Origin of the sequence: Streptomyces sp. NPDC007856 (assembly GCF_042868225.1) — a bacterium.
Lineage (GTDB): Bacteria > Actinomycetota > Actinomycetes > Streptomycetales > Streptomycetaceae > Streptomyces.
On sequence record NZ_JBIAEC010000005.1, the window covers coordinates 478,679 to 523,965 of the forward strand.

General features: G+C 68.4%; 47 protein-coding genes and 5 pseudogenes (1 of these 52 cut by a window edge). 26 read left to right on the plus strand and 26 right to left on the minus strand.

Translation table 11 applies throughout. The annotated features are described in order from the left end of the window. A protein-coding gene (locus tag ACFYOH_RS15565; protein ID WP_388625855.1) for an aspartyl/asparaginyl beta-hydroxylase domain-containing protein crosses the window boundary here: on the minus strand, window positions 1-142 show its beginning. It extends 812 nt beyond the left edge of the window; only the first 142 of its 954 coding nucleotides appear in the window; the start codon lies at window positions 140-142; its stop codon lies beyond the left edge, outside the window. A gap of 170 nt (window positions 143-312) precedes the next feature. On the opposite strand from ACFYOH_RS15565, the pseudogene ACFYOH_RS15570 reads away from it, so the two are divergent. From ACFYOH_RS15570 to ACFYOH_RS15585, 4 genes and pseudogenes are all read left to right on the plus strand, one after another. Further along, window positions 313-576 (plus strand): annotated as a pseudogene (locus ACFYOH_RS15570) (hypothetical protein); the annotation flags it as partial. 102 nt (window positions 577-678) lie between these two features. Continuing rightward, entirely contained in the window at window positions 679-1,545 is an 867-nt protein-coding gene (locus tag ACFYOH_RS15575; protein WP_388625857.1) for an ABC transporter ATP-binding protein, read from the plus strand. Further along, window positions 1,542-2,225: a hypothetical protein gene (locus ACFYOH_RS15580; RefSeq protein ID WP_388625859.1), complete on the plus strand. Its 684-nt coding sequence runs from the start codon at window positions 1,542-1,544 to the stop codon at window positions 2,223-2,225. The genes ACFYOH_RS15575 and ACFYOH_RS15580 overlap by 4 nt, the downstream gene beginning before the upstream one ends. Before the next feature lie 41 nt (window positions 2,226-2,266). After that, complete coding sequence (locus tag ACFYOH_RS15585) at window positions 2,267-3,301, plus strand: hypothetical protein (RefSeq protein ID WP_388625861.1); 1,035 nt, start codon at window positions 2,267-2,269, stop codon at window positions 3,299-3,301. Window positions 3,302-3,346: 45 nt separating this feature from the next. Here the strand turns inward: ACFYOH_RS15585 and ACFYOH_RS15590 are convergent, their stop codons facing one another. Further along, window positions 3,347-4,576 carry a cytochrome P450 gene (locus tag ACFYOH_RS15590; protein WP_388625870.1) on the minus strand — a complete coding sequence of 410 codons (1,230 nt, stop codon included), beginning with the start codon at window positions 4,574-4,576 and terminating at the stop codon, window positions 3,347-3,349. A 211-nt stretch (window positions 4,577-4,787) separates the two neighbouring features. On the opposite strand from ACFYOH_RS15590, the gene ACFYOH_RS15595 reads away from it, so the two are divergent. Then, on the plus strand, window positions 4,788-5,099 hold the full coding sequence (locus tag ACFYOH_RS15595; RefSeq protein WP_388625872.1) for a PadR family transcriptional regulator: 312 nt from the start codon (window positions 4,788-4,790) through the stop codon (window positions 5,097-5,099). Beyond that, on the plus strand, window positions 5,096-5,869 hold the full coding sequence (locus ACFYOH_RS15600; protein ID WP_388625874.1) for a hypothetical protein: 774 nt from the start codon (window positions 5,096-5,098) through the stop codon (window positions 5,867-5,869). The genes ACFYOH_RS15595 and ACFYOH_RS15600 overlap by 4 nt, the downstream gene beginning before the upstream one ends. Before the next feature lie 24 nt (window positions 5,870-5,893). On the opposite strand, the gene ACFYOH_RS15605 is transcribed toward ACFYOH_RS15600, so the two are convergent. After that, the gene (locus ACFYOH_RS15605; RefSeq protein WP_388625875.1) at window positions 5,894-6,922 is read right to left on the minus strand and encodes a 2,3-diaminopropionate biosynthesis protein SbnB; all 1,029 of its coding nucleotides are present in this window, start codon (window positions 6,920-6,922) and stop codon (window positions 5,894-5,896) included. 67 nt (window positions 6,923-6,989) lie between these two features. Here ACFYOH_RS15605 and ACFYOH_RS15610 point away from each other — a divergent pair. The 4 genes and pseudogenes from ACFYOH_RS15610 to ACFYOH_RS15625 form a co-directional block, all read left to right on the plus strand. Next, window positions 6,990-7,168: pseudogene (locus ACFYOH_RS15610) on the plus strand (IS21 family transposase); the annotation flags it as partial. A 1,087-nt stretch (window positions 7,169-8,255) separates the two neighbouring features. Then, the gene (locus ACFYOH_RS15615) at window positions 8,256-9,437 is read left to right on the plus strand and encodes a ParB/RepB/Spo0J family partition protein (RefSeq protein WP_388625876.1); all 1,182 of its coding nucleotides are present in this window, start codon (window positions 8,256-8,258) and stop codon (window positions 9,435-9,437) included. Window positions 9,438-9,566: 129 nt separating this feature from the next. After that, window positions 9,567-9,776 carry an MbtH family protein gene (locus tag ACFYOH_RS15620; RefSeq protein WP_388625878.1) on the plus strand — a complete coding sequence of 70 codons (210 nt, stop codon included), beginning with the start codon at window positions 9,567-9,569 and terminating at the stop codon, window positions 9,774-9,776. Window positions 9,777-10,022: 246 nt separating this feature from the next. Continuing rightward, window positions 10,023-10,172, plus strand: a complete 150-nt coding sequence (locus ACFYOH_RS15625) for a hypothetical protein (protein WP_388625880.1) — start codon at window positions 10,023-10,025, stop codon at window positions 10,170-10,172. A 275-nt stretch (window positions 10,173-10,447) separates the two neighbouring features. On the opposite strand, the gene ACFYOH_RS15630 is transcribed toward ACFYOH_RS15625, so the two are convergent. Beyond that, window positions 10,448-10,747, minus strand: coding sequence for a PadR family transcriptional regulator (locus ACFYOH_RS15630; RefSeq protein WP_388625881.1), 300 nt, complete (start codon window positions 10,745-10,747; stop codon window positions 10,448-10,450). A 252-nt stretch (window positions 10,748-10,999) separates the two neighbouring features. Further along, entirely contained in the window at window positions 11,000-11,920 is a 921-nt protein-coding gene (locus ACFYOH_RS15635) for a condensation domain-containing protein (protein ID WP_388625983.1), read from the minus strand. 489 nt (window positions 11,921-12,409) lie between these two features. Here ACFYOH_RS15635 and ACFYOH_RS15640 point away from each other — a divergent pair, with 489 nt between their 5' ends. Continuing rightward, window positions 12,410-13,147 carry a polyprenol monophosphomannose synthase gene (locus ACFYOH_RS15640; RefSeq protein ID WP_388625883.1) on the plus strand — a complete coding sequence of 246 codons (738 nt, stop codon included), beginning with the start codon at window positions 12,410-12,412 and terminating at the stop codon, window positions 13,145-13,147. A gap of 81 nt (window positions 13,148-13,228) precedes the next feature. On the opposite strand, the gene ACFYOH_RS15645 is transcribed toward ACFYOH_RS15640, so the two are convergent. From ACFYOH_RS15645 to idi, 15 genes are all read right to left on the minus strand, one after another. Next, on the minus strand, window positions 13,229-14,011 hold the full coding sequence (locus ACFYOH_RS15645; protein ID WP_388625885.1) for an isoprenyl transferase: 783 nt from the start codon (window positions 14,009-14,011) through the stop codon (window positions 13,229-13,231). A gap of 239 nt (window positions 14,012-14,250) precedes the next feature. Further along, the gene (locus ACFYOH_RS15650) at window positions 14,251-15,105 is read right to left on the minus strand and encodes an SAM-dependent methyltransferase (protein WP_388625886.1); all 855 of its coding nucleotides are present in this window, start codon (window positions 15,103-15,105) and stop codon (window positions 14,251-14,253) included. A gap of 49 nt (window positions 15,106-15,154) precedes the next feature. After that, window positions 15,155-16,249, minus strand: a complete 1,095-nt coding sequence (locus ACFYOH_RS15655; RefSeq protein WP_388625888.1) for a terpene synthase family protein — start codon at window positions 16,247-16,249, stop codon at window positions 15,155-15,157. A 76-nt stretch (window positions 16,250-16,325) separates the two neighbouring features. Beyond that, window positions 16,326-17,771, minus strand: a complete 1,446-nt coding sequence (locus tag ACFYOH_RS15660; RefSeq protein ID WP_388625896.1) for a cytochrome P450 — start codon at window positions 17,769-17,771, stop codon at window positions 16,326-16,328. 58 nt (window positions 17,772-17,829) lie between these two features. Then, window positions 17,830-18,900, minus strand: coding sequence for a polyprenyl synthetase family protein (locus tag ACFYOH_RS15665; RefSeq protein ID WP_388625898.1), 1,071 nt, complete (start codon window positions 18,898-18,900; stop codon window positions 17,830-17,832). A 119-nt stretch (window positions 18,901-19,019) separates the two neighbouring features. Beyond that, window positions 19,020-20,264: an NAD(P)/FAD-dependent oxidoreductase gene (locus ACFYOH_RS15670; RefSeq protein ID WP_388625899.1), complete on the minus strand. Its 1,245-nt coding sequence runs from the start codon at window positions 20,262-20,264 to the stop codon at window positions 19,020-19,022. A 312-nt stretch (window positions 20,265-20,576) separates the two neighbouring features. After that, window positions 20,577-21,182, minus strand: coding sequence for a hypothetical protein (locus ACFYOH_RS15675; protein ID WP_388625900.1), 606 nt, complete (start codon window positions 21,180-21,182; stop codon window positions 20,577-20,579). Next, complete coding sequence (locus ACFYOH_RS15680; protein WP_388625902.1) at window positions 21,169-21,873, minus strand: hypothetical protein; 705 nt, start codon at window positions 21,871-21,873, stop codon at window positions 21,169-21,171. The genes ACFYOH_RS15675 and ACFYOH_RS15680 overlap by 14 nt, the downstream gene beginning before the upstream one ends. 11 nt (window positions 21,874-21,884) lie before the next feature. Beyond that, window positions 21,885-22,583: a polyprenyl diphosphate synthase gene (gene uppS / locus ACFYOH_RS15685; protein WP_388625904.1), complete on the minus strand. Its 699-nt coding sequence runs from the start codon at window positions 22,581-22,583 to the stop codon at window positions 21,885-21,887. Next, a complete protein-coding gene (locus ACFYOH_RS15690; protein ID WP_388625906.1) occupies window positions 22,580-23,290 on the minus strand; it encodes a hypothetical protein in 711 nt (236 codons plus the stop codon). Before ACFYOH_RS15690 ends, uppS (ACFYOH_RS15685) begins: the two co-directional genes overlap by 4 nt. Further along, window positions 23,287-24,180: a hypothetical protein gene (locus ACFYOH_RS15695; protein ID WP_388625908.1), complete on the minus strand. Its 894-nt coding sequence runs from the start codon at window positions 24,178-24,180 to the stop codon at window positions 23,287-23,289. The genes ACFYOH_RS15690 and ACFYOH_RS15695 overlap by 4 nt, the downstream gene beginning before the upstream one ends. A gap of 6 nt (window positions 24,181-24,186) precedes the next feature. After that, window positions 24,187-24,999 (minus strand): polyprenyl diphosphate synthase, encoded by an 813-nt coding sequence (uppS, locus tag ACFYOH_RS15700; RefSeq protein ID WP_388625910.1) that lies wholly within the window; start codon window positions 24,997-24,999, stop codon window positions 24,187-24,189. Then, a complete protein-coding gene (locus tag ACFYOH_RS15705) occupies window positions 24,996-26,054 on the minus strand; it encodes a polyprenyl synthetase family protein (protein WP_388625985.1) in 1,059 nt (352 codons plus the stop codon). The genes uppS (ACFYOH_RS15700) and ACFYOH_RS15705 overlap by 4 nt, the downstream gene beginning before the upstream one ends. A 26-nt stretch (window positions 26,055-26,080) precedes the next feature. Continuing rightward, window positions 26,081-26,812: a hypothetical protein gene (locus ACFYOH_RS15710; RefSeq protein ID WP_388625911.1), complete on the minus strand. Its 732-nt coding sequence runs from the start codon at window positions 26,810-26,812 to the stop codon at window positions 26,081-26,083. A 48-nt stretch (window positions 26,813-26,860) separates the two neighbouring features. Further along, window positions 26,861-27,391, minus strand: coding sequence for an isopentenyl-diphosphate Delta-isomerase (gene idi, locus ACFYOH_RS15715; RefSeq protein ID WP_388625913.1), 531 nt, complete (start codon window positions 27,389-27,391; stop codon window positions 26,861-26,863). A gap of 464 nt (window positions 27,392-27,855) precedes the next feature. Here idi and ACFYOH_RS15720 point away from each other — a divergent pair, with 464 nt between their 5' ends. The 9 genes from ACFYOH_RS15720 to ACFYOH_RS15760 are packed head-to-tail and all read left to right on the plus strand — an operon-like array spanning window position 27,856 to window position 35,517. Further along, window positions 27,856-28,878: a hypothetical protein gene (locus ACFYOH_RS15720; RefSeq protein WP_388625915.1), complete on the plus strand. Its 1,023-nt coding sequence runs from the start codon at window positions 27,856-27,858 to the stop codon at window positions 28,876-28,878. Next, window positions 28,875-29,405 (plus strand): hypothetical protein, encoded by a 531-nt coding sequence (locus ACFYOH_RS15725; protein WP_388625917.1) that lies wholly within the window; start codon window positions 28,875-28,877, stop codon window positions 29,403-29,405. The genes ACFYOH_RS15720 and ACFYOH_RS15725 overlap by 4 nt, the downstream gene beginning before the upstream one ends. A gap of 14 nt (window positions 29,406-29,419) precedes the next feature. Beyond that, a complete protein-coding gene (locus tag ACFYOH_RS15730; RefSeq protein WP_388625918.1) occupies window positions 29,420-30,418 on the plus strand; it encodes an SDR family oxidoreductase in 999 nt (332 codons plus the stop codon). Next, a complete protein-coding gene (locus ACFYOH_RS15735) occupies window positions 30,415-31,647 on the plus strand; it encodes an acyl-CoA dehydrogenase family protein (RefSeq protein ID WP_388625920.1) in 1,233 nt (410 codons plus the stop codon). Before ACFYOH_RS15730 ends, ACFYOH_RS15735 begins: the two co-directional genes overlap by 4 nt. Then, window positions 31,647-32,873 carry an aspartate aminotransferase family protein gene (locus ACFYOH_RS15740; protein WP_388625921.1) on the plus strand — a complete coding sequence of 409 codons (1,227 nt, stop codon included), beginning with the start codon at window positions 31,647-31,649 and terminating at the stop codon, window positions 32,871-32,873. The genes ACFYOH_RS15735 and ACFYOH_RS15740 overlap by 1 nt, the downstream gene beginning before the upstream one ends. A 20-nt stretch (window positions 32,874-32,893) precedes the next feature. Beyond that, a complete protein-coding gene (locus ACFYOH_RS15745) occupies window positions 32,894-33,343 on the plus strand; it encodes a type II toxin-antitoxin system RatA family toxin (protein WP_388625923.1) in 450 nt (149 codons plus the stop codon). Continuing rightward, complete coding sequence (locus ACFYOH_RS15750) at window positions 33,343-34,281, plus strand: ABC transporter ATP-binding protein (RefSeq protein WP_388625924.1); 939 nt, start codon at window positions 33,343-33,345, stop codon at window positions 34,279-34,281. The genes ACFYOH_RS15745 and ACFYOH_RS15750 overlap by 1 nt, the downstream gene beginning before the upstream one ends. After that, the gene (locus ACFYOH_RS15755) at window positions 34,250-35,017 is read left to right on the plus strand and encodes an ABC transporter permease (RefSeq protein ID WP_388625926.1); all 768 of its coding nucleotides are present in this window, start codon (window positions 34,250-34,252) and stop codon (window positions 35,015-35,017) included. The genes ACFYOH_RS15750 and ACFYOH_RS15755 overlap by 32 nt, the downstream gene beginning before the upstream one ends. A gap of 47 nt (window positions 35,018-35,064) precedes the next feature. Further along, complete coding sequence (locus ACFYOH_RS15760) at window positions 35,065-35,517, plus strand: NUDIX hydrolase (protein ID WP_388625928.1); 453 nt, start codon at window positions 35,065-35,067, stop codon at window positions 35,515-35,517. Window positions 35,518-35,567: 50 nt separating this feature from the next. Here ACFYOH_RS15760 and ACFYOH_RS15765 read toward each other — a convergent pair whose 3' ends face one another. Then, entirely contained in the window at window positions 35,568-36,764 is a 1,197-nt protein-coding gene (locus tag ACFYOH_RS15765; protein ID WP_388625930.1) for an IS110 family transposase, read from the minus strand. Between the two features lie 393 nt (window positions 36,765-37,157). Between ACFYOH_RS15765 and bla the strand changes: the two genes are divergently transcribed. Continuing rightward, window positions 37,158-38,087, plus strand: a complete 930-nt coding sequence (gene bla / locus ACFYOH_RS15770) for a class A beta-lactamase (protein WP_388625932.1) — start codon at window positions 37,158-37,160, stop codon at window positions 38,085-38,087. A gap of 131 nt (window positions 38,088-38,218) precedes the next feature. After that, window positions 38,219-39,372: pseudogene (locus ACFYOH_RS15775) on the plus strand (silent information regulator protein Sir2); the annotation flags it as partial. Between the two features lie 67 nt (window positions 39,373-39,439). Here ACFYOH_RS15775 and sigJ read toward each other — a convergent pair. After that, the gene (gene sigJ, locus ACFYOH_RS15780; RefSeq protein WP_388625934.1) at window positions 39,440-40,399 is read right to left on the minus strand and encodes an RNA polymerase sigma factor SigJ; all 960 of its coding nucleotides are present in this window, start codon (window positions 40,397-40,399) and stop codon (window positions 39,440-39,442) included. Between the two features lie 169 nt (window positions 40,400-40,568). Here sigJ and ACFYOH_RS15785 point away from each other — a divergent pair, with 169 nt between their 5' ends. Beyond that, the gene (locus ACFYOH_RS15785; RefSeq protein WP_388625936.1) at window positions 40,569-41,261 is read left to right on the plus strand and encodes an NAD(P)-dependent oxidoreductase; all 693 of its coding nucleotides are present in this window, start codon (window positions 40,569-40,571) and stop codon (window positions 41,259-41,261) included. 10 nt (window positions 41,262-41,271) lie between these two features. Here the strand turns inward: ACFYOH_RS15785 and ACFYOH_RS15790 are convergent, their stop codons facing one another. From ACFYOH_RS15790 to ACFYOH_RS15805, 4 genes and pseudogenes are all read right to left on the minus strand, one after another. After that, window positions 41,272-41,661 carry a VOC family protein gene (locus tag ACFYOH_RS15790; RefSeq protein ID WP_388625987.1) on the minus strand — a complete coding sequence of 130 codons (390 nt, stop codon included), beginning with the start codon at window positions 41,659-41,661 and terminating at the stop codon, window positions 41,272-41,274. Between the two features lie 110 nt (window positions 41,662-41,771). Next, a pseudogene (locus tag ACFYOH_RS15795) lies at window positions 41,772-41,867 on the minus strand. 106 nt (window positions 41,868-41,973) lie between these two features. Continuing rightward, complete coding sequence (locus ACFYOH_RS15800) at window positions 41,974-43,545, minus strand: amidohydrolase (protein WP_388625937.1); 1,572 nt, start codon at window positions 43,543-43,545, stop codon at window positions 41,974-41,976. A 35-nt stretch (window positions 43,546-43,580) separates the two neighbouring features. Continuing rightward, window positions 43,581-44,075 (minus strand): annotated as a pseudogene (locus ACFYOH_RS15805) (amino acid transporter); the annotation flags it as partial. Here ACFYOH_RS15805 and ACFYOH_RS15810 point away from each other — a divergent pair. The 3 genes from ACFYOH_RS15810 to ACFYOH_RS15820 form a co-directional block, all read left to right on the plus strand. Beyond that, window positions 44,007-44,603, plus strand: a complete 597-nt coding sequence (locus ACFYOH_RS15810; RefSeq protein ID WP_388625939.1) for a TetR/AcrR family transcriptional regulator C-terminal domain-containing protein — start codon at window positions 44,007-44,009, stop codon at window positions 44,601-44,603. The pseudogene ACFYOH_RS15805 and the gene ACFYOH_RS15810 overlap by 69 nt on opposite strands. A gap of 149 nt (window positions 44,604-44,752) precedes the next feature. Then, a complete protein-coding gene (locus tag ACFYOH_RS15815) occupies window positions 44,753-44,935 on the plus strand; it encodes a hypothetical protein (protein ID WP_388625940.1) in 183 nt (60 codons plus the stop codon). Window positions 44,936-45,076: 141 nt separating this feature from the next. After that, the coding region (locus tag ACFYOH_RS15820) for a helix-turn-helix domain-containing protein (RefSeq protein WP_388625942.1) at window positions 45,077-45,287 on the plus strand (211 nt) is incomplete at its 3' end.

Consider the following 45,287-nt stretch of genomic DNA (forward strand, 5'->3'; position numbering starts at 1 on the left):
CCCATCCGCCGGCGTCCTCTTCGTCCGAGTCCTCTGGGGTCGGATTGGTGTGGGTACTGAAATGCTTTTCAACTGCGTACAGGTCCGCGCGCAGCCGATCGGCATCAATTTCGGGCCGCAACTTAACCGCGTCTGGCAGCATCGACACGTTCTCCCCATGCGTGGGCTGGATTTGACGAGGTTTGCCGATTTGCGGGTGGCGTACATCCGAACCCCGCTCGGCGCAGGGGAGTACGAAAACTCCCAGGCGAAATTCGCCCATATGCTAACGCGCTCGGAGTAGTGCAACAAGGGCAACGGGCTGACACCGTGGGCGTGCACAAGGTCGGCGAGCAACCAGGGATCTTTCCGCTGTCCACCTTCACCGAGTTGGACGCAGCTGGTGGCTGAGGCGGCCCCGGAGACGGCGAGCAACTCCTCGAACGCGCCGTTCGCTACCGCACGGTGGGGGACATGTCCTGCACCGGAGCGGTGGAGTCGACCGCGAGCCGACGCACCAGCGCCGACGACAAGCCGTCGGCGGCTGCCATCCGCAGGTCGGCGCTGCTGACGGCGCCGCTCACACGGTCGCCGTGACGCGACGCTGATAGTTCGCGCCGATTAGTACGCGACGAGCGCTACGCGGCGTGTAGTATCCCTGGCATGGCAGACAGCGAGTCACCCGTTGTCCTCGCGGGTATGACAAAGAAGTTCGGAACGACCGTCGCCGTCGACGCACTGGACTGGGCCCCCAAGCGGGGCCAGGTCACCGCGTTGGTCGGCCTCAACGGCGCCGGAAAATCGACCACTATGCGGGTCATGACCGGGCTGATCCGTCCCACCGAGGGCTCGGTGACGATGCGGGTCGGCGACGGTGAACGGCCTCTCTCGGCAATGATCGAGGGCCCGGCCCTCTATCCGGGACTGTCGGTTCGCCGCAATCTTGAGATCCAGCGCGTCCTGACCGGCGCGCCCGCCTCCGAACTGAAGGAGGTGGCCATGCTGATGGAGATCGACGACGTGCTGGGCAAGCGCGTCAAGGCGCTCTCCCAGGGCTACCGGCAGCGGGTGGCGATCGGCGCCGCACTGCTGGCTTCGCCGGCGGTCATGCTGCTGGACGAGCCGACCAACGCGCTGGACCCGGAGGCGATTCAGCACCTGCGCCGCCTGATCCGCCGCACCGCGGACCGCAACGTCGCCATGGTGGTCTCCACCCACCAGCTGCGCGAACTGGAGGGAACCGCCGACGCGCTGACCCTCATTCATGAGGGCAAGGTCCACTATGACGGACCGTTCGACGCCTTCGTCGGCAAGCCCAGCCTGCGCGTTCGCGCCCTCGACGGGGCTGCGACCGGAAGCCTGGCGGTGCTGCTCGAGGAGCAAGGCCTCGCGATAGAGCGGACCGGGGACGAGCTGAAAGTGACACCCGACGGGCACGCCGACCTGCTCTCCAGCCAGATTTTCGAGATCGCGGCCGGAGCCGGCATCAAGCTCGTCGAGCTCGCCCATGTCACCCCCACTCTCGAAGAGGCCTTCCAGGCCGCGATCTCAGGAGCGCGCCCATGAGGACGTACCGCGCGGAGCTGCTGCGCACCTGCAACCGAGCCCACCTTCTGCTGATGCTCTTCGCCCTCTCGCTGTTGGGCTTCCTGATGTTCAACTACAAACCGCAGCACCAGACCCCGCTGGGCGGATTCCAGCAGGCGGGCATGGTCGTGGCCTCGATCTTCATGTGCCGCGCGGCCGTAGTCGCCGGCGGGGATTTCAGCAGCGGTACGATCCGGCCCTGGCTCATAGCGCGGCCGCGGCGCAGCGAGGTCTTCCTCGGGAAGCTCGCCGCCTCACTCACCCTCGGAGTGGTGTTCTGCATCGTCGCGGGGGTGATGGGATACCTGGCGAGCGCGGTGCAGAGCAAGACGCCGACGGTCTCGCACGACGCCGCCGTGGCGGGCCAGCTCCTGATCGGGATCGGAGCGCTCACCCTCTTCGGCCACGCGATCGGCGTGTTCACCCGCAGCATTCCGGTGGGGCTGACGCTGACGCTCGGCTGGGTCCTGCCGGTGGAGAAGTTCCTGTCCAACCCCAGCCGTGACCATTGGCTTCCCGGTATCACTGTTCAGAACATCACCATGGGGAAGTTCACGGGCGGCGCCTGGAGCGGGGCGATCAGCCACGCGTACATCCCCTTCCTGATCCTGGAAGTCGCCGCACTGGTCTTCTTCCTGCGCCAGGACGTCAACAGTTAGCGCGTACGGGGAGCCCGCGTGGCTCCGGTTCCGCACATGGAGTGATCCACATGACGATTGCCGATAGTGAGAGCCTGCCGGTCGGGCACCGAGCACGGCCGGCGGTACGGACAGCGCTCGTGGGGGCTGTGTTGAACGCGATCCTCTTCGTCGTGTTCGGCTACGTGACCACCCAGGCGAAGTCCGTTCGTGACGGGAGCCCCTGGCAGGACGACCCTTACGACGCGGTCGTGACGTTCACGTTCTTCTGCGTGCCGATCCTCGTCCTCCTCGTCGTGCTGCGCTTGCCCCTGTGCCGGCGCGCCGAGCCGCTGCCGCTGTACCGGGTCACCCAGCTGCTGCGCGCCAGCGGCATCGCCACGGCGCTCGTATCGCTGACCTACGCCGCCGACTGGGTCGCGACAGCCACCGGCGCGCAGCGCAGCCTGTGGGACTCGGGCACGCCCTGGCTCATCGGCGCCCTTGGCGTGGTCACCGTGCCGACCGCTCTCACCTGGCTGGTCCACGCACGGGCGCGGAGGCTGCTGCCCGTACGGATCGGCCGGCAGGAGGGCGGCGACTGGTTGCAGGACACGCAGCTACTCGCCGATCTGCTGGGGCGTAGGTTCCCGCGGGCGTTCGGGTGGCTTTCCGGCTGGTTGGTGCGTACCGACGCCGCCGCCTGGATCCGCCGGCGCTTCACCCTCCTCGTCGTGGTGGCCAGCCTGCTCGGTGGCGTCGGGCTGGCCGGCTCGCAGATGCAGGAGGACGGCTTCAGCTCGCTGTTCTTCATCGAGGGCGCATGGTTCGCAGGCGGCATGTTCGCCTTCGCGGTCATTTGCGACGCATTGCTGCGACTTACCGTCCGGCCCGCACCGACGGGTCCGCTGAGGCACGCGGCTTACGTCGCGGTGACCGCGGGCGCGCTGGCCCTGCCAGTCTCGATGGGCCTGCGGCGCAGCATCTGGAGTGCCATCGGTTTCACCGGGACGATCGACACCCCCGCGCAGTACGCGGGACTCACCTTCAGCTGCGCGCTGGTGATGTTCGCCCTGGTGTTCGCCGTGGTCTTCCTCCGGTCCGCCCGGAGGCGATAGCCGGCCGGCGGTCCGAATCCCCCGTCGGGCCGCCGGCCCCTCTGTCTAGTGCGAGGGCGTCAGCCGCACCGGGAGGCGGCAGATGCCACTCAGCAGATTGGAATGTGTGCGCTGCACGGGACCGGTCGGCTCGATCCGCCCGACCCGGTCGCGCAGCACCTCCAGCAGCGAGCGGATCTCGCTCCTGCCCAGGTAGGCGCCGAGACAGAAGTGCGGGCCGTGTCCGAAGGCGAGGTGCTTGTTCGGTGTCCGGGTGAGGTCGTAGGTCTCCGGTTCGTCGAACACCTCCTCGTCCCGGTTCGCCGAGCTGTTCCAGAGCGTCACCACGTCGCCGGCCCGGATCAGTTCGTCGCGCACCTTGACGTCCTCTCGTGCCACCCGGCCGAAGTGCATGGCCGGGGTGGTCCAGCGCAGCACTTCCTCGACTGCTGTATCGAGGCCGGCTCGCCGGGACTTGACGGCTTGCCATTGGTCGGGATGCTCGATGAAGGAGTGCACTGCGCCGAGCATCGACAGCCGGCTGGTCTCGTCTCCGCCGATGATCAGGCTGTAGCAGTTGAAGATGACCTCGTGAGGGGTGAGGCGCTCGCCATTGATGGTGGCGGTGGCGAGCGTGCTGATCACGTCGTCCTGCGGCGCCTGCTGACGCTCGGTGGCCAGTTCCAGAAAGTACATCAGGATCTCATTGCGGGCCGCCCAGGCATCGCCGTCGACCGCGTCCTGCTCCTCCGAGCTCAGTGCGGACTTGTTCAGGCGGAGCAGGTACGGTCGGTCGCTCTCGGGTACGCCGAGCAGGTCGCAGATGGTGCCCATGGGTATGTGATCGGCGACCTCGGCGGCGAAGTCCACCTCGCCCCGGGCCAAGGCATCTTCGATCCTGCGGGTTGTATTCCTCTGGATCCGCTCGGCGACCCGGCTGAGTGCACGTGGTGAGAATGCCTTGAGGAGGGTGTTGCGAACGTCCCGATGCCGCTGGCCGTCCGTCACCGCCAGCATCTTCCCTGCGGCCGTGTCGTGGCCCTGGAGAAGAGTGGTGAGCACATTGCCCTTTTCGGCGGTGTAGTTGACCTCGTCCTTGTACACCGCCAGGACGTCGGCGTGCTTCGAGAGCACCCAGAACCCGGGTTTGCCATCCTTTGCGGGATGCCAATACACGGGCCTGTCCCGCCGCAGCACGCGCCAGAACCCGGCGAGGTCTAACTCCGAGTGTGTGGCGGGATCCGCGAGATTCACCGCGGCTATGTCGTCGAGCGTGTCGGGTTGGAACTGGCGCATGTCACTGATCCGTTTCGACGGCATCCGTCCGCCCGGGCGAGGGCGACGGCGCGGCGGATTCGAGAAGTGCGCGGCAATCGTAGCCGCGGGGCGCAGGCCGCGGCGAGCAGCGACAAGTCGCGCCCGGTGTCCCGTTGTTGGCGCCTTTTACTTCGTGGCACGTGCCACGACTTGGCGTACCATGTCCCGGGAAAATCAGGGATGGAGGCCCATGCACAGCAACAATGCGCAGATGCTCGTACTCACCGTCCTCGCGGACGGCCCGCTGCACGGCTACGCGATCAACACCGCCATCGAGTCCCTGTCGGGCACCAAACTCGGCCCCGGCAGCCTGTACGGCGCCCTCTCCCGCCTCGAGACACATGGACTGATCCGGCCCGCAGACGAGGCGAACGATCCGGGGCAGCGTCACCGCACCATGCAGATCACAGACGCCGGACGTAACCTGCTGCGCACCGAACTTCAGCAGATGGCCCGGGTCTCCTCGGCAGGCCTGCATGCGCTCGGGGTGGACCCGGCATGAGGGCGGCTCGCCTCCTGGCTGGCCTCTACCCACCAGCCGTTCGGGAGCGCTGGGGTCAGGACCTGTGCCGGGAGGTACAGGCCACCGGCCTTCGCTCGTGGCCGGACACGCTGGCCGGGGCCGCGCGGCTCTGGTTTCATCCGGCTGACTGGCCGGAAACCTCCACCGGCCAGACCCGTCGCGTCCTGACCGTCACCCTCTTCGTCATCGCCTCGGCCACCGTGCTCCTGCTGCGTACCGGTTCACCCGCGGTCACCGTGACCACCGACATCGGCCATCCGCTCACCAGCCTGTGGCTGGCGCCGCTTCTGGTCGGCACCGTCCTGGCCACCCCTCTGCCGCCGCTCCGCATTGCCGCGCTGGGCCGCCTACTCGTCGTGACAGTGCGCCTTTTGGCCGTCCCGGTCGCCCAGGTGGGGATCCTGTTCATGCTGGCCCGGAACGGCATTCTCGCCCGGGCCACGGGGTGGGTGGATGCCGCCTTGACGCTCTACTACTGGCTCACCCTGGCCTCGGTCGCGCTGTGCCTGTGCATGCTGGTCGCCCGCGTGGTAAGGGCTGCCGCCGCGCCGGCCGCGCGCCGGTTGTCCGCAGCGCTGCTGTATCTCGGTGGGGGACTGGCACTCGCGGCGGGTCAGAGACTCCTCGCGGTGATCTGCGGCGCGGCCGGGTTCGGTGTGATTGTTCAGACCGTGATGCTGGGCCTGCTGGCCGCCATGGCCCTCAGCACCGGCCAAGACCTCCGCAAGAAGGCGGCACCGGCAGGCTGATCCTGCCGGTGCCCTGAGTTGTCGCTATCGGGTGCTTGCTCCGGAGAAGTCCGGCACGGTGAAAACGCCCTCGCTGCCCAGCGCGCGCTGCAGGACGAGAGCGGCAACCGCGATGTCCAGGGAACCGAGTCCGAACGGTGCGTACACGGCGGTCTTGCTCGGGTTCCGGCGGATTCGGCCGTCCAGGTGGTCGCCGATGTTGGTGATGTCGGCGCGCTGGACGATGCCCTCATCGAGCGCGAGGGCGAGCGAGGTCTTCTCCCGCAGCGCGTGCGAGACCTCGTCCACGATGTGCTCGGCACCCGCCATGGCTGCGGGCGTGAGATCGCGCAGAGACATGTGCAGTACGACGGCCCCAGGGTAAAACCAGTCGGCTTCCCCGACGTATGGCTCCACCGCCGTGGTGGCGAAGAGCACCAGGTCCGCGTCGTCGAGCGTCGCGCGCAGCGTGCGCTGTACGGTCACTGTGTCGGTGATGCCGTGGGTGTGGGAGGCGGCGAATGAGCGCGCCCGCTCCTCGTCCAGGTCATGCACGGCGACGGAGCCGCAACGCCAGCCCTGTTCTGCCATGGCCCTGACGGTGGCGTCCGCGATATACCCAGTGCCGACGACGGCCATCCGGCGTATCGCCAGATCCCCGCCGCGTAGCGCGCGGGCGCCCACCGTCGCGGAGAGCGCAGTGCGGAAGGCGCTGATCCGGGCGCCTTCGAGTACAGCCCTGGGAAATCCGGTCGCCACGTCATTGAGCACGATCAACGCGGATGCCCGGGGAAGTCCGCGATCCAGATTTCCTGGGAAGCTGGATATCCATTTCAAGCCCATGGCGGGGGTTTCGCCCGCGACATACGCGGGCAGCGCGATGGCTCGCCGCCGGTCTGATGGGTCGGGCCGGAGGAACAAACTGTCGGGATTGACCAGTTCACCCCGGGCCGCCTGCCGGTAGACGGTTTCGACGATCCCGGCGCCTTCTTTTCCGAGTCCTTCCAGAATGCGACTGACGACAGCTGCGGGGACGACGGTGAGTTCTTGCGAATCATGTCTGACTGTGCTCATCGCATGTCTCCTGACGGTAATGGCGCGCGGATCAATTCATGGAGGGTCCATGTGAAGAAATCTCGGTTACCGTGCCATGGCCGAGCCGGCCGGGTGCGCCCACCGCACGGTGGCTCGGCATATGAAGACGCGGGTCGCCGGCCGGCACCCCGGCCGACGCCGTCACCGGGCCCGGGCGATCGACGACTGTCTGCCGAAGATCGAGGACCAGTGGTCCGCTCGCAGCGCAAGATGCGCCCGCCCGTCCGGGCGTTTGACCGCGGAATCTCCGCACTCGAACCGTGGAACCGGCCCGGCAGGCCCCGTGCCCAGTGCACATGATGGGGGAAGGTCGCGTCAAATGCCGCTCGCCGTCGCCTCGGATCGGCCCTTGGTCTCCGGGGCGGCGGGCAGGCACGTGCGTATGGTCGTGCCGTAGTGCCGGGAATGGTTCGGCCTGGGCTGACCGTCCTGGCACGTTCTCCGGGTCGGAGAGCTCCCGAAGCAGGTCCTTGCGGGAAGGCCTCCTGTGATACGCGATGCGGTAGTACAGTTCAGGTAATGCGAGGCGTGTTCGATCGAAGGCCGCGCAACGAGCGGCGTGGGTGCGGGCGTTGGCGGCAGGGCGCCGACGCCGCGGTGCTTCCGGACCGCACGTGGACGAAGTGTCTGGAAGGAAGGGGTCGCTGTGGAGCAGCCGGTGCGGGACCGCGCTGCTTCGAAGCCGCAAGGCGGCGGCCGGGGCCGTCGCTCGGGTGGGGGCGACGATCCTCGTGTCTCGCCGCCGGCTCACCGAAGTCCACCTTACTGGGCGATTGCCCCTGGGTGAGTTGGAAGTGCACGGATTCTGCCTCGTGCGGGAATTGTCAGTGCCTTTTGAGTCCGGCTTCTACCGTATTTCCATTTGGAATTCGAAGCCGGGCGGAGTCGGCGGTACTCGGCACCACTCCTCATGTGTCACCGGAAGAATCTCAGCAGGCCGGGCCGCCCCGAGAGCAAGCTCGGGGCGGCCCGGCCTACTGCTGCGCGCCGAAGACTTGGCGATATCGTTTCGTCAAGAGATCTTAAAGGTGGCAAAAGATTCTGACGCGCTGTTGACGTGCCGAAAGTTGTTGCTGAAGTCTGCGTTGAGCGTCATGTTCAAGTCATGTTGGTGGTAATGTCGGCCACAAGCTAAGGCGGGTGAGGCGATACGTAGGTTCCACGGCGATACGGCGCCGTAAGTCTTTCGAATTACGCGGAAGAGCAACCGGTGGCAGGCGCGTCGACCCGGCAGGAGCGTGATCCCTTCTCGGGATTCCAGCACGCCAGCGCTCCGGCCTTAACGTGGGCACCGGTTGCGGAACGGGGGAGCATGTCGATTGAGGTGCGCGGGACCGTGCAGGGTCTCGGGGGTCAGGTTGCGCGGTTCCTGGCCGAATGGCAGGAGGGTGAGCGCCTGGCCGGCGGGGTGACCAGTGTTCCGGTTGCGGAACTCTCCGATGCGGATTCCCCACGTACAGCGGGGGAGGATTCCAGCCATACGATGGCTCTGGCAGAGGTGGATGATCAACTTCCACCGATCGTCGTCCATCGTGCTACGAACCGGGTAATCGATGGCATGCACAGGTTGCGTGCGGCGAAGTTGCGTAATGACGACTACATTGACGTCTGGTTCTTTGATGGCACCGAGGAGGATGCCTTCGTCCTGGCGGTGACGCTCAATACCCGCCACGGGCTTCCGCTGTCACGGGCGGATCGGACCGCCGCAGCGCTGCGCATCATCCGCTCGCACCCGGAGTGGTCGAACCGGGTGATCGCGTCCGTGAGCGGCCTCTCGGACAAGACAATCGCGGTCCTGAGGCGCAATCTGACTGCGGAGACTCCGCGGTCAGACGTGCGGATAGGTGCGGATGGCCGGTCGCGACCTGTGGATCTGGCCAGCGGACGCGAACGTGCCGGTGAACTGATCAAGAAGAGCCCCCACCTTCCGTTACGGAAGATCGCCCAGGAGGCGGGGATCGCCGTGTCAACGGCAAAAGATGTCCGGGACAGGATCCGCTCGGGCCAGGACCCGGTGCCTTCGCGGCAGCGGGCGGAAGTCAATGGCGCGAAGGCCAATGGCAAGGAAGCCTATGACGGGCTCTCCGCGGCACTCCAAAACCAGACGATGCCCCCGTCGCCGACGGAGGTCGGTCCGCTGCTCGATGCGCTGCGGCGGGACCCGTCGGTGCGCCACACGATAGCGGGGCGTACCGTCCTGCGGCTGTTTCAGCTGCACTTGATCAAAGCGGAGGAGTGGGCGCACCTGGCTCAGCGGCTTCCGCCGCACTGCAGCGCCGCGATGGCTCAGGTCGCCAGGGCCTGCGGTGAATCCTGGCTGTACTTCGCCCGGAAGCTCGAGTCCCGGCGTTCGCGGGGAAGCACTTACGGCGAAGCGCTTCGGAGCGAGTCATGGGTTGACTCCACGGACAGTCGCTCGCGGACGAGGAGGAGTGCTGAATGGATCCCACCTCACCCCACAACGGCATGTCGCAGATCACGCTGGACCGGGTGACTGCGGTCGTCAGGGACGCCTTCCTCGACTCTTCAGCGGTCGTGAGTGCGTGATCGTGCCGCCGGCTCTCCCTTTGTTGGTCCGTACCCGGTCTTCTTCCACAAGGCAGTCGCACTCCAAGGAGGAGTCGTGACCAACCCGTTCGACAACCCGGACGGCGTGTTTCTCGTGCTGGTGAATCACGAAGGCCAGCATTCGCTGTGGCCCTCGTTCGCGACGGTTCCTGACGGCTGGGACGTAGTGCTGGGTGAGAGCAGCCGACAGGAATGCCTCGATTACATCAACGATCACTGGACGGATCTGCGTCCTAAGAGCCTGGTCGAGAAGATGGGCGGGTAGGCGACTCGACGGGGCCCGTCGTGATCCGGGCGCGTCCATCGTGGGGGACTTCGCCGCGGCTGCGGTGCTGACCGTGCCCGGCGCGCTCGGCGACCGCTTGTCCCCACGGTCGCTGCTGATCTCCTGCCTGTCAGTCCTCGTAGTGTGGAGACGATGGGTGCGGCCAGTCTCTCGGCGAGGATGCCCGGCACTCGAAGGCGTCGGCCATCCGCCGCGGGCGGTCCTCGCCGTGGGGTGGACGGGTGCGTGATCGATGCGGACCAGCACCAGGGTGTTGTCGGCCACGACGGTCAAGTCGGCCGCCTCCAGGCCCATATGGGCGACGATCGTCTTTGCGATGGCCCGGCAGCTCATCGCGCAGGGCACGCGGTGGCCCGGCTGGTGCTGCTGGACTGAGCGAGTTGGCGGAGTACCGGCTGGCCGACGAGGCGGGTTTCCTGGCCGAGCACATGGATCCGGCCACGATGGACCGCTATGTGGAGACGGCTCGTGCCCATACACGGCCCGCGCCTACCGGCCCGGCCGTTACGAGGGCTCCGTCCTGCTGCTGCGCTGCGCCGCCCCCTCGGAGCCGGCGGACGCGGACCCAGCCGGGGCCTCGCTGTCCAGGCCGAGGCCTCAGTGCTCCCGCAGGGACGCTGGATTGAGCCGGACGAGTCGCCGGATGACGCTCATGCCGGGTTCACCCCCAGGCCCCGAAGCCCCGCGGCTGCCACCCGGGCCATCGAGCGCAGCTCCTGCTCGAGCACCTCGCGCCCCTTGGCGGTCAGCTGAACGGGCCGGGCGCGCGCCACCTCGTCCAGTGATTCGACCAGCCCCTTGGACTCCAGCCGGGTCAGTGCGCCGTACAGGCTGCCGGGGCCCAGCCGCTTGCCGGTCAGCTCCTCGATGGCCGTGTTGATGGCGTAGCCGTGCAGCGGCCCGTCCGAGAGCACGCACAGGACCAGAGTCTGAGCGTCGTTGGCCTGCATCTTGTTCCTCCTCGTCTCGCCAGCCAGATTATACGCGACGCGTGCTACGGGACGTGTAGTATCCGGGGCCGTGACGGAGGACCCGGCACCCGTCGTTCTGGCGGGTGCGACAAAGGCGTTCGGCAGACGACGACCGTCAAAGCGTGTTCTTACGACACGGTTCGCGACTTCGCAGAGTGATACCGGACGATCCGAAGGCCGCCGCACTCCGTCGTCGAGGCATTGTTCAGCTCGCGATAATTGTCCGTCAGGTCATCGCTGCCTCGCCCTCTCACCGGTTCGCTGAACCTGTCCATCGACTGGTCCAGAAGATGGGGATCCATCCGGCGGTAGGCCAGGAGGGACTTGAGGACCTCCTGGTGGACGTGCGAGAGCATGTCCGTGTGTGAGGGCCTTCTCTCGAGAAGCACAGGAACGCGAAGAGCGAACATGCCCGGCCTCCTCCTGCGCGCGGTTTCTCATGTTCACCGTGGCCGAGAACTTGAGCCTGTCCTGCGACGTCAGCCCGAACACGGAAAGCGCATAAGACGCCAGCACCCACTGAAACTCGGTGTGCCTGGCCTCGCGTGTCGATGCGCGCAACCCGTCCAGCTCCTGACCCCCGATCCGGACGTTCGTGTGTCTCGTCACGGGTTCACGGATGGGGCGGAATTCGCTGTCACGGACCTGAAGGATCGGCGGGATGCCCGGGTACCGACTCTGCCAGTACGTCTCTTCTTGCCGCACCGTGTCGCCGCCATGCGCATCCCGGACCGGCTCGAAGAACCTTACGGAAGAGCCCTGCCCTCGCGCATCTGTGTCCGGTGCCGCGTATCCCTTCCACAACTCACGTTCAGTGATTTCGGATGACTCTGCGTCGAAGAAAAGGTGAGCGAAACCCAATATCAGTACATGGAGCGTGGGTGAATACCTGACGAGGAAGAACCGGAAGGGGTATTCCTTCTCCAGATCCCATTGCCTGGTCGCCTCGGCGGTGAGAAACAGGGCGACGTATCGATGGAACTGGTCCACCGACTGCGCCTTGATGTTCTTCGCCGTGATGAGGCGGTCGATGGGAAGCGGGTCGCGAACCGTCTGTACCAGGGCTCCTTCCTGGCGTGCGAGACCGAGACGCAGCGCGTCGTACCTGAGTGTGATCCCGTGCGGTGCCGCAACCAGGGCGTCAGGGTCCAGTTCCCCCCGTTATCCGCTGTGCCCGCCACAGGGCCATGCGCCACGGTGAATCCGGTGGAAACCGTCGGAGATGCGCCTTCTGCGCGGCCGTGAGGGGATAAAACATGGGGCCCATGCCACCACACCTGTTGCGCATACCTGCTTTCCGGATGTTCTTCATCGGGCGAACACTGTCCATGATCGGCAGTGCGGCAATACCCACGGCTCTCTCCCTCGCCGTCTATCTGGCTCATCGGTAGTTGTGCCTTGTACAAGTCCCTGTCCGAGGCAGGCCTTTCCACCGCGTAGCGGCGGCGCCGGTGCACGGGCCGACGGCCTGCCGGCCTTCAAGGTCGAGTATCGATCAACTCTTCTTCAAGAGAAGGCCGGTGGCGGCGTCCGTCCACCGGGTCAACTAGAGTTTCCGTATGCCGTAACCAGGCAGCCTGTGCGGTGCCACGTGTGGGTGCCGTCCGTCTGCCGCCTCCCTTTGGACCCGAGGTATTGATCATGGTCGACTTAGTCCCCAAGATTGTTGTCGTCGTGCCCACGTACAACGAACGAGAGAACCTGCCCGTACTGGCCGGCCTGCTGACGGATCTGCAGCTGCCGAATCTCCATCTGCTGGTGGTGGACGACAATTCACCGGACGGCACTGGTGACGTGGCGGACAAACTGGCGGCGGAAGCCCCGGACCGCGTCGGTGTGCTGCACCGCGCCGAGAAGGACGGACTGGGACGTGCCTACGTCGCCGGGATGACCCGGGCGCTGGCAGAGGGCGCGGATGTGGTGATCCAGATGGACGCCGATCTCTCGCACCCCGCTTCGGCCATTCCCGCGATGGTGGACACGCTACGGAACACGGACGCCGCCGTGGTGCTCGGCTCCCGCTATGTCGCGGGCGGTGCGACCGCGGCGGACTGGCCGTGGCACCGCAAAGCGTTGTCCCTGTGGGCGAACTTCTACGTGAACACGCTGCTGCGATTGGGCGTGAAGGACGCCACCGCCGGATTCAAGGCATGGCGGGCGGAAACGCTGCGTGTGATCGACCCGCAATCGGTCTACAGCAACGGATACTCGTTCCAAGTGGAGATGAACTTCCGCACCGTCAAACGCGGGATGAAGATCCTTGAGGTGCCCATCCGATTCGAAGAGCGAGTCAAGGGCACTTCCAAGATGAGCCTGGCTGTGCAGACCGAGTCGGCGCTTGCGCCTTGGAAGCTGCTCCTGGGCCGACGGGCGAAGTGAGCCCACGGCGGACGGGCCCCGGGCGTGGTGCACTCCTGCAGTGGCACACCCTGGGCCGTCCGCGGCCGGCGGTTCGTACGTCTAGCGTCCGAAGCGGCGCTCACGCCCGGCGTAGGAGCGCAGGGCCCGAAGAAAGTCGATCCGCCGGAACGCGGGCCAGTAGCAGTCGACGAAATGTATCTCGGCGTAGGCCGACTGCCAGAGCAGAAACCCGGAGAGGCGCTGCTCGCCGGACGTGCGAATGATGAAGTCCGTGGTGTCGGGCCCGGTTGCCGAGTACAGGTGCTGTGAGATGTGCTGCTCGTCGAAGTCGTCGATCAGGCGAAGGGGATCGCCGCCTTCGGACACGCACGCGGCGAAGGCCGACTTGACCGCGTCGACGATCTCCCGGCGGCCGCCGTATCCGACCGCCACGTCGACGTTCATGCCACCGCGACCGTTGGTCTGCGCGGCGGCCTCCTTGAGGTCGATCGCCACGTCGTTGGGCAGCAGATCGAGGGCGCCGATGATCCCGACCGTCCAGGGGAGACCCGGTCCTGAGATGTTCTGCACGGTCTCCCTGATGATCTCGATCAGCGGACCGACCTGTTCGGCGGGACGGTGCAGATTGTCGTCGCTGAGCATGAAGATCGTGACGTGCTGGATCTGCGCCGCGGTGCACCACTCCAGGAATTCGACGACCCTGGCGCCGCCGACCTTGTACCCCTCGCGCGGGTCGTCGTGCCCGGCACTGCGGGCCCAGCGCCTGTTCCCGTCGATCATGATCCCGACGTGCCGGGGGCGAGGAAGCCCCTCCAGCTTGCCCGCAAGGCGGCGCTCGTAGATCGCCTCCAGTGTCGAGCGGACCGTCGACAGAACCATCATCACTCCAAGCCGGGGAGCAGGGGGAGAACCGACCTTCGGACGATATCAGTACGTCCCTCGGTGATGAGTAACCCTGCTGGTCAGGGGCACGGCTGCGGCGCCTGGGGGAAGGGGAGTCGGCCCGCGCACCGGCGGGGGGAAAGCGCCCGGTCGCCAGTCGTCCCGGGACGCTTTGCGAGGACCGGGCCGGGGGCGCCTGGCTCCCGGCCCGGCACACTCGTCGGCGCGTTCCCCCTCGGTCAGTCGCGCGGCGCCCCAAGCTCCGCCACCAGCAGCATGTTGGTCGGCAGTTTCGCCTCGAACAGGTCGGTGAACACGGCCCTCCCGGCCGAGAGCACCGCCGGGTCCAGAGCCTGGCCCGCCTCGGCGCTCTGCCGCTCGATGGCCTCCAGCATGTGCAGTTGGTGCGCCGCCGTCTCCGGTGTGATGTCCCGGTACTCGATCGGAAGCAACCGGACGTCGATGAGGCAACGGAAGTACTCGTCCAGCTTCAGGAACGGCACGTTCATCGAGAGCCGCCGGTAGGCATCGAGGACCTGACGCTCCCGCTCGTTCGGCGTGGTGATCTCCACCCGGTCGGTCAGCACCAGCCGGCCGCCCGGCCCCAGTACCCGACCGATGTGCTGGAAGGCCCGAGGCCGGTCGTTCATGTGGACCAGGGACTCGATCGCCATCACCGCGTCGAAGGACTCGTCCGGATAGCTCAGTTCCTCGGCGTCGACCACCTCGAAGGTCACCTGCTCCGCAACACCCGCACGCCGCGCGGACTCGGTGGCCGCCTCGATGAGGTTCGGGCTGGTCGCGATGCCCACGACATGGACGTCGGCGGTCTTGGCCAGCCGGATGGCCGGCGCGCCCAGGCCGCAGCCGACGTCCAGCACGCGCGCCCCCGGCTTGACCGCGAGGCGCTCGATCACCATGTCGGTCATGCGGTCGGTGGCGTCCTGGAGCGAGCTCTCGTCTTCCGGGGAGGACCAGTACCCGACATGGACGTTGTCGCCGACCAGCTTGTTGATCAGCGGAATCGACGTGTCGTAGAAGGCCGCGACATCGTCCTTGGTCGGCACGAACGAGGAAGTCGGGCTGTCGGTCATCAGTGCTTGCCTTTCAGAACCGGGGCGGGTGTGGATTCGGGAGCGGGTCCTAGACGGTGATGGGCACGTCGGGGAAGTAGGTGTGATCGGGCGTGAGACGTACCACGCCGCTGAGGACGCCGTTCCACACGAAGCCCTCCCCGTGGTAGCGGGGCGCCATGTAGGACCAGCGCTGGTTCGCCGCGCTGATGTGCTGGAACGTCTCCAGCACCGCCAGCAGGCCGGGGCTCTCGGCCAGCGGGGAGGCACGGATCTCCTCGTACTGCCGGACCGCCCGGTCCTGCCTCTCGTCGATCAGGAAGGCGACCTTGTCGATGGCCTGCTGCAGGGTCAGCCCCTCGACGCGGCGCAGGAGGCAGATCGCGTTGTTGTGGTCGCCCCGGGCGCACTCCGCCCGGAAGGACAGCAGGTCGTTCGGCAGGTACCAGTGGTCCATGATGCTCTGCCAGTACTGCTGCACCAGCGGGTGCTTGAGAACGTCGGTCTCCAGATCGATGCCCATCACGTACTCGGTGACGACGTGGAAGAACAGAGTGGCGGAGCTCCCGCCGCTCGCCCGCATCTCCATGTAGCTGTCGAGGTCGGTGATCTTGTGACTGAGCAGGTTGGATGCCTCGTCGCGGATCGTCTCAAGGCTGTAGTAGTTGAACGCATCAACCAGCTTGGCGAACATCGCGGGGGAAGACTTTGCGCTGAACCGGGCAATCAGGTCGTTGATGCTGTCCATGGCCCACGGCTCGTCCGGCGCCTCCCCGCCCTCCAGCATGTCGCGGAGCTTGCCCAGGTAACCGTCGACCTTGGCCTGGCGCTCCGAGTCCGTGCTGCCCGGAATGGTGCGCAGTTCGGCCACGTCACTGTCGTGGATGAAGAGCCAGTCCGTCAGGTTGCAGATGTCCAGCACCCGCTCGGTGTCGAGCTTGTAGTAGGCCATGCTGACGAATATCGCGCTCAGGTTGTTGCGCAGGATGCGGTCGGCCACGTCCGGATGGCGGGGAAGGAGCTTGGTGCGCACCCAGTCCTCGTGGCGGCGGAGGATGTCGTAGTACTCGGGGTGCAGACCGCAGGTGAAACGCTGGGCCAGAGCCGGAAACCGGACACGCGTGTCCTGGCCGATTCCCGGGCAGGGGGGAATGTCGTCAGTCATGGGTGGTACTCCTACGTGCGGATGCGCAGACAGGGTTCGATGAGCAAGTGACGTCCGGCACTCAGGACGCGTGCGGTCAGGACGCGCCTGTGGTCCGGGCGTCGGCGCCCGCGTGCGGGCAACCGTCCTGACCGGTGGCTGGGGCCTGCGAAGAAGCGTGCCGCTGGACAGGGGCGGGACGGCGCCGGGCGATCAGGGTGAGCCCGACGGGCTCCAGCAGTGCGGCGCTGCGGGTGCCGACCTTGGCGCGCGGCGGCCGGCACAGCCGCCAGCCGGCAGCGATGGTGGCGAGGGCGATGGTGGCCTCGGTGAGTGCGAAGTTGTTGCCGATGCACTGGTGGATTCCGGCCCCGAACGGGAGGTACACCTCACGGGGTCGGCCGGTCGAGGGCTCGGGCAGCCAGCGGTCCGGGTCGAACCGCTCGGGGTCCGGATAGAACCGGGGGTCGTGGTGGATGGAGTAGGGGCTGAAGAACACGTGGGTGCCACGGGGGATGCGGTGACCGCCCAGTTCGGTGTCCTCAGGGGTGATACGCGGCAGCAGCCAGGCCGGCGGGTAGAGGCGCAGTACTTCGGTGATGACTCGGCCCAGGTACTCCAGCCGCGGCAGGTCGGCAGCGGTCACCGGCCGGCCGTCGAGGATCTCGACGACTTCGCCGTGCAGGCGTTCCTCGACGTCCGGGTGGGTGCTCAGCAGATGGAGCGCCCAGGCCAGCGTGGTGGCCACCGTCGCGCTGCCGGCCGAGAACAGAGTGACGACCTCGTCCCGCAGCTCTATGTCGCTCAGCGGTTCCCCCTGTTCGCCGCGCGCCGCAAGCAGCATGGACAGGAAGTGATCGGGGTCCGCGTCCTGCAGCTTGCGGTGCTCGGCGACAACCAGGTCACCCAGCCGGTGCAGAGCCTGCTGGGCGTCGCTGAATCGCCGGTACTCCGGGGTGGGCAGGGTGTGGGTCCAGGACAGCGGGATGACGCTGCGCCAGCCGATGCCCTTCGAGGCAGTGGAGACCGCCCAGACGATCCGGTCGGTCATCTCGTCGGTGAACCGGTCCCCGTAGAGCATGGTGCCGATGACCTGGACGGCGAGCTGGAAGAGGTGCTTGTGGATGTCCACCGGCTGCCCGCTGCGCCAGCGTCCGGTCATCGCCTCCGCGGCCTGCTGCATGCCCGAGTGGTAGGCCGGCATCCGTGAGCGCTGGAAGGCGGGCTGCATCAGGCGACGCTGCCGGCGATGGAACGTCCCTTCGCTGATGGCAAGTCCGTTGCCCACGAAGGCGCTGCTGATGTCGTACAGCGGGCCCGCCTTGATGAAGTCCTTGGTGCGGGAGACGAGCAGTTCACGGACCAGGGCCGGATCATTGACGATACGAGCCTGGTTGGGGCCCAGACTGATGGCGGTGATGTCGCCGAGGGCACGCTGTTCCGACAGGAATTTCAGCGGCCAGGCGGCAAAGCCGACCGCGTGCCCGAGGTAGGGGATGCTCCCGGGGACGGTGCGGGTCTTGGTCTGCTGTGCTTGCGGCATATCAGAAATCCTCGGACTCAGCTGCTGTCTTTCGGACGACTCGGACGACTTGGCCGGCTCAGGCGACTCGGGCGACGCTGGTGATGGCGAGCTCACGCAGGACATCCGTCGCGACCGGCTGCAGGGGGGCGGCATCCAGGCTCTCCAGCGCACGTTTGTGCCGGACCGTGATCATTTCCTCGACGGCCTCCACCGCACCGGTCTCGACGAGAATGGCGCGGATTTCTTCCGCCTCGTCGGGGCCGAGTTGCGGACTGCCCAGATGTGCGCGCAGATAGGCCGCCTGGGCGGGGGTGGCTCGCTCGTAGGCCGTCGTGATCAGAACGGTCTGCTTGCCCTCGCGCAGGTCGTCGAGGGCCGACTTGCCGGTCTCCCCGGGGTTGCCGAAGACACCGAGCAGGTCGTCCCGCAACTGGAAGGCCTCACCGAGCGGGAGCGCGTAAGCGGACAGGGCCTGCAGTTGGTGCTCGTCGGCGTTGGCGAGCGACGCACCCAGGTGGAGCGGACGCTCGAAGGTGTACTTGGCCGTCTTGTAACATATGACCTTCCAGGCGAGCTCGGCCTCCGGGGACCGGGAACCGGTCGACGCCAGGTCGAGGTACTGGCCGACCAGGGTCTCGGTGCGCATCGCGTTGAGCGTCGTCCACGGTGTGGCCGCTTGTTCCTCGGCCGGACTGCCGAGGTAGAGCAGGTCGTAGGACCACCCGAGGGTCAGGTCCCCGAGCAGTATCGCGGCGTTGGTGCCGAGGGCCTCGGCCTGCGGATGGTGGCCGTTCCGGGCGGCGAGCATCCGGTGGGCGGTGGGCAGGCCGCGGCGAAGGGCGGAGTTGTCCATGATGTCGTCATGGATGAGGGCGAAGACGTGGAACAGCTCCAGAGAAGCCGCCATCCGGAACACCATCCGCGGCGGCAGCTCCCGGCTGATGGCCTGCCAACCGGTGACGCACAGTACGGGCCGGACCCGCTTGCCCCCGGCAGTCAGCAGATCACGTAACAGGCCGGTGAAGAGGGTGAGTTCAGGTACAGAGGAGATTCGTTCTTGCTCGTCGAGGAATTCGTGGAGCAGGTTGTCGACCGCTGCGCGGATTCCGGACGGATCGAGAGGTATGGGGACATCCAGAGTGGTCACGTCGTGCACGGTCCGTTTCACGATGGTCTGGAACTACTCGATGGAATCACTGGTCCGGGAGGGATCGCCGGCCGGCGAACGGAGGCTCGGCGGGCCACCGTCGTCCAGGGGGGCGACCGCTAGCTCCAGGACGCTCCGAGAGCTTCTGCCGCCGCGACGCCTGACGCGCAGCCGGCCTCATGGAAGCCATTGCCGTGGTAGGCGCCGGCCCAGGCGATCACCTGGTCGGACAGCCCCGGAAGCCTGCGCTGAGCAGCCACGCTCTCCAGCGTGAAGACCGGGACCTCGTAGGCTTCGCGTACCACCAGCTTGTCCGGATCGATCGTGTCCGTGGGGTTGAAGCTCTTCAGGTACCGGACGTCGGTGTCCAGGTGCTGTGACATCGTCACATCCACATGGCAGTCGGTGAACAGCGGCCTCGGAGTGGCGCAGGAGACTTCCATCAGCAGGGCGCTGGACAGTTTGTCCGAGGACAGGATGCTGCTGTCGGTGTGCAGCGCCATCTCCACCTTGGCGTACTCGAACGCCCCGATCACGGCACGCTCGGCGGCGGTCTGATTGGTGAGCATGCGCAGCGCCTGGGGCGGGTGCACCGCGATGACGGCCTTGTCGAAGTGGTGCACCTCGGCAGATCCGTCCCGGACTTCGACACCGTCCGCGCTCCGGGTGACCGACCGTACCGGCGTCGAGGTCCGGACCGCCGAAAGGCCGGCGGCGACTCGTTCGACGTAGGTACGGCTGCCGCCATCGACCACACGCCAGGCCGCGCGGGCCTCCGGCCGGCCGAGCGGGCTCATCGTGGCGGCGAGAAAGCCGGCCGGAACACGGTTGAGGTCCGCTGCGTGGAGCAGGAACCACGGCCCGATCCTCGGGTAGAGGTAGTGCCGCATGAAGTACTCCGAATAGCCCTGCTCGCTGAGCAGTTGACCGAGGGTCAGCCGATCGGAGCTCGCATCGGCCAGTTCGGCCATCTGGGTGCCGAAGCGCACGACATCGGCGACGAATGTGTTCCAGGTGGCCTCGTCGGTGTTCTTCGGGCGGGCAGGCAGGCCCTCGGCGCCCAGCGTGTCACCGTTCAGGTGCGCGAAGTCGCAGTCGCGGCAGACGAGGTCCGCGCTCTGTACCGCCGGCTTGCTTGTGACGCCGAGTTCCGCGAAGAGGCGCATGAGGCTCGGATAGGCAACCTCGTTGAAGCCGACGAAACCCAGATCGGCCGGAAAGGACCCGGCCATTCGGGTATCCGCGTTACCGCCCAGGCGTTCTTTGGCCTCGAATAAAGTTACGTCGAACTGCTTCTGCAGAATATGGGCCGCGGTCAGTCCGGACACTCCCGCACCGATGATGGCCACAGTCCGTCTGGTCACAAGCGTTCCCCCGTTGCATTTCGTACGGTCGGACGAGCCGACACTGCGTTCATGCCCCGCACATCAGTCTGACCCCTAAGAGCCCCAGAGTAAACACGCCATGTAGTTTGGCCGAAAGCCGACAGTGCGCGCTCGTTCGTGATGCGGGCCCGGTCGACTTTCCATTCTCGGGAAATTCTTACTGAGGTCCGGAATATGGGCCCGTCCTTGGACATCGGGCGCCAGGACCGCATACCGGTTGCTGAACACAAACGTGGCGGCCCACCAGGGGTGGGCCGCCACGGCGACGTACTCGTACGGGCCAAGAACTGCTCAGGAGGAAATCTGCGCGACAGCGCCGCCCCGGCTCTCCAGGACGTGACCGAGGAGATGCTGCGCACGGTCGGCGGCGAGGCGGTACTCCTCGACGCTGAGCGAACGGCCGACCGCTGGCGTCGCGCCCCTGGAGATGACCAGTTGGACCGCGTCCTCGGACTGCTCCACGGAATGGAGCGTGCCGGGGTGGCAGGCGTAGATGTTCTCGGGAGCGAACTGCCTCACGTACCAGGGGGTGTCGGCGTCCACGTCCCCGCCGTGCCGGAACGCCTCCAGTTCCATCGTGCCGCCAAGGGTCAGCACAACGGACTTCTCCGCCGGATCGCGCGGTACCGCCTCGCCCTCGCCCGCGATGCGGAGGTGGACCGCATAGTCCTTCTCCACGTCGGAGGTGAGGGCGAGGTAGGTGAGTCCGCTGCCGGTGGCCGACGCCGGCGCATGCTCCTGCGGGTTCGCCTCGCGCAGCAGCGCCAGAGAACGGGTGAGGACGGGTTCCAGCCAGTTCTCGCTGAAGATCTCGGGATCCGCCGGCACGTCGTAGGGCGACGAGGTCTGAGCGAGCAACTGCACGACGGGGTTGATGAAAAAGTCAGGCAGCGACACCTGAGGGCCTCCTGTCGGTAATGACCCCGCGCCGTACCAGGTCGTCCCGGATGGCGAGGAACTCGTCGAGGGTGATCGGCTCTGCGCCCAGGTGGGGCTTCTTGTCCGCGGTGGGCGCCTCATAGCCGTTGAGAAGGTGGAGCATGTCGCCGGCCGCATGCCAGCGGTCCTGACGCTTGGGACCGCGGAGGAAGAGGGAGACCGTGCCCGGCAGCACGATGGTCTGGTGCACCAGTGAGTGCTGGAAGGTGTAGCCCGTTCCCGCCCGCTCCAGAGTGACGATGCCCGGAGTGACGTCCTCGGAGGTGAAGTCACCGGCCTGTGCCTCGTCGGTCCGCCGGTTCCAGACGTGCAGGTAGCCGCCGGACAGCACGTGCACGCTGAACGGGTACTTGTGGTCGTGCGGCACCAGGTCCCGGTCTCGGCCGGTGAAGAAGTGCAGGCGCAGCTGGCAGCGGCGCTCCGGGTCCTCGTACAGGGAAAGCCGGTGCATCAGCGGGTGGCGTTCCGAACGGCCGAGCCGCAGCGGATCGGACTCGATGCCCAGCACGATCTGCGACAGCAGGTCGCGATCGGATCCCAGCCGGCCCAGCAGCTTCCGGGCCTGCCTGCCCGATCGCCGCGGATCGTCCCAGTCGATCTCCGAGCACGCCGCAGCCAGGTCGAATTCCTCCGAGCCGTGCGTCTCCATGGTCACTCCCATCACTTGCCGAACCTGCGATTCCTGCGTGAGTAGTCGGCCAGCGCCGCCGTCAGATCACCCCATGTGAACTCCGGCGCGCAGGCCGCGGTGAAGTGGTACTCCGCATAGGCGGCGTGCCACGGGAGGAACCCGGAGAGGTGCCGATGCCCGGCGGTCCGGATCACCAGGTCGAGCGGCGGCAACGCGCCGGTGCTCAGGTTCGCGCCGAGCTGCTCGGTGTCCAGCCGTGAGATGGTCTCGGCCAGGCTCCTGCCCTCGTCGCGAGCCGCCAGCAGGATCGAGCGCAGCGCACCGAGGATCTCGCCGCGGCCCTCGTATCCGAGCACCAGATTGACGGTGAACCCGCTGCCGTCCGTGGTTGCCCGCTCGGCGCAGGACCGCAGCTTCGCCGCCAGGCCCGCGGGCAGCTGGGCCGGATCGCCAATGTGCTTCAGCGTCGCGGCCGGAGCGCCGGAACGGCTCTGCCGGAGTCCGTCGAGCACCTGGCTCCAAACCGCGTCCATCTGCTCGTCGGACAGCGAGGCCGATGGCGGCGGAACGAAGAGCGTGACCTCTGCCACTCCCTCCGTGCGGCACCACCCGACGACCTCCAGCTGCTTCACACAGCTGCGCCGGTACGCCTCGGCCGCGGATGTCCCGTTGGCGTCGGCCCAGCGAGTGCCGCCGTCCAGGATCACCCCCAGATGATGCGGCGTCACCTCGCCCCCACCGGCCCGGGTATGGCGTCGATCAGCCCGCTCCCGATGAGCTGGGCGCGCATGGCCCGGTACTCCTCGATGGTGACAGGCCGCTGGCCGTTGGCGTGCTTGGGCTTGCCGAGCTCGGACGGCGGCGGCCAGTTGTCGGCCTGGGGCAGCATGTCCAGGGCCGCGTGCGACCGTTGTTTGACCCGCGGTCCACGCATGAACAGCGTGACGGTGCCCGGCACCATGATCGTCTGATGGATCAGCGGGTGACCGAAGGTGTAGCAGGTACCGGGACGTTCGATGGAGACGATTCCGGGACGGATGTCGTTCCCGGTGAACTCGCCTTCCTCACGGTCCGCGCGGCGCCGCCACACGTGGACATAGGCGCCCTGCAGTACATACGCGGTGAACGTGTACTTGTGGTCGTGCGGCACGAGCTCGCGCGAGCCGGGGGACATGTGCAGACGGATCTGGAAGCCGCGCGAGTCGTCCTGGTAGAGGATCAGCCGGTTGATCAGCGGATGGATCTCGCTGGCCGACAGTCGCTGGTCGTCGTGTTCGATCTCGTGGACCAGCCGGGTGAGCAGTTCCCGGTCCCCGGCCAGCCGGGTCAGCACGGAGCGGGCTTGGCGATGCCCGGTGCGCAGGTCCGTCCAGTCCAGGGCCGGCAGGTGGTCGATCCAATGCGGTCCGGGGTGGATGGCGAGCTGGTCTGTCACTGGTACTGCCCTTCCCCAAGTTCGTCCATGGCGGCGAGAATCCGGTCCACGGCCGTCCGCAGGCCGCCCTCGCGGTCGTGCGGCGGCAGGTCCACCCGCAGACAGCCCCATTGCGTGGCGATCTCGTCGAAGATCTTCTGGCTGCGGCTCTGCAGTTCCACGTACGAGTCGCGCCCGTTGGCCCGGCCGACCGGGCCGTAGTGCTCCATCCCGCCGACCCTGCCGTGCTGGGCGACCCGGCGCTGGTAGGCGATCTCGGGATCCACCTGCACCAGCACCGGCACGGCGGTCGCGGGATCGGGCCGCAACGCGGTGATCCCCGCCTTCAGCACCGCCTCCAGGCTGTCGTTCAGCTGCTCCCGCGAGCCCGCCAGGGAGGCGGCGAGCAAGTAGAGCTTCACCACCATCTTGATGCCGTGCGTGTCCTCGATGACGACGTTCCCCGCTCGCACGGCGGGGGCCACCACCGCCTCGCGGAACGCCAGGTGACCGGCGATCTCGCAGAGTATGGAGGCGATGAGCGCGTGCGGGTCGTTGCCGGTGATCGCGGCTGCGTCGAGGATCCGCTCGAACCCGGCGGACATCACCGGACCCGCCGGTGGCGGGAAGTGGTCACCGAGCGTGCCGCCCTCGGCGAGGTCTGCGAAGCCGTACAGGGTGCGCAGGGATCCCTCGTAGAGGGCGGCCATGGTGTCGCCCACGAAGTCCCGCGGACGTGTCTTGAGGTACTGGCGCCGCGACAGCAGCAGGGCCTGCGTCCCGCGCTCGGTCAGTCGCCGCTCCAGTTCGCCGGCGAGCGTGGTCTTGCCGACGCCGTCGATGCCGATGAGCCCGATGGCACAGCCGGGGGAGAGGGAGGTCGAGGCCACCGTGGAACCGTTCCTGTCCATGCTTGTTCACCCCACCGACGCGGGCAGCCGTGGGGAGCGCGACCTCCGGAAGTGCGCGAGCGCCTCGCCGAGTGCCGACTGGTCGAAATCCGGCCAGAAGACCGGGGTGAACCAGTAGTCGGTGTGCATTCCGGACCACAGCATGAAGCCGGAGCTCCGCTGTTCACCGGAGGTGCGGATGATCAGCTCCGGCTTTGGTGCGCCGGTGCCGATGGCGTCCGAGATCGCCTCGACGCTGAGCCGCTCGGCCGCTTCCGAGGCCGAGAGGCCCTGAGCCTCGTACTGCGCCAGCACGCTCCGGCAGGCGTCGACGACCTCCTCACGACCGCCGTAGCAGACGGCCAGGTTGACCTCGAGACCGGTGGCCGCCGCGGTGTCGGCCACCGCGCGGTCGAGGATGCCGAGGAGCGGTTGCCGGACGGCGTCGCGGACCCCGAGGTGCCGGATGCGCCAACTGCCGTGTGCGGTGAGTTCGGCCACCGTGTCGGCGATGATGCTGATCAGTGCGTCGACCTCGGCCGGATCCCGTTTCAGGTTGTCCGTGGAGAGCATCCAGAGCGTCACGACCTCGATGCCGAGACTCTCGCACCACCGCAGCACCTCAGGGATCCGGGAGAACCCGGCCCGGTGGCCGTCGGAGGCCGACAGGCCACAGGCCCTCGCCCAGCGCCGGTTCCCGTCGAGGATCAGGCCCAGATGTCTGGGGACCGAGCCACCGTCGGCGGGGTGAGACACGGCAACGGCCCTGGAGCCGCCGATCAGCGATTCGGCGGCCGCGGAACGAGCGTCGGCGGAGTCGGTGTCGGTGTTGGTGTTCAAAGCGTCCGCTCCACACCCCAGACGGGTACGCGCTCGAAGAAGGCCACCGCGTCCTCGCGCCAACGAGGGCGCCAGCCGGCCGCCTCCTTGCAGGCCAGTTCCGCGTACCGGTGCATCTCCGAGCGGAGCCGGCGGTCCACACCGTGGCGTGCGGCGATCTCCCGGAGCCGGTCGATGTCCTGGTTCGTGCAGTCGGGGCTGCCGAGAACGGACTCGACCTCGGCCCGCTCCGGCTCGGAGGCCGCGGCCAGCAGGGCCCGGATGGCATAGGTGCGCCGGCCGTCACGGACGTCCGCCGTGTTGGGCTTGCCGGTGACGGCCTCGTCGCCGAAGAGACTGAGGTAGTCGTCGCACATCTGGCCGGAGATGCCGAACATGAGTGCGTACCGGCTCAGGGTCTCCGCGTAGCGGGCCGGGTCCTCACCGGCAACCAGGAGGCCGAGCTGGACCGGAGCCAGCGCGGACGACCGCGAGGCCTTGTAGTCGGAGACGGAGTGGAGCAGCTCCTCGCTGGGAATCCCGGGGAAGTCCCGTTCGAGGTCGAAGATCTGGCCCACGAAGGTTGCGGCGGCGGCGCGCGTCTGGACGTCGACCAGGGCGTGCCGCAGTTGCACAGGCAGCTCCGCGTCGAGCAGGACCTGCAGTGAGAGGAAGGCCGCCAGGTCGCCGGCCAGCAGTGCCAGACCCAGCGCGGTCTGCGGCTGCTCGGGGAACTCCGTCCGGTAGGCGTAGTACGTGGAGGGACCACCACGACGGGTGGGGGCGTCGTCGATGATGTCGTCGTGCACCAGCAGATGGGTCTGCAGCAGCTCGATGCTCAGCGCCGCTTCGTCGAGACCGGGCACGCGCTCGTCGGTCACCAGGCGGGCAGCCTCGTACATGAACGCCACGCGCTGGCGCTTGCCGCCGCGCAACGAGAGGTCCTGCAGCAGGTCGAGGCAGCGGGGGGTGAACCGGCTGAGTTCAGGACCGTCGAAGTCACTGCGGAGCGTCTCGAAGTACCGTGTGAACAGCCCGGTGAAGTGCCGCTGGTAGTCCGCGATCCGATCCTGCATCTCGCGGGTCACTGTGTCGATGTCGGTCAAGACGGGCGCCTCTCGTGAGGGATCGTGCTGGTGTCGAAGGGGTCGGACGGATCCAGGACGCCGAGAGCCGACAGGCGGTCCCGCAGCCGGACGTACTCGTCGAACCCCAGGCCCCGCTCGCCGTCGGTGTGCCGCCGCTCCACCGGCGCCGCTGGATCGGCCGCCGCGTCGACGACGAGCCGATCGAGCATGTCGAGGGCGGCGTAGGAGCGTGTCTGTTGCTTCGGGCCGCGCATGAAGAGCGTCACCGTGTCGGCTTCCATCACCGTCTGGTGGATGAGCGAGTATCCGAGGGTGTAGCAGGATCCGACGCGCTCGTTGGTCACCAGCCCGAGCGGCGCCTCGTCGGAGGTGAAGTCACCCTGGTAGGTGCCCTCGCGTCGGCGCCAGACATGCGTGTAGGAGCCGCGCAGGATATAGGTGGTGAACGAGTACTTGTGATCGTGGGGGATCAGCTCGTTGGTGCCGGGCGACACATGGAGCCGCAGGTAGATGCCGCGCTCCGGATCGCGCCAGAGCGTCAGGCGGTCCATCACCGGATGGTGGTCCGCGTCCGCCAGCAGTTCGTTGTCCTCGGCGAGTCGATCGACCAGTGAGGTCAGCAGTGAGCGGTCGGCGGCCAGCCGGCGCAGTACCGACCGGCACTGCGAGTGGGCCGCCCGCAGATCGGTCCAGTCGATGGTCACCTCGGTGCTGAGCCAGTGCTGATCGGCCGCGTTTGTCGGCATTCCGGTTCCTCTCGGACGACAGCCGGTACGGTGGGATCTGATGGCCCGTCACCAGTCGGCGTCGGTGACGAGCTGCCGCACGGCCGGCAGGGCGCCGCTGAGGACGTCCTGGAACCAGCCGGAGAAGCTGTCGACCTCCCGACGTTTGCGCAGTTCGTCGGGGGCCACCAGGGCGAACTCGGCGACCTCCGACGGATCGGGGTGCGGCTGGGCCCTGACCAGGCCGACGAAGAGGTGGTTGTACTCGTGCTCGACCAGCCCTGACTGAGGATCGAGATGCCGGTACGTCACCGTGCCGGCCTCCATCAGGAGCGCCGGGGCCACTCCCAGCTCCTCCCCGACGCGCCGGGTGGCCGCCTGGAACGGTGCCTCCCCTGGAAAGGGGTGCCCGCAGCAGGCGTTCGACCAGACACCGGGGAAGTGGTATTTCGACAGTGCTCGGCGCTGCAGCAACATGCGCCCTCTGTCGTCGAACAGGAAAACCGAGAACGCTCGGTGGAGCCGGCCCGGGGATTGATGTGCGGCCAGCTTCTCGGCGACCCCGGTGGTCACTCCCCGGGAATTCACCAACTCCAGCATGATCTGCTTCGGGGAAGCAGACTCTGTCGCTTCCGGGGTGTCTTCGGGCAGGTGTGACTGGCACTCCACGTGATTCCCCCATGAATAAAGACTCGTTCACGCAGCGAGTCAAGATGCCTTCAAGGCAGTCGCCGAGGCAGAAGTTGTGGTCCGGCTGATGAGCGCCTCACGGCGCTGCCGTTCGATCATTGCCCCGTACGCGCTTCACCGAATGTTTCACAGCAGGGTGCGCGTCTGTCAACCCAAAAGCAATCTCGCATTTGCCGAAAGCGTCCTTAAAGATCCGACTTGCGACAGATGGACACACTTGTCCGCTTCATGGCATCTTGAAGAAGTGTGGACCTCCGGCGCGCCTCAACGTCAACTCCTTTGTGCGGGGCGTACTCTGATTGACGGTCATGGGTTCGATGTGGAGACTGGGCGGCCACAGAACTCAGGTTGAGTAGTGGTACGGGGGAGCAAGAGTGCAGGCCTCGACGGCTGGGCAGCCGCCGGCGACCGTCACGACGGTCGAGCGGTTCGACGCCTTTCTTTCGACTAACGAACTGACGAAAAGTCAGGTTCTCGAACAAGTGGATGACTCGTTCGGTGATCCACTGCTGATTATCGCGGCCGGCTCGGTGATTGCCGGATTCGGTAACGCGAACAGTGATTTGGATCTCTACGTAATCGTCCCCGATGAGGTGGCGAGCACGCTGCCCCTCATGGCATATCCAAAGGGTTCCCGGGTCGATGTGGTGCTGCACGGAGTCGATCAGGTTGCCCGTCGCCATGAGGAGTTGACCACCACTCATTGGCCGCCCCCCGAGGTCGGTCCTGGTGACCTCGGGACCAGGCGCCAAGTGCTGGACAGTATGAGTCGGTTCGGGCTCGGGCTGCCGTTGACCGGCACGCACGAGTGGTCCGCCTGGCAGCAGCGGCTCGCAGGCGAGCTGGCCGGATGGATCAGATCCTGGTACGCGGCCGAGGCGGTCCGCAAACGAATCGCCGCCCGCGAGTTCGCCGGACGCAAGCCACTCGTGGCGGCACTGCGGATCGGGGAGGCGCTGGCCGCTGCCCTGGAGCGGCGGGCCGTCGAGCGCGGTGAGGCGTACTTCAAGCCCAAGTGGCTCGGGGAGAAACTGAGCAGGCTCGGCGACCGCGAGGGCCTCGCGGCGTTCGAGCTCGCGATGTGCCCACCTTGCTCCCCGGACGAGGTGCCCGCCTATCTGGCGCGCGTCGGCGAACTGCTCGACCACTACCTGCTGGATGTGGACAGCTCTGCCTGGCGGGTAAAGCTCAGCTGTGCGCGGGGCACCGACCGGTACGCCTTCGGCGGGGACCAGTTGGTGTCGCGCTGGGGACTGCGCACGGTGTCGGTGCCCGCTGGCGGGCCGGTCGACACCGGCACCGCCTGGACCTACGCGGTGGACGAGGACTGGCATCCGGACGTGGCGGCGCTCTTCGCCGAGGACTTGCTGTGGCTGGGAGTGGAGTGCCCCTCATGACGGTACGAACCAGCCCCAGCCTGCACCAGCATGTGACCCACGTCAGTCACGGCGCGCTGCTGATGATGGTGGGTGCCCAGTCGGCACTGGAGGACATCGAGGGCGGAGTGCAGGCCGGTCAGTGGCACCTGGTGCTCGCCCAGACCCGCTATCTGGTGCTGATCTGCTGTCAGGTCCGCGGGCTCCCCTTCGGGGCCGAACCGTACGTCGCCGAGGACGGTGGGGCGATCGACCCGTGCACGCACGTGCCGAGAGCGGACTGGGAGTGCGCCCACCAACTCATCGCCGACGCAGGCGAATTCGCCGGCCGCGCACCTGCCGGTGACCGTGCCCGCAACTGGCTGGAGCGGGTGCGCGCCTGGGTCGACGCCACTGAGGCCACCCTCGGTCTGACCGAGCCACTTCCCCAACTCCGCTCGCCTGACGGCATGTTCGGTGCGCTGCGGCTCGTCCGCGGCTGGCATGGACTCGCCGACGAGCTCGGCCTTCCGCCGCTGCTCCCTACCGAATGGACCAAGCCACTGTGAACAGGCCAGGAACGATGCTGGTCACCGGGGCCACCGGGGTGGTGGGCGTGGAAATCGTGGAGCGCGCCCGGGCCGCCGGTTGGCTCGTCACCGGCTGCTCGTCCAGGGGCGGCGCCGACGCCGTCGCCTGGCGGATGTGTGAGACACCGGTCCCCGAGCGGCTTCTTGCCGAGTCCTGGGACGTGATCGTGCACGCGGCGGCCCGGCCGCGCTGGAACCTGCCGGCCCAGGAAGCGAAGGACTCCAATGTCGCTCCGGTGGCCGCGCTGCAGCCGCTGGTGGGGAGTTCGACCCATGTCATCCACATCTCAACGGCCTACGCGACCGGCCTGCGCGGCACCACGCAGTCGACGGACCTGACTGACTACCGCAACACCTATGAGTGGTCCAAGGCCGAGGCGGAGCGGGAGGCGGTTCGCCGGTACGGGGCGACCGTCGTTCGTCCGCCGCTCGTGGTCGGCCGGCGCTCGGACGGGATGGTGAGCCGGTACTCCGGCCTGTACACGGTGATGCAGTCCGGTGTGACAGGCCTACTCCCGGTGTTCATCGGTGAGGTGGACGCCCCTGTGGAGGTCGTGTCGACCTGCGACATAGCCGACTGCGTGCTGCACATCGCAGCGACGGGTGGCAGGGACGAACCGGTGGTGCTGGGGGCAGGTGAGCGGGCGCTCGGGCTCAGGGGGGTCATCGACTCCATGTACCTGGCGCTGAACCGGTGGCGGGTGGCCGCCGGCCACGAACCGCTGGAGACTCCCGGGTTCGTCACGCCGGAGCAGTGGTACCGCTTCTATCTTCCCTTCGCCAAGCCTCATCTGACGTCTCGCCAACTCCGTCAGATCGATCTGCTCAGCGAGTTCATACCCTACATGTCGGTGGCCGAGCCGATCGGGGTCAACTGGCAGGTCGACGATCCGGCAGGCGCCGTCCAGGCCGCGATCGCGGCCTGGGCCGAGCGGCGTCCACACCTGGCGAAGAGCTCGCCGCGGCCATGGATGGGGGAGGAGGCGGCGTGAACGACGACTATGACTACCGGCGGGGCTTCGACGCCCCCTGGCCGGACACCGAGCACCTCCTGCCGGAGAGGGTCACCGCGCAACTGGCCGCACTCGCCGAGGAGAACGACGCGAGTGGGCGACTGGCCGACCGCAGCATCGAACTGCTCAGGGAGAACGGGTACTTCGGAGCGCCCGTGCCCAAGGACTTCGAAGGGGGCGGGGCGTCCGTCACCGAGTGCTGCGCGCTGCAGCGCCGGATCGGTGCCGCCGATCCCGCGCTGGCGATCGCGGTGAACATGCACCTGTTCTCGGTCGGAGTGGTCGTCGAGCACTGGCGGCGGGAACGCGACGAGTCGTGGCTGCTCCTGGAGGCCATTGCGAGCCAGAACCGCATCGTCGCGTCCGCGTTCGCCGAGCCTGGACTCAACGGCAGCCTGACCCGCTCCAACACCACGGCCCGACGGGTCGGTGACAACTGGATCACCAACGGGGTCAAGGTGCCCTGCTCGCTCGCCGAGCGCAGCGACCTGCTGTGCCTGCAGATGGTCGACGAGGCCGGGGGCCCAGAGAGCCTGCTGGTGGCACTGGTGGTGAACGGAAGCCCCGGTGTGGACGTGGAGCGCACCTGGAACACCCTCGGCATGCGTGCATCCGAATCCGACACGGTGCGCTTCACCGACTGCGAGATCCCGGACGACATGGTCTTCCACCGCAGTGAGCCGGGTTCGCTCGGTGACGAGGTCTTCGCCGCCGGACTGGGCTGGTTCTGCGCCACCGCCACAGCCTGCTACCTCGGTGTGGTCGCGGGCGCGGTGGACCAGGCGCGTACCGCGCTGGCCCGGTCGCGGATCAGTCACCTGGACGCGGCACGCGCGGAGCTGCCCTCGTTCCAGTCCGCCCTCGGCGACATCGTCTCCTCGGTACTGCCATTGGAGGCCGCCACCGCAGGTCTGGCACGGCAGCTGGACGAGCACCGAACCGACCCACGCAGCCTGGTCCCGGCCATGCTCGCGCTCAAGGACCAGGCGGCGCAGACGGCCGTCCGCGCGGTGGAACAGGCCGCGGAGCTGGTCGGTGTCGCGTCGTACTCCGCGACCGGCCCCGCCTCGCGGCTGGTCCGGGACGTGCAGGCGGCCCGCTTCCACCCGCCGACCCGGTTCGCCACCCGGCAGCTGCTCGGGCGCTGGGCACTCGGTCTGCCATGGAGTTTCGAACTCGCGGAGCGGCCGACGGAAGGAGCTTCCTGATGGACCTGCTCGACCTCGTGCGCGACCACCAGTCCACGGGACGTGCCCTGCTGTTCCGGCTGATGGGGGCGACGGATCCCGAGGTGTCCGGTGACGGCTCCTGGGTGACCACGGGCTCGGGTGCGCGCTACCTCGATCTCGGCTCCTTCTCCGTCTTCCTGCTCGGCCACGGCCGTGCCGAGGTGGTCGAGGCCGTGACGCGGCAGTCGACCCGCCTGTCGGGCGCGACCCGAACGCTGCCCAACGCGGAGAACGCCCGAGCCGCGGCCGACCTGGCGACGTCCGCCCCGTCGGGGCTGGACAAGGTGATGCTGCTCAACTCGGGTGCCGAGGCGGTGGAGGCGGCCATCAAGCTGGCCAGGGCCCGCACGGGTCGCGTCCCGTTGGCGCACCTGGCGGGTTCGTTCCACGGCAAGACCGTCGGCGCGCTGAGCCTGACCGACGCCACGCTGTTCCGTGACGGCCTCGGCCCGCTGCTGCCCGAGGTGGTCCGACTGCCCCGGGACGATGCCCACGGCGCCGCCGAGATGATCCGGCGGCACCGGCCGGCCGCGGTCTTCGCGGAGCCGGTGCAGGGTGAGGGCGGGGTCCATCCGCTGGCGCCCGAGTACGGGGCGGCCCTGCGTGAGGCCTGCTCCGAGGCCGGTTCGCTGCTGGTGTTCGACGAGATCCAGTGCGGCCTGGGCCGGTGCGGCTCGTTCTGGGCCCACGACGACCTGGGTGTCCGCCCGGACGTCCTGCTGTCCGGAAAGGCTCTCGGCGGCGGGGTGATCCCGGTATCGGCGCTGATCGCCACCGAGGACGCGTTCCAGCCCTACGATCGGGACCCGCTGCTGCACACCTCCACCTTCGGGGGCAACCCGCTGGCCGCTGCGGCGCTCACGGCGACCTTGAAGGTCCTGGCCGCCGAAGACGTTCCCGGTCTGGCCCGTACCGCCGGGGCGCGGCTGGAGGAGATCCTCGCGGACCTGGTCAGCACCTGGCCCCGACTGTTCGTGAAGGTCACCGGCCGGGGCGCACTGCTCGGGCTGCACGGCACGCAGCCGGACGTGGCCGGCGAGATGATGCGGGCCGCCCTGGCGGAGGGCCTGTTGCTCACACCGTGCCTGACGGCGCCCTCGATCCTGCGGTTCACGCCGTCGGCCTTCATCGGGGCTCAGGAACTGGCATTCGTGGCGGCGAAGCTGCACGCGGCCGCCCGACGGACTCAGCGTGAACTGGACTGATACAGGGGGGAGACGGCAAAGTGCCGATCGTTACCGTATCCGAGCGACTGATCGCTTCGGCCGACGACGTGTGGAAGAGGATCTGCGACATCGAGTCCTATCCCACGTTCATGGATTCGGTGATCAGGACTCGGGTGCTCTCCGAGGAGGTCCGGCCCGACGGAACCACCGAGGCGGTGACCGAGTGGGAGGTGCTCCTCAAGGGGTCCGTGCTCAAGTGGAGCGAGCGGGAGCACCGTGACCCGTCGAAGTGGCGTCTGACCTATGAGCAGGTGGCCGGAGACCTGGAGCGGTTCTCCGGCTTCTGGCAGGTGACGAGGGTTACGGAGCAGATCACCGAGGCCACGCTCGAGGTGGACTTCGAGATCGGTATCCCGATGCTCCGGCCGATGCTGGAGCCGGTCGCGGTGCGGGCCATCGAGCGAAACTCCTCGGACATGCTGGTGTCGCTCGGTCGGCGCGCCGACTAGTGGAACGAGGCCTGGAGATCGAGCGGCTACGGAAGTCGTTCGGTGAGCTGCATGCCCTGCGGGAGCTGACGCTCTCCGCGGACCGTGGCCGGATACTGGCCGTGCTCGGTCCGAACGGGGCGGGGAAGACCACGCTGATGTCCGTCATCGCCGGTCTGCTCCGCCCCGACGGGGGATCGGTACGGGTGCTCGGCACCGACGTGGTCAGCGGTCGGAACGCGCTGCGCGGTCGGCTGGGCCTGGCCGGACAGGAGATCGCGGTCTACCCGGTGCACACGGTCGAGGAGAACCTTCGCTTCTTCGGCTCACTCGGCGGGTTGCGCGGCAGGGAGCTGAGCGAGTCCGTCGAGCAGTTGATCGACGCGCTCGATCTGACCGGACAGCGCAGTCGGCGCGCGGCGGAACTCTCCGGAGGGCAGCAGCGCCGGCTTCACGCGGGCTGTGCACTGGTGCACCGGCCCGACGTCGTCCTGCTGGACGAGCCAACCGCGGGCGCGGACCCGCAGACGCGGCTGCGGCTGCTGGCGGTCGTACAACGGCTGGCTGCGCGTGGAGCGCTCGTCGTCTACACCACGCACTACCTTTCCGAGATCGAGGAGTTGGGGGCCCGGGTGGTGGTGCTCGCCGACGGGCGGATCGTCGCGGACGGCACGGTGGACGAGCTGATCGCCCGGCACACCCGAAGCGAACTGGTTCTCCGCTTTGCGGGCGGTGCACCGGAGATGCCCTGGCCGGGGGCGAGAACAGTGGCCGACACCGTCTACCTCCCGACTGCGCAGCCCGCCGTCGACATCGTCAAGGCGCTGGAGAGCCTGGCCGATCACCGTGAGAGGCTGCACGGCGTCGAAATCGCCCATGCGGATCTCGAACGGGCCTACTTCAACATCCTGGCGAGGGAGGCTCCTCATGGCACGCGTACTGGCTCTGCTGCGGCATGACGCGACCTGGCTCCGCCGGGAGCCGGCCCCGCTGGTGACGGTGCTGCTGACGCCGTGTCTGCTCATGCTCTTCATCAAGCCGCTGTACGCAGGCGCGCTCTCCCAGCTCGGTTACCGGCACGCCGACGGCGCCCAGTTGGCGGTGCCGGGTATGACCGGCATGTTCTCCTTCTTCATGACCGGTCTGGTCACCGAGTCCTATTTCCGCGAGCACGGCCTGCACACCTGGCAGCGCCTGCGGCTGTCCCCGCTGCGCACCTGGGAGCTCGTCGTGGGCAAGGCGGGGCTGTGCGGGGCCCTGGTGGTGGCCCAGTGTGCGTTTCTGTTCGTGCTGGGCTGGCTGACCATCGGCCTGCGGGTGCGTGGTTCCCTGTTCGCCCTGCTCGTGATCATGGTGGCGTTGGGCGCCTGTGTGGTCTCCTTCGCGTTGGCCCTGTGCGCGGTCTCCCCGAGCAGACGGCAGGCGTTCGCCGTGGAGCGGATGGTCACGCTGACCTGGACGGTCTTCGGCGGAGCTCTGGTGCCGACCGAGCTGATGGCCGACTGGATCGGCTGGGTGGCCAGGTTCACGCCTGTGTACTGGGCGGTCGGCGGCTTTCGGAAGGTGGTGCTGGACGGCGCCGGCGTTGCCGACGTGGTGCCGAACGCCGGCGCGCTGCTCGCCTTCGGGGCGGTATTCACCACACTGGCGCTCTGGCGGTTCACGATGGACACCGATCGAAGGCACTGGGTATGACATCCAGCACAGACCCAAGCGCCACGGATGACGGAGGCCAGAGCGGAATGACGATCGCGTACGAGCCGTTGCAGCGTTTCGCTTCCTACGGGATCCTGCGGAGGCCGAACGCGGTGCTGATGGTGCGCATCGGGCCGTCCTCCAAGGACGACCACGGGCGGTGGATGCTGCCGGGCGGCAAGGTCGAACACGGCGAGCATCCCCGGGAGACGGTGGTGCGCGAGTTCAAGGAGGAGACGGGATACGACGTCGAAGCCGGTCATCTGCTGGATCTGGACGCCGAACACCGCCTGCTGAGCATGGGCATCGACTTCCACGCCATCTTCGCCCTCTACGAAGTCGAAATGAGAGGCGGTGAGCTGACGCGCATCGGCCATGGCGGCGTCGACGCCTCCGCCTGGATCCCGTTCTCCGACCTGGCCGACTTGCCCATGCTGCCGCCGATCCGCAGCGCGCTCAGGCGCCATCTCGGCCCGTCGGCCGGGCTCGGCGAGGCGTAGGCCTCCACCGTGCTGATCCGGTGCTGACTCAAGGCTTCCCAATGCTGAAGTCAAGCCGTGGCAGTGACTGGGGGTGTCACTTGGTAGCAGCGTCGGTCACGGATCAGAGCCCAGAGAACGTTGACGCGTCGGCGGGCGAGGGCGAGCACGGCCTGGACGTGGCGTTTGCCTTCGGCACGTTTGCGGTCGTAGGACTTCCGCGAGTTGGGATCGAACTGGATGCTCACCAGCGCGGACGTGTAGAAGACCCGTTGCGGGCCCCGGTGGTAGCGCTGGGGCCGGTGCAGGTTTCCGACGATCTTGCCGGAGTCGCGTGGTGCGGGGGTCACTCCGGCGAATGAGGCGAGGCGGTCCGGGGTGGGGAAGGCATCCAGGCTGCCGCCGATGCCGACGAGGAGTTCCGCGCCGAGGACCGTGCCGATGCCGGGCATGGACTGGATCACTTCGGCGAGTTCGTGTTCGCGAAACCGGCCCTCGATGAGCTTGTCTGTCTCGGTGATCTTCTCGTTGAGGGCCGTCACCTCCTTCGCCAGGGTGTGCACCATCGTCGCGATCGCCGTCTCGCCTGCGACGGCGGTGTGCTGCCGCTCGGCGGCCTCGACCGCCTTGGCAGCCAGGGCTTCGGCGCCCCGGACCTTGCGGTTGCGCAGCCAGGTGGTCAGCCGGGCGAGGCCGGTGCGGCGGATCGCCGCTGGAGTCTGGTGGCCCGTCAGCAACAGCAGAGCTCCGGCGGTGCCGATGTCCAGGGCGCGTTCGAGGGCCGGGAACATGCTGTTCAGCAGGCCCTTGAGCCGGTTGGTGGTGCGGGTGCGGTCGGCGGCGAGGTCCACGCGGCGCTCCGTCAGCGGCTTCAGCTCGATGCTTGCGTCGTCGCCGGGCCGGATCGACTGCAGGTCGCGTCGCATGCGGGCCTGGTCAGCGATCACTCGTGCGTCCCGGGCGTCGGTCTTGCCCGCTCCGCGGTAGCTGTCGGAGGCGCGGTTGACCGCGATGCCGGGGAGGTAGACGAGTTCCCGGCCGTGGTTGACCAGCAGGGCGATCAGCAGGCCGGGCCCGCCGCCGGCCATGTCCAGTGCCCGGGTGACGTCCCGGCCGCCGGCGAGGTCCAGGACGTCCCCGATCAGCTTCAGCAGTTCGGGTTCGTCGTTGGCCACCCGCCGCGACAGCAGCGTCTCGCCCTCGCTGTCCAGGACCAGGCAGTGGTGGTGGGTCTTGCCGCAGTCTGTCCCCGCCCATATCCGGCTCATCGTGCTCCAGCCGCTCGTGCTTGCAGTGCGTACCACGGACGACCTCGCCGGCATTGCTCTACACGGCGACCTGTTCGCATTTCCCAATCGGCGACCGAGTCGTCGTGGGGAGCCGGGCGGCCAAGCCTTTCGAACCACCAACGGCAGCCGCATGAAAGCCACACCCAGCTCCCCCGGGTGCCACAACCCTACGAATGGCTGAGGCGAACCCAGGAAGAAGGTAGAGCCGCATGATCCGCTGTTTCTGCAGTCGGAGATGCGGCTTCGTATATCAATAAGGCATGGCATCTTAAAAGTTCGCTCTTGGACATGAGCGGTGCCCGGCTGTTTCGGTGTGCCCGTCGAAGATCGCAGCAAGGCGATCAGGCACGGACGACCAGGAGGACTGTGCTCATGACCAGCCCCGACCACTCCAACTCCCTTGCCCGGCGAGGTCTGTTCAAGGCGGGCCTCGCCCTCACCACCGCGGCCGTGGCCGCCACTGCGGTCTCCGCACCCGCCGCGTCTGCGGCTCCCCAGATCGAAGTTCCCGGAGCCGACGCCGAGTTGGCCGAACTCGAGCGGCGGCACGGCGCCCGGCTCGGCGTGTACGCGCGCAATGTCCGCACCGGGCGGACCGTGTCCCACCGGGCCGGGGAGCGGTTCGCGATGTGTTCGACGTTCAAGGCGTTCGCCGCGGCGGCGGTCCTGCGCGACCACGGCGGCTGCGCACCGCTGGACAAGGTGATCCACTATCCGCCGCACGACATCCTGCCGAACTCGCCGCGCACCGTCGAGCATGTGGACACCGGCATGACGGTGGCGGACCTGTGCGCGGCGGCGATCCAGTACAGCGACAACGCGGCGGGCAATCTGCTGCTGCGCCAGATCGGCGGCCCCGCCGGGCTCACCCGCTTCTTCCGGTCGCTGGACGACGGGGTGAGCCGGCTCGACCGGTGGGAGACGGACCTGAACACCGCGATCCCCGGCGACCCGCGCGACACCACGACCCCGCAGGTCCTCGGCCGCAGCTTCGAGCGGCTGACCCTGGGCCGGGCCCTGGCCGGCGCCGACCGCGAGCGGCTCGTCACCTGGCTCAAGGGCAACACCACCAGTGCCGCGCGGTTCCGCGCCGGACTTCCGCGCGACTGGGTCCTGGCGGACAAGACCGGCACCGGCGAATACGGGACCGCCAACGACATCGGCATGGCCTGGACGACCCGGAAGACGCCGGTCCTGCTGACCGTGCTGTCGACCAAGAGTGCCCAGAACGCGCCGGCGGACGACGCGCTGATCGCGGAGGCGGCACGGATCGTGGCCCGGGCCCTGGCGCCTGGGGAGTGATCCCTCGAAATTCACTCTTCTGAACACGAATCATGTACACGCCATTGATGTGATCATGATACGTCCCATGGTCGGGGGGCGCGCGGGGAGAAAGCGCTTTCCCTCGTGCCCTCCCTCACCATGCCACGACTGGAGACAAGCCGATGCGACTGAGATCAGCCACCGCGTGCGCCGGTCTGTTCGCCGGCACGCTCGTCGCGCTGTCCGGCACCACTGCACAGGCCGCGACGGCCACCGCGCAGTACGTGTCGCCGAGCGGCACCGACAGCGCGGCCGGCACACAGTCGGCGCCGACCACACTCACCTCGGCCATCAGCCGTATCGCCCCGGGCGGGACGATCTACCTGCGCGGCGGGACGTACAGCTACTCCTCGACGGTCACCATCCCGGCCGGCGGCAACGGCACATCCAGCGCCCGCACCACCCTCACCGCCTATCCGGGCGAGAAGCCCGTCCTGAACTTCTCGGGCCAGAGCGCGAGTTCGTCCAACCGCGGGATCCAGCTCAACGCCAACTACTGGCACCTGTACGGCCTCACCGTCGAGCACGCCGGGGACAACGGCATCAACGTCGGCGGCGGCAACAACGTCATCGAGCGCGTGGTGACCGCCTACAACCGCGACACGGGACTGCAGCTCGGCCGGATCTCCTCCAGCACGCCGAGCAGCCAGTGGCCATCGAACAACCTCGTCGTCGGCTCGGAGTCGCACGACAACAAGGACTCCACGGGCGAGAACGCCGACGGCTTCGCCGCCAAGCTCACCACCGGCACCGGGAACGTGTTCCGCTACGACGTCTCCCACAACAACATCGACGACGGCTGGGACCTCTACACCAAGACCGACACGGGCGCCATCGGCCCGGTGACCATCGAGTACTCCCTGCCGTACGGCAACGGCACGCTCACCGACGGCACCCAGAACCCCAACGGCGACCGCAACGGCTACAAGCTCGGCGGCCCATCGCCTACAAGAACGGCCACCACGGGTTCACCTACCACAGCGACCCCGGCACGATGACCATGTCCAGCAACGCGAGCATCGACAACACCGAGCGCAACTTCGCCTTCGACGCGGGCACTTCGGTTTTCCGCAGCAACACCTCGTGCCGCTTCGCCGTCAGCGGCCCGAACGACAAGACCGTCGGCAACTCCGACAGCTCCAACCAGTTCTGGACCGGTACGAACGGCTCCCGCTGCTCCTCCTACGCCGGGGCCCTCGGCTGGTCCTTCGCCTCGGACGGGCACCTCGTGGTGACCTTCGGCGGCTCGGTCGTGACGCCGTAGCCGGCTCGGCGCACGACGGTCTCCCGGCGGGACGCCGCTTCCGGCGGCGTCCCGTTCGCGCGCGCCGCTAGACCTTCGGACGCGGCTCGCCCGGCTCCAGTGCCGAGAGCTTGTCCGGGTTCGTGACCAGGTACACCTCACGGACCTGTGCGCCGTCCGGGTCGAGGTCCATGACCATCACCGCGTGCGGGGCGCCGTCCTCGAACACCACCACGGCCGCGTCGCCGTTGACGTCCCGGTGCTGGAACTCCAGCCCCGCCGCCGCACGCGCGGCGTAGCCGGTCAGCGCCCGTGCCACCTTGTCCCGGCCGCGGATCGGCCGCGGTGCCGCCTGCGCCTTGCCGCCGCCGTCCGTCCACAGCGTGGCCTCCGGCGCCAGGATCTCCAGCAGCGCCCCGAGATCCCCGCCGAGCGCGGCGGCCACGAACCGTTCCGTCGCCTGTCGCCGGACCCGGGGATGCGCCTGATAGCGAGGGCGCCGGGCGCGCACATGGGACCGGGCGCGGTGCGCGAGCTGCCGTACGGCCGCGGGGCTGCGGCCGAGGATGTCCCCGATCTCGGTGTGCGCGTAGCCGAACACCTCGTGCAGGACGAACACCGCCCGCTCCAGCGGCGTCAGGGTCTCCAGCACTACCAGCATCGCCAGGGACACCGATTCGGCGCGCACCGCGCCCTCGGCCGCGTCCTCGCCGGCCGCCGGACCGGCAGGGCCGTCCGTGAGGAGGGGTTCCGGCAACCATGGCCCGACGTAGGTCTCGCGCCGCCGGGCGATGCGCGCCCGCCGCGCGAGCGCGTGCCGCACGGCGATCCGCACCAGATAGGCCCGCGGATGCTCGATCTCCGCAGCCTGTCCCGCGTCCCCGGCACCCGAACGTCCCGCCCAGGAGAGCCAGGTCTCCTGCAGCACGTCCTCGGCGTCGGTGACGGAGCCCAGCATGTTGTACGCCACCGCGAACAGCAGCTCGCGGTGGTCGAGGAACGCCTGGGTGGCGGCGTCCGTCCCCGCGGGCGTCCGGTTGTCGGCCATGGCATCTCCTCACGACGTCTGCCCACCCAGAGGGCCGGGGCCCCCGGAGTGTGACATCGGGGGGCGGGTGTGTGCCGTAGCTCTCATCCTGCGCCCGCGCTGTCACACTCGCCGCCTTCGCGGCCCTCTCGGTCCACGGCAGCAGCACCACGCAGCGAAGGAGCAGCCCATGCGACTCGTCGTCTTCGGCGCGAACGGGCCGACGGGACGGCAGGTCACCAAGCAGGCGACCGCCGCCGGACACACCGTCACCGCCGTGACCCGCCATCCCGACGCCTTCCCGCTCGACCACCCCCGCCTCACGGTCGCGGAGGCCGACGTCCTGGACGGGGCGGCGGTCGACCGTGTCGTCCCCGGCCACGACGCGGTGATCTCCACGCTCGGCGTCCCCTACGGCCGGGCTCCGGTCGCCGTCTACTCGACGGGCCTCACCCACATCAGCCGGGCCATGACCCGGCACGGTGTCCGGCGCCTGGTGTGCGTCAGCTCCACCGTCCTGTTCGACGTGCCGGCACCCGGCGAGGGCGTCTTCTTCCGGAAGGTGCTCGAACCCTTCTTCGTACGGGTCGTCGGGCGCACGGTCTACGACGACATGCGCCGCATGGAGGAGATCGTGCGCGCGAGCGGTCACGACTGGACGGTGCTCCGGCCGGCCGGCCTCTTCGACACGAGCGAGGTCAGCGGCTACCGGGTGGCGCCCGGCCGGCTGCCCGGGCGGTTCACCTCCCGGGCCGACCTCGCGCACGCGCTCGTGCGCGAGGCCGTCACCGAGGGGCATGCGCGCGCCTTTCTCGACGTGCGTACCACCGAGGGCACGCCGCGCTTCCTCGACCTCGTCAAGAAGGAGGGATTCGGCAGGTGAAGCGCGCCGGTCAGGAAGGCCGGCCGCCGTAGGGGACGGTGATCAGCTCCATGGCGTGGCCGACCGGATCCATGAAGTACACGCCGCGGCCGCCGTCGTTGTGGTTGATCGTGCCGGGCTGCTTCTGGTGCGGGTCGGCGTAGTGCTCGATACCGCGCTCGACGATCCGCGCGTACGCGGCGTCGAACTCCTCCTCGGACACCAGGAAGGCGTAGTGCTGGGGCGTGATGTGCTGCTCGGGGATGGTGGCGAAGTCCAGGGTGACTCCGTTCGCCAGGGCGACCGCGATGAACGGGCCCCATTCCGCGGTGATCTCCAGACCGAGCAGTCCGGTGAGGAACTCGGCGGACTCCCGGTTGTCCCGGGCATGAACGATGGTGTGGTTGAACTCGACCGACAAGGAATGCCTCCAGGGCATGTCCTGGCACCTCCATGCCTCACCCAGCCGGTGACCGGCACGCGATGCTGTGACGATCATAGCCTCCGGGTCCGCGGCGTCGAGCAGTCGAGCGGAGAGGGCAGGATTCGAACCTGCGTGGGCCCCTGAGGGGCCCGACCGTGAGCCGAGCTCGCTGGTCCCCGATCAACCACTCCGGGCACCTCTCCCTGTGACCGGATCCGGTGTCCCGTGCCGGTCACAGGAAGAACAGTGGCAGGAGCCGCTGACCGCGCGCTGACCCACCGCTGACGGGCCCCGTCACACGCCCCGGTGTCAGGAGCCCCGGTGCACCACGTGTCCGCCGGTGACCGTCACCACCACCGGGGACTCGGCGAGTTCGTCGCCGGGTGCGTGCACGGGGTCCACGGCCAGCGCGGTGAGGTCGGCCCGGCAGCCGGGCGCGACCCGGCCTGCCACCTCGGACTCGCCGGCGGCGGCCGCCGCGTGGCTGGTGCAGCCCTCCAGCGCCTGCAACGGCGTCAGGCCCGGCCGGCGGGCCGCGGCGCCCTTGGGCCGGCGGGCCGTCGCCAGCACGGCCCGGACGTCGTAGTGCACGATGGGCCAGTCCGAGCCGAGGGCGAGCGTGGCGCCCGCCTCCCGCAGATCGCGCAGCCGCCAGGCACGGGCGGCCCGCTCGTAGCCCAGCCGGCGGGACCACTCGTCGCCGCCGTCGTCGCGCGTGTACCCGGTGTGCGGCGGCTGCAGGGAGGCCGCGACCCCCAACTCGGCAAAGCGCGGCAGGAGTTCGTCCGGAGCGGTCTCGATGTGCTCGATCCGGTGGGCGCCGCGCCCGCCCGGCCCGAGGGAGGCGACGGTGTCCAGGACATGCCGTACGGCCGCGTCCCCGATGGCATGGGTCGCGGTGCGGACGCCAGCCGTGTGCAGGGTGCGGACGGCCTCGGCGTAGGCGTGCGGATCCGGCCAGAACGCGGCGGTGCCCTGACCATGGCAGTCGGGGTGCTCCAGCCAGGCCGTGCCGCCCTCGACGGTGCCGTCCATGAAGAACTTGACCCCGCCGACCAGCCAGTGCCGCCCGCCCCCGCCCTGCAGCTCGATCAGCTCCCGCAGCGCATCGTCGTCGGCACCCGGCATGCACCACGGCGCGAACCGCAGCCGCATGGGCAGGACCGTCTCCTCGGCCACCGCCTGCACCAGATCGAGGTCGCCGCCGTCCATCACATGGGCCCCCGTGAGCCCCGTCGCGGCCATCGCGGACAGCAACTCCAGCAACCGGGCCCGACGTTCGGTGTACGACAGCCGGGGCACGACGTCCGCCACCAGGTCCATCGCGGCGTGCTCGACCAGATGGCCGGTGGGCCGGCCCGAGGCGTCGCACACCACCTCCGCGTACTGGGCGAAGGCACGCGGGCCGGTCACCCCGGCGGCCGCGAGGGCGGCGGCGTTGGCGAGGGCGGAGTGGCCGTCGTACAGGCGCAGGAAGGCCGGTGTGCCGCCGAGCACCTCCGCCACCAGGTCGTGGTGGATGGGGCGGCCCTCGAACGCGTTGTGGTCCAGGCCGTAGCCGACGACCCAGCCGTCGATCCGCTCGGCCTCGGCGAGCGCCGCGCGCAGCCCGGCCTGGCCCGTCACGCCCGACAGGTCCGTGCCCGTCGCCATGTCCAGCCCCCACACCGGATGGCTGTGCGAGTCGACCAGGCCGGGCACGAGGTGCGCGCCGTGCAGGTCGACCACCTCGGTGCCGGGGCCGCGCCAGTCCCGGACGTCCTCCGCGCCGCCCACCGCGGTGATCACCCCGTCGTGCACGGCGACGGCGGAGGCGGCGGGGCGGGCGGCGTCGAGGGTGCGGACCTGGGCGCCCGCGAGGATGAGGTCGGCAGCGGGCATCGGGGCAACTCCTGTAGGGGAAGAGGGCGTTCGGGTCACTCGGCAGGCGCGGTGACGGCGGCCGGTGCGGTGCCCTCGCCGGGAACGGCGTGCTCGTCGGTTCCGGTGCTCGCACCGGGCTCCGTGGCGAACCGGGCGTACACCTCCGGACGGGAGCGGCGCAGCCACCAGGCCAGCGGCAGACCGAGCGCGAAGACGATCGGTGCCACGACGACGAGCAGGACGTTCACGGTCGGGGACGCACCGGTGAACAGGTCGATGTGGGACACGACCAGCGCGATCGCGGTCGCCAGCAGGACGGTGGCGAGCACCGGGGCCACCACCGTGCGCACCGCCCCCTCGCTGTGACGTACCCGCCGGAAGTAGCACGGCACGGCGATCGCGGCGAGCAGTTGCAGCAGCAACAGGCCGATCATGCCCGGGGTGTTCACCCACAGCAGAAGCTGCTGGTACGGGTCGGCGTGCGCGGCCCAGAACGCGAGGACGACGACGGCGCCGAGGACGGTCTGGGCGATGCCGGCGACTTCAGCGTCCCGCAGATCGCCCGGCGGCTCGGTGCGCAGACCGGTTCGGTGTACCACCATGTGGACGGCCGCGACGGCATAGTGGAACTGCTGCGGGAGCGCGTCTGCGAGGCGATCGACCCGGGCACCCTCGAACTGACCCCCTGGGACACGGCCGTCCAGGCCTGGGCCCGCTCCTACCGCGCCGCGTTCGCCGCGCACCCCCGGACGATCCCCCTGCTCATGACCTCGCCGGTGCGCGCACCGCGGGTGCTGGAGCAGTACGAGCGTGCGGTGAGCCTTCTTCTCGACGCCGGCTTCGACCGGACGGAGATCATGCCGCTGATCATCGCCCTGGAGAACCTGGTGCTCGGCTCCGCCCTCGATCTCGCCGCGCCGGAGACGATGTGGGAGCTGACGGACCGCATAGCCACCCCGCATCTCGCGCAGGCGCTCGCCGCCGTGGGCGAGGGCCGGGCCGACCGCGCTTTCGAGGTGGGGCTGGCCGCCTTCCTGAACCATGCGCGCGCACTCCTGAAGGACGCCGGCCGCTGACCGGCGAGCCGGGGGCCGCTCGGACCGGGCTCAGCGGTCACCGTCTGTACGGGTTTCCCAGTACCGCCAGTAACATGATCAGCTTTGTTCCGGGTTACCAGTCAGTCAACTTGGTGCGGTCCCTGGACGCGCCCTGCCCGGAGATGTCCATGTCTTCTCTCAACGACGCGTTGGAAAACGCGCGCCTCACCTATGAGCAGCACGTGCGGACCTGCCGTCAGTGCCATGCCGACGGCGCGGCCTGTGCCGTCGCCAAGCATCTCCTGCGGATCTACAACAACGCACGCAGGGACCATCTGCGGTCGGTCGGACGGCACAACGCGACCGACTGACCGGATCTCGTGAGCGCAAGCCGCGTCCCCTTCAGGACTGGGTTGGCTCATCCCTGGCGCGGAGCCGCGTAGCGGCGGAGTTCGCTGTGTTGTCGGTGGTGTGCACTAGGTTGATCGCACCAGCCGGAGGGGGGTGTTTGCATGCTGTCCGGTCGTCGCTATCTGCTTTGCCTGTCGTCCGAACAAGAGGAGATGTGCGGGGAGTTCGGCAGCATCTGCCGGTCGGTGTGGAACACAGCGCTGGAGCAGCGCCGAGAATACCGGCGGCGCGGGGCGTGGATGAACTATGCGCCGCAGTGTGCCGAGCTGGCCGACGCCAAGGGTGAGCATCCGTGGTTGAGGGCGGCTCCGT

What these genes read in the sequence shown, in the direction of transcription:
- ACFYOH_RS15590 (WP_388625870.1), bottom strand. Translation starts at nt 4,576, where the DNA reads ATGCGCCAGTTCCAACCCGACACGCTCGACGACATAGCCGCGGTGAAT.
- ACFYOH_RS15660 (WP_388625896.1), bottom strand. Translation starts at nt 17,771, where the DNA reads ATGCCGCAAGCACAGCAGACCAAGACCCGCACCGTCCCCGGGAGCATC.
- ACFYOH_RS15705 (WP_388625985.1), bottom strand. Translation starts at nt 26,054, where the DNA reads ATGCAGGATCGGATCGCGGACTACCAGCGGCACTTCACCGGGCTGTTC.
- ACFYOH_RS15580 (WP_388625859.1), top strand. Translation starts at nt 1,542, where the DNA reads ATGAGGACGTACCGCGCGGAGCTGCTGCGCACCTGCAACCGAGCCCAC.
- ACFYOH_RS15680 (WP_388625902.1), bottom strand. Translation starts at nt 21,873, where the DNA reads ATGGAGACGCACGGCTCGGAGGAATTCGACCTGGCTGCGGCGTGCTCG.
- ACFYOH_RS15600 (WP_388625874.1), top strand. Translation starts at nt 5,096, where the DNA reads ATGAGGGCGGCTCGCCTCCTGGCTGGCCTCTACCCACCAGCCGTTCGG.
- ACFYOH_RS15760 (WP_388625928.1), top strand. Translation starts at nt 35,065, where the DNA reads ATGACGATCGCGTACGAGCCGTTGCAGCGTTTCGCTTCCTACGGGATC.
- ACFYOH_RS15615 (WP_388625876.1), top strand. Translation starts at nt 8,256, where the DNA reads ATGTCGATTGAGGTGCGCGGGACCGTGCAGGGTCTCGGGGGTCAGGTT.
- idi (WP_388625913.1), bottom strand. Translation starts at nt 27,391, where the DNA reads ATGCTGGAGTTGGTGAATTCCCGGGGAGTGACCACCGGGGTCGCCGAG.
- ACFYOH_RS15730 (WP_388625918.1), top strand. Translation starts at nt 29,420, where the DNA reads ATGCTGGTCACCGGGGCCACCGGGGTGGTGGGCGTGGAAATCGTGGAG.
- ACFYOH_RS15640 (WP_388625883.1), top strand. Translation starts at nt 12,410, where the DNA reads ATGGTCGACTTAGTCCCCAAGATTGTTGTCGTCGTGCCCACGTACAAC.
- ACFYOH_RS15815 (WP_388625940.1), top strand. Translation starts at nt 44,753, where the DNA reads ATGTCTTCTCTCAACGACGCGTTGGAAAACGCGCGCCTCACCTATGAG.
- ACFYOH_RS15740 (WP_388625921.1), top strand. Translation starts at nt 31,647, where the DNA reads ATGGACCTGCTCGACCTCGTGCGCGACCACCAGTCCACGGGACGTGCC.
- ACFYOH_RS15800 (WP_388625937.1), bottom strand. Translation starts at nt 43,545, where the DNA reads ATGCCCGCTGCCGACCTCATCCTCGCGGGCGCCCAGGTCCGCACCCTC.
- ACFYOH_RS15630 (WP_388625881.1), bottom strand. Translation starts at nt 10,747, where the DNA reads ATGCAGGCCAACGACGCTCAGACTCTGGTCCTGTGCGTGCTCTCGGAC.
- ACFYOH_RS15650 (WP_388625886.1), bottom strand. Translation starts at nt 15,105, where the DNA reads ATGACCGACAGCCCGACTTCCTCGTTCGTGCCGACCAAGGACGATGTC.
- ACFYOH_RS15605 (WP_388625875.1), bottom strand. Translation starts at nt 6,922, where the DNA reads ATGAGCACAGTCAGACATGATTCGCAAGAACTCACCGTCGTCCCCGCA.
- ACFYOH_RS15575 (WP_388625857.1), top strand. Translation starts at nt 679, where the DNA reads ATGACAAAGAAGTTCGGAACGACCGTCGCCGTCGACGCACTGGACTGG.
- ACFYOH_RS15785 (WP_388625936.1), top strand. Translation starts at nt 40,569, where the DNA reads ATGCGACTCGTCGTCTTCGGCGCGAACGGGCCGACGGGACGGCAGGTC.
- ACFYOH_RS15595 (WP_388625872.1), top strand. Translation starts at nt 4,788, where the DNA reads ATGCACAGCAACAATGCGCAGATGCTCGTACTCACCGTCCTCGCGGAC.
- ACFYOH_RS15755 (WP_388625926.1), top strand. Translation starts at nt 34,250, where the DNA reads ATGGCACGCGTACTGGCTCTGCTGCGGCATGACGCGACCTGGCTCCGC.
- sigJ (WP_388625934.1), bottom strand. Translation starts at nt 40,399, where the DNA reads ATGGCCGACAACCGGACGCCCGCGGGGACGGACGCCGCCACCCAGGCG.
- ACFYOH_RS15695 (WP_388625908.1), bottom strand. Translation starts at nt 24,180, where the DNA reads ATGGACAGGAACGGTTCCACGGTGGCCTCGACCTCCCTCTCCCCCGGC.
- ACFYOH_RS15710 (WP_388625911.1), bottom strand. Translation starts at nt 26,812, where the DNA reads ATGCCGACAAACGCGGCCGATCAGCACTGGCTCAGCACCGAGGTGACC.
- bla (WP_388625932.1), top strand. Translation starts at nt 37,158, where the DNA reads ATGACCAGCCCCGACCACTCCAACTCCCTTGCCCGGCGAGGTCTGTTC.
- ACFYOH_RS15655 (WP_388625888.1), bottom strand. Translation starts at nt 16,249, where the DNA reads ATGACTGACGACATTCCCCCCTGCCCGGGAATCGGCCAGGACACGCGT.
- ACFYOH_RS15725 (WP_388625917.1), top strand. Translation starts at nt 28,875, where the DNA reads ATGACGGTACGAACCAGCCCCAGCCTGCACCAGCATGTGACCCACGTC.
- ACFYOH_RS15765 (WP_388625930.1), bottom strand. Translation starts at nt 36,764, where the DNA reads ATGAGCCGGATATGGGCGGGGACAGACTGCGGCAAGACCCACCACCAC.
- ACFYOH_RS15645 (WP_388625885.1), bottom strand. Translation starts at nt 14,011, where the DNA reads ATGATGGTTCTGTCGACGGTCCGCTCGACACTGGAGGCGATCTACGAG.